Source organism: Nostoc sp. UHCC 0252 (genome assembly GCF_034931145.1).
Classification (GTDB): domain Bacteria; phylum Cyanobacteriota; class Cyanobacteriia; order Cyanobacteriales; family Nostocaceae; genus Nostoc.
The window spans coordinates 57,672-108,270 of sequence record NZ_JAYGHE010000019.1; the positions used below are offsets into that span (position 1 = coordinate 57,672).

41 protein-coding genes and 1 other RNA gene (1 of these 42 running past the window's edge) are annotated in these 50,599 nt (G+C 40.6%); 19 read left to right on the plus strand and 23 right to left on the minus strand.

Annotated features, from left to right (window positions below; translation table 11 throughout):
- Positions 1 to 133, minus strand: the start of a protein-coding gene (locus VB732_RS13805) for a GAF domain-containing protein (RefSeq protein ID WP_323231416.1). The gene continues 3,176 nt to the left of window position 1, outside the view; the window shows 133 of its 3,309 coding nt (coding positions 1-133); the start codon lies at positions 131 to 133; its stop codon lies off the left edge, out of view.
- Positions 134 to 387: 254 nt separating this feature from the next.
- The gene (locus tag VB732_RS13810; RefSeq protein ID WP_323231417.1) at positions 388 to 1,575 is read right to left on the minus strand and encodes a TRC40/GET3/ArsA family transport-energizing ATPase; all 1,188 of its coding nucleotides are present in this window, start codon (positions 1,573 to 1,575) and stop codon (positions 388 to 390) included.
- Between the two features lie 742 nt (positions 1,576 to 2,317).
- Between VB732_RS13810 and VB732_RS13815 the strand changes: the two genes are divergently transcribed.
- The 3 genes from VB732_RS13815 to VB732_RS13825 all read left to right on the plus strand — a co-directional run bounded on the left by VB732_RS13815 (position 2,318) and on the right by VB732_RS13825 (position 6,110).
- The gene (locus VB732_RS13815) at positions 2,318 to 3,826 is read left to right on the plus strand and encodes a UbiD family decarboxylase (protein WP_323231418.1); all 1,509 of its coding nucleotides are present in this window, start codon (positions 2,318 to 2,320) and stop codon (positions 3,824 to 3,826) included.
- 547 nt (positions 3,827 to 4,373) lie between these two features.
- Positions 4,374 to 4,913 (plus strand): SH3 domain-containing protein, encoded by a 540-nt coding sequence (locus tag VB732_RS13820; protein WP_323231419.1) that lies wholly within the window; start codon positions 4,374 to 4,376, stop codon positions 4,911 to 4,913.
- Positions 4,914 to 5,174: 261 nt separating this feature from the next.
- Positions 5,175 to 6,110, plus strand: coding sequence for an alpha/beta fold hydrolase (locus tag VB732_RS13825; RefSeq protein ID WP_323231421.1), 936 nt, complete (start codon positions 5,175 to 5,177; stop codon positions 6,108 to 6,110).
- 88 nt (positions 6,111 to 6,198) lie between these two features.
- Here the strand turns inward: VB732_RS13825 and VB732_RS13830 are convergent, their stop codons facing one another.
- Positions 6,199 to 6,561 (minus strand): BON domain-containing protein, encoded by a 363-nt coding sequence (locus VB732_RS13830; RefSeq protein WP_323231422.1) that lies wholly within the window; start codon positions 6,559 to 6,561, stop codon positions 6,199 to 6,201.
- A 344-nt stretch (positions 6,562 to 6,905) separates the two neighbouring features.
- Here VB732_RS13830 and ilvN point away from each other — a divergent pair, with 344 nt between their 5' ends.
- From ilvN to VB732_RS13860, 6 genes are all read left to right on the plus strand, one after another.
- Positions 6,906 to 7,424: an acetolactate synthase small subunit gene (gene ilvN / locus VB732_RS13835; RefSeq protein ID WP_323231423.1), complete on the plus strand. Its 519-nt coding sequence runs from the start codon at positions 6,906 to 6,908 to the stop codon at positions 7,422 to 7,424.
- A 253-nt stretch (positions 7,425 to 7,677) separates the two neighbouring features.
- Entirely contained in the window at positions 7,678 to 8,286 is a 609-nt protein-coding gene (locus VB732_RS13840; RefSeq protein ID WP_323231424.1) for a hypothetical protein, read from the plus strand.
- 90 nt (positions 8,287 to 8,376) lie between these two features.
- Positions 8,377 to 10,158: an OmpA family protein gene (locus tag VB732_RS13845; protein ID WP_323231425.1), complete on the plus strand. Its 1,782-nt coding sequence runs from the start codon at positions 8,377 to 8,379 to the stop codon at positions 10,156 to 10,158.
- 21 nt (positions 10,159 to 10,179) lie between these two features.
- Positions 10,180 to 10,677, plus strand: a complete 498-nt coding sequence (locus VB732_RS13850; protein ID WP_323231455.1) for a Rab family GTPase — start codon at positions 10,180 to 10,182, stop codon at positions 10,675 to 10,677.
- Positions 10,678 to 11,070: a hypothetical protein gene (locus VB732_RS13855; protein WP_323231426.1), complete on the plus strand. Its 393-nt coding sequence runs from the start codon at positions 10,678 to 10,680 to the stop codon at positions 11,068 to 11,070.
- A 50-nt stretch (positions 11,071 to 11,120) separates the two neighbouring features.
- On the plus strand, positions 11,121 to 12,278 hold the full coding sequence (locus VB732_RS13860; protein ID WP_323231427.1) for a HAMP domain-containing sensor histidine kinase: 1,158 nt from the start codon (positions 11,121 to 11,123) through the stop codon (positions 12,276 to 12,278).
- A gap of 136 nt (positions 12,279 to 12,414) precedes the next feature.
- On the opposite strand, the gene VB732_RS13865 is transcribed toward VB732_RS13860, so the two are convergent.
- The 3 genes from VB732_RS13865 to VB732_RS13875 all read right to left on the minus strand — a co-directional run bounded on the left by VB732_RS13865 (position 12,415) and on the right by VB732_RS13875 (position 18,251).
- Positions 12,415 to 13,560 carry a SpoIID/LytB domain-containing protein gene (locus tag VB732_RS13865; RefSeq protein ID WP_323231456.1) on the minus strand — a complete coding sequence of 382 codons (1,146 nt, stop codon included), beginning with the start codon at positions 13,558 to 13,560 and terminating at the stop codon, positions 12,415 to 12,417.
- 279 nt (positions 13,561 to 13,839) lie between these two features.
- Positions 13,840 to 16,053, minus strand: coding sequence for a polysaccharide biosynthesis tyrosine autokinase (locus VB732_RS13870; protein WP_323231429.1), 2,214 nt, complete (start codon positions 16,051 to 16,053; stop codon positions 13,840 to 13,842).
- Positions 16,054 to 17,291: 1,238 nt separating this feature from the next.
- Positions 17,292 to 18,251, minus strand: a complete 960-nt coding sequence (locus tag VB732_RS13875) for a ribonuclease Z (RefSeq protein WP_323231431.1) — start codon at positions 18,249 to 18,251, stop codon at positions 17,292 to 17,294.
- A 216-nt stretch (positions 18,252 to 18,467) separates the two neighbouring features.
- Here VB732_RS13875 and glyS point away from each other — a divergent pair, with 216 nt between their 5' ends.
- On the plus strand, positions 18,468 to 20,621 hold the full coding sequence (gene glyS / locus VB732_RS13880) for a glycine--tRNA ligase subunit beta (RefSeq protein WP_323231432.1): 2,154 nt from the start codon (positions 18,468 to 18,470) through the stop codon (positions 20,619 to 20,621).
- Between the two features lie 82 nt (positions 20,622 to 20,703).
- Positions 20,704 to 22,191, plus strand: coding sequence for a UDP-N-acetylmuramoyl-L-alanine--D-glutamate ligase (murD, locus tag VB732_RS13885; RefSeq protein ID WP_323231433.1), 1,488 nt, complete (start codon positions 20,704 to 20,706; stop codon positions 22,189 to 22,191).
- Positions 22,192 to 22,325: 134 nt separating this feature from the next.
- On the opposite strand, the gene VB732_RS13890 is transcribed toward murD, so the two are convergent.
- Both VB732_RS13890 and VB732_RS13895 read right to left on the minus strand, forming a co-directional pair.
- A complete protein-coding gene (locus tag VB732_RS13890; protein WP_323231434.1) occupies positions 22,326 to 22,550 on the minus strand; it encodes a type II toxin-antitoxin system HicB family antitoxin in 225 nt (74 codons plus the stop codon).
- A gap of 11 nt (positions 22,551 to 22,561) precedes the next feature.
- Complete coding sequence (locus VB732_RS13895; protein WP_323231435.1) at positions 22,562 to 22,744, minus strand: type II toxin-antitoxin system HicA family toxin; 183 nt, start codon at positions 22,742 to 22,744, stop codon at positions 22,562 to 22,564.
- Positions 22,745 to 22,978: 234 nt separating this feature from the next.
- On the opposite strand from VB732_RS13895, the gene argS reads away from it, so the two are divergent.
- The 3 genes from argS (at position 22,979) to VB732_RS13910 (ending at position 25,991) form a co-directional block, all read left to right on the plus strand.
- Complete coding sequence (gene argS, locus VB732_RS13900; protein WP_323231436.1) at positions 22,979 to 24,742, plus strand: arginine--tRNA ligase; 1,764 nt, start codon at positions 22,979 to 22,981, stop codon at positions 24,740 to 24,742.
- Positions 24,743 to 24,865: 123 nt separating this feature from the next.
- Positions 24,866 to 25,429 carry a Uma2 family endonuclease gene (locus VB732_RS13905; protein WP_323231437.1) on the plus strand — a complete coding sequence of 188 codons (564 nt, stop codon included), beginning with the start codon at positions 24,866 to 24,868 and terminating at the stop codon, positions 25,427 to 25,429.
- 37 nt (positions 25,430 to 25,466) lie between these two features.
- Positions 25,467 to 25,991: a cobalamin biosynthesis protein gene (locus VB732_RS13910; protein WP_323231438.1), complete on the plus strand. Its 525-nt coding sequence runs from the start codon at positions 25,467 to 25,469 to the stop codon at positions 25,989 to 25,991.
- A 13-nt stretch (positions 25,992 to 26,004) separates the two neighbouring features.
- On the opposite strand, the gene VB732_RS13915 is transcribed toward VB732_RS13910, so the two are convergent.
- The 13 genes from VB732_RS13915 to VB732_RS13975 form a co-directional block, all read right to left on the minus strand.
- The gene (locus VB732_RS13915; RefSeq protein ID WP_323231439.1) at positions 26,005 to 26,442 is read right to left on the minus strand and encodes a hypothetical protein; all 438 of its coding nucleotides are present in this window, start codon (positions 26,440 to 26,442) and stop codon (positions 26,005 to 26,007) included.
- Between the two features lie 542 nt (positions 26,443 to 26,984).
- A complete protein-coding gene (locus VB732_RS13920; RefSeq protein ID WP_229468881.1) occupies positions 26,985 to 27,338 on the minus strand; it encodes a phage holin family protein in 354 nt (117 codons plus the stop codon).
- 381 nt (positions 27,339 to 27,719) lie between these two features.
- Complete coding sequence (locus VB732_RS13925; protein ID WP_323231440.1) at positions 27,720 to 28,694, minus strand: peptidoglycan-binding domain-containing protein; 975 nt, start codon at positions 28,692 to 28,694, stop codon at positions 27,720 to 27,722.
- A gap of 109 nt (positions 28,695 to 28,803) precedes the next feature.
- Complete coding sequence (locus VB732_RS13930) at positions 28,804 to 30,075, minus strand: pitrilysin family protein (RefSeq protein ID WP_323231458.1); 1,272 nt, start codon at positions 30,073 to 30,075, stop codon at positions 28,804 to 28,806.
- Between the two features lie 80 nt (positions 30,076 to 30,155).
- The gene (locus tag VB732_RS13935; protein WP_323231441.1) at positions 30,156 to 31,421 is read right to left on the minus strand and encodes a pitrilysin family protein; all 1,266 of its coding nucleotides are present in this window, start codon (positions 31,419 to 31,421) and stop codon (positions 30,156 to 30,158) included.
- Positions 31,422 to 31,588: 167 nt separating this feature from the next.
- Positions 31,589 to 37,462, minus strand: coding sequence for an AAA family ATPase (locus VB732_RS13940; protein WP_323231442.1), 5,874 nt, complete (start codon positions 37,460 to 37,462; stop codon positions 31,589 to 31,591).
- A gap of 136 nt (positions 37,463 to 37,598) precedes the next feature.
- A non-coding RNA gene (gene ssrS, locus VB732_RS13945) (6S RNA) lies at positions 37,599 to 37,782 on the minus strand.
- Between the two features lie 60 nt (positions 37,783 to 37,842).
- Positions 37,843 to 38,997, minus strand: a complete 1,155-nt coding sequence (locus VB732_RS13950) for a 5-(carboxyamino)imidazole ribonucleotide synthase (protein WP_323231460.1) — start codon at positions 38,995 to 38,997, stop codon at positions 37,843 to 37,845.
- Positions 38,994 to 39,518, minus strand: coding sequence for a pentapeptide repeat-containing protein (locus VB732_RS13955; RefSeq protein ID WP_323231443.1), 525 nt, complete (start codon positions 39,516 to 39,518; stop codon positions 38,994 to 38,996). The genes VB732_RS13950 and VB732_RS13955 overlap by 4 nt, the downstream gene beginning before the upstream one ends.
- A 377-nt stretch (positions 39,519 to 39,895) precedes the next feature.
- Positions 39,896 to 40,606, minus strand: coding sequence for a DevA family ABC transporter ATP-binding protein (locus VB732_RS13960; RefSeq protein ID WP_323231444.1), 711 nt, complete (start codon positions 40,604 to 40,606; stop codon positions 39,896 to 39,898).
- A 126-nt stretch (positions 40,607 to 40,732) separates the two neighbouring features.
- Positions 40,733 to 41,887: an ABC transporter permease DevC gene (devC, locus tag VB732_RS13965; RefSeq protein WP_323231445.1), complete on the minus strand. Its 1,155-nt coding sequence runs from the start codon at positions 41,885 to 41,887 to the stop codon at positions 40,733 to 40,735.
- Positions 41,888 to 42,280: 393 nt separating this feature from the next.
- Positions 42,281 to 43,705, minus strand: a complete 1,425-nt coding sequence (locus VB732_RS13970) for an HlyD family efflux transporter periplasmic adaptor subunit (RefSeq protein ID WP_323231446.1) — start codon at positions 43,703 to 43,705, stop codon at positions 42,281 to 42,283.
- A gap of 1,142 nt (positions 43,706 to 44,847) precedes the next feature.
- A complete protein-coding gene (locus VB732_RS13975; RefSeq protein WP_323231448.1) occupies positions 44,848 to 45,585 on the minus strand; it encodes a phycocyanobilin:ferredoxin oxidoreductase in 738 nt (245 codons plus the stop codon).
- A 201-nt stretch (positions 45,586 to 45,786) separates the two neighbouring features.
- Between VB732_RS13975 and VB732_RS13980 the strand changes: the two genes are divergently transcribed.
- Positions 45,787 to 46,014, plus strand: a complete 228-nt coding sequence (locus VB732_RS13980) for a hypothetical protein (RefSeq protein WP_323231449.1) — start codon at positions 45,787 to 45,789, stop codon at positions 46,012 to 46,014.
- A gap of 14 nt (positions 46,015 to 46,028) precedes the next feature.
- On the opposite strand, the gene VB732_RS13985 is transcribed toward VB732_RS13980, so the two are convergent.
- Together VB732_RS13985 and psbP are read right to left on the minus strand one after the other, a co-directional pair.
- Positions 46,029 to 46,628 (minus strand): nucleoside triphosphate pyrophosphatase, encoded by a 600-nt coding sequence (locus VB732_RS13985; protein ID WP_323231450.1) that lies wholly within the window; start codon positions 46,626 to 46,628, stop codon positions 46,029 to 46,031.
- Positions 46,629 to 46,729: 101 nt separating this feature from the next.
- A complete protein-coding gene (gene psbP, locus VB732_RS13990) occupies positions 46,730 to 47,275 on the minus strand; it encodes a photosystem II reaction center PsbP (RefSeq protein ID WP_323231451.1) in 546 nt (181 codons plus the stop codon).
- A gap of 351 nt (positions 47,276 to 47,626) precedes the next feature.
- Between psbP and VB732_RS13995 the strand changes: the two genes are divergently transcribed.
- From VB732_RS13995 to VB732_RS14010, 4 genes are all read left to right on the plus strand, one after another.
- Positions 47,627 to 48,316 (plus strand): ABC transporter substrate-binding protein, encoded by a 690-nt coding sequence (locus VB732_RS13995; protein ID WP_323231452.1) that lies wholly within the window; start codon positions 47,627 to 47,629, stop codon positions 48,314 to 48,316.
- A gap of 1 nt (position 48,317) precedes the next feature.
- The gene (locus tag VB732_RS14000; protein WP_323231461.1) at positions 48,318 to 48,461 is read left to right on the plus strand and encodes a GGDEF domain-containing protein; all 144 of its coding nucleotides are present in this window, start codon (positions 48,318 to 48,320) and stop codon (positions 48,459 to 48,461) included.
- A 471-nt stretch (positions 48,462 to 48,932) separates the two neighbouring features.
- The gene (dapB, locus tag VB732_RS14005) at positions 48,933 to 49,769 is read left to right on the plus strand and encodes a 4-hydroxy-tetrahydrodipicolinate reductase (protein WP_323231453.1); all 837 of its coding nucleotides are present in this window, start codon (positions 48,933 to 48,935) and stop codon (positions 49,767 to 49,769) included.
- Between the two features lie 32 nt (positions 49,770 to 49,801).
- Positions 49,802 to 50,488, plus strand: coding sequence for a phosphate ABC transporter permease (locus VB732_RS14010; protein ID WP_323231454.1), 687 nt, complete (start codon positions 49,802 to 49,804; stop codon positions 50,486 to 50,488).
- Positions 50,489 to 50,599: the final 111 nt, after the last annotated feature.

A 50,599-nucleotide genomic window follows, 5' to 3' on the forward strand; every position in this document is an offset into this window, starting at 1 on the left:
ATCGCACTTCTGCCGTTGTTACTGTGATAATTTCTTCTAACTCTAAGCTTCGTCGGATATGGTTTGTAATCCGGCGTAGCAAAGTTTCTTCATGGCGATACAAAGATAAATCTTTTTCGGGATTGGAGGTCATTGCTTATAGCAAAATTAATTAATAATTTGCAAACTGACATAATTAAATCTAAAGCTATTCTGATTTTTTTTTAATCAATTTGTCTTCAGTAAAACTACGGGTAAACCGTCAACAAAAATATTTATTTTCCTTTTATAAAACTTTATCAAGACAACACAAAAACAGACGCTAAAAAATTGCGTCTGTACTAGTAAAAATAAAAAATTCTTGCTTTTTGTTTTTGAGTTTTATCAAGCATTGCCGTAGCAACAAATTTAAACTCTGATGTTGTCAGTGAAGCGGATTTTCAGATAATCATCTTCCATCTTTGCTCCTCCGGGTTGTAGCGCTGCTAAGGCTTGCGGTAAAACCAAGTTACGACGATGGTTGCCGATTGTAATGTTTAATTCGTCTGCATTTTTACTCAGTTGAATTTGGCTTTTTGGAATACCAGGTAAATAAATTTCTAAGCTGTATTGGTTTTGCTCTTGCACGACTCTCATAGTCGTTTCTTTGTAATAAACCTGAGTTGGATCTTCATCTTTATAAAGAGTTTCCTTCAGGCGTTCTAATGCAGCCAATCCACACATTTCTTCGGAAAAAAGTGGAACTTCTTTAACAGGTAAAGGGTGGAAATTACTATGAATTTCTTGGCGATATTGCTCCTGACTTTCCTTCCAACGTTGGAAGAATGGATCTTCGACTTGGGGGGGAATAATTCGATTAGCCACAACTAAATCTGTTGCAACATTATACAAACTCAGATAAGCATGGGCACGCAGTGACTCTTTAATCACCATCTTTTCGGGATTAGTCACGAGACGGACTGAGGTTTGAGTATTGTCTGTTAATACTTTTTCCAAAGCCTCAATTTGTTCGTAAAATTCATAAGGTGCATCCATCACCTCTTTATCTGGTAACGAAAAACCAGCAATTGGTCTAAATAAAGGTTCAACCAGAGGGCGAAGTGCCACCGAGATGTTTTGAAATGGTTTGTAAAAACGGCGCATATACCAGCCACCGACTTCAGGTAGACTCAGTAAGCGCAGTGCAGTACCGGTGGGGGCTGAATCGATAATTAAAACATCAAACTCGCCTTCATCGTAATGGCGTTTCATCCTTACCAAGCCAAAAATCTCATCCATGCCTGGTAAAATCGCCAATTCTTCCGCCTGTACACCGTCTAAACCCCTTGCCTGTAAAACTTGAGTAATGTAACGTTTTACAGCACCCCAGTTTCCCTCTAGTTCTTGCAATGCATCCAATTCTGCACCCCACAGATTTGGGCGAATTTTTTGGGGTGCATGTCCCAGTTCCATATCAAAACTATCCGCCAGGGAGTGAGCCGGATCTGTACTTAAAACTAATGTTTGATAGCCTAGTTCCGCACAACGGAGTCCAGTTGCAGCAGCTACGGAAGTTTTACCCACGCCGCCTTTCCCGGTCATTAAAATTACACGCATAGATGCTTTTATCCTGCCTGAGAATTTTTTACATTTATTTACATTATCGACTGTTTAAGGAAAATAAATGTTGGGTTTAGGCATGAACAGTTTTTAATTTTAGGGTGCGATCGCAACAAGGCTAGCGCCACGTGGGATAAATTATTTTATAAAACAGAATTCAGGAGTCAGAATTCAGGAGTCAGAATTTAGAATGCATTTTGGTTAACTTAACGCGAAATAGGCGGTTATAAACTGCATCTACACTAAACTTTACCCGCCTGCGTGGGTTTCAAACTATTAATTTTTTCTGAAGCCTGTGTAGCCAAGCACTGCGCCCTTGCGGTTTCACCATTTGAAGCAAGTGGTACGCGAATTCTATACGCTTGGGCTTTAGTTGACTAAATATTCAGAAAAATCTAAAAGCAAGGCACTATCAAAGCTTGTAACAAATAAACCCAGCAGGGGCTATATAACAAAGCCGCCTGCCAGGAAGGTATAGTATATCTTGGCCATGTTTGATTAGGTTAGCGCTTATTTCATCAAAAATAATTGCGTATCCCTAGATAGAATAACTAAATACTTTGGAAAACCCAGTTAAGAAAAGCTATCAAATAGGTTAATTTCCAGTTAAAACCAATAATTTTTTAAATTGGGAATGGGGAATGGAGAATGGGAAGAGTTTTATTTAAGCCCTATGCCCTATGCCCCATAATATAAGAAAGCGCTTCACATTTCTTAAATAATCAGCTTTATTAAAACAATGGCGAGAGACTTACGGGGATTCATTAAAATTCTGGAAGAAAAGGGGCAATTACGGCGGATTTCGGCTTTAGTTGACCCAGAATTAGAAATTGCTGAGATTTCTAACCGGATGCTGCAAAAAGGTGGGCCAGGGTTGTTGTTTGAAAACGTCAAAGGCGCTTCCTTTCCTGTGGCAGTTAATTTAATGGGAACTGTGGAAAGAATTTGCTGGGCGATGAATATGCAGCATCCAGAGGAGTTGGAAACTCTGGGGAAAAAACTAAGTATGCTGCAACAGCCAAAACCGCCGAAGAAGATTTCCCAAGCGATAGATTTTGGGAAAGTGCTGTTTGATGTGGTGAAGGCAAAACCAGGACGGGACTTTTTCCCTGCTTGTCAGCAAGTTGTGCTGCAAGGTGATGATTTAGATTTAAATAAGTTGCCTTTGATACGTCCTTATGTTGGTGATGCTGGCAAGATTATTACGCTGGGATTGGTAATTACTAAAGATTGTGATACGGGTACACCAAATGTAGGTGTGTATCGCTTGCAACTCCAATCTAAAAATACGATGACAGTTCACTGGTTATCAGTGCGGGGTGGGGCGAGGCATTTGCGAAAAGCGGCGGAACGTGGGAAGAAATTAGAAGTTGCGATCGCACTTGGTGTAGATCCTCTAATTATTATGGCAGCAGCTACACCCATCCCTGTAGATTTATCTGAATGGCTGTTTGCTGGATTGTACGGCGGTTCTGGTGTGCAGTTGGCGAAGTGTAAAACTGTTGATTTGGAAGTTCCCGCCGATTCCGAATTTGTCTTAGAAGGGACGATTACACCAGGGGAAGTTTTACCAGATGGGCCTTTTGGCGACCACATGGGTTATTACGGCGGCGTGGAAGATTCGCCGTTGATCCGCTTTGATTGTATGACGCACCGGAAAAATCCGATTTACTTAACAACATTTAGCGGTCGTCCACCGAAAGAAGAAGCGATGATGGCGATCGCCCTAAATCGTATCTATACGCCTATACTGCGCCAACAAGTATCAGAAATTGTCGATTTCTTCCTCCCAATGGAAGCTTTGAGTTACAAAGCGGCGATTATTTCCATAGATAAAGCATATCCGGGACAAGCGCGACGGGCTGCTTTAGCATTTTGGAGTGCTTTACCACAATTTACGTACACCAAATTTGTAATTGTTGTGGATAAAGACATAAATATTCGCGATCCGCGTCAAGTTGTCTGGGCGATTAGTTCTAAAGTTGACCCAGTGCGAGATGTGTTTATTTTACCAAATACACCTTTTGATACCTTGGATTTTGCTAGTGAAAAAATTGGTTTAGGTGGACGGATGGGAATTGATGCGACTACAAAGATTCCACCGGAAACAGACCATGAATGGGGTTCGCCTTTGGAATCTGACCCAGATGTGGCGGCGATGGTAGAGAGACGATGGGCGGAGTATGGTTTAGCAGAGTTGCAGTTAGGGGAAGTAGACCCAAATTTGTTTGGTTATGATATGAGGTAACGTGTTAGATATAAACTGGTAAAAATCTCTGCTGACTATCAGCTTAAATGATTTTTATCGAACAGAATTCAGGAGTCAGGAGTCAGAATTCAGAATACTTTACCCATGAAGGGATAGAGTTTTAAATGAGTGGAAAAAATCATTCTAAGCTGTCGCACATTTAATTTGCACAACTAGGGCGGGCAAGATGCCCACCCCACAAGAGATTCATTTTTTTGAGGATGCAAATTAAAAGATTTTTAGCTTAGTTTCGCCCACAAAAGGCTAGGTTTTAAACCAATATTCATTACCCAATCGTACAGAATTCATACCTGTTTTCTGACTCCTGGTTTCTAAATTCTCTGATAAATTAAACTCAAATATTAGGTAATATCATGTTCGACTTAATACTTATGTCATTGCAAGCGTTGAGCGGCAATCCCAAACCTTTGTGATTGCTATCTCTACGAGACGCTACGCGAACATTCCACCTCGTTGCATTCGCAATGACATAATTATAAGTGATTTGCCGGACATGATATAAGAATGCTAAAGCATTGAGTAAATTATGATAAAAAAAGTGGAAAATCCACTCTCAAAGTTAGTGAGAGGATTAATATTCAGTTGTATTGGTGTGACGCTCAATACAGGTATAGCTGATCAAATCGTCTTAGCGAAATCAACCAATTTCCAAAAGTGCGATATTTTTGCCTACGTCACCAATACAGATCAACAAAGTTTAAATGTGCGGAGTGGTGCAAGTACTAATAACAAAATTTTAGGGCAAATACCCATAAACGAAACAGTTCAAGTTATTGGCGCTGTTAGATATTGGGTGCAGATTACTAATGCTAGTAATGGTTTTAAAGGAACTGGATGGGTATTCGTACCAAAGTTAGGACTAACAACGCGGGGCTACGGTACTAATGGCGTGGATATTTACACTAATACCAGTCAAAAAAGGCGAAAAGCGGGAAGAATTCCGGCGAATACGGCTGTGAAATTGTTAGGTTGTCGGGGAGATTGGGCGCAGGTAGAATATCAAGGTGTTAAGGGTTGGTTGACAAGGGAAGATCAGTGTGGCGCAGCCCTTACCAGTTGTTCTTAAGGTGGACATTATATTCTGGAGTTGTTAGGGAAATTAGTTTTAAACAGCCCAGACGCAGAGAACACGGAGAAAAAAGGGATTTTTGGAGTCATTTTGAAAGAGCTAGTTTTAGATATGGCGGTTCCCATTCATATCATGTCCGGCCAATTACTTGTGATATGTCATTTATCGAACCGCCAAGAATTCGTAGAGGGTGCGTAAGTCCTAATAGATTTGCAATTTTTTATAATAGTATTTCACACTGATGAAATAAAAGAGATTGTGACAACTACACTACACTGGCAAGAGCGGGTTGGTAATCAAAGGGATTGGGTTTGGCGGGGCTGGCAGACTCGCTATACTTACATTCGCGCCACCCAGAATAACCACAAGACAACACCCCTGATTTTGTTACATGGCTTTGGTGCTTCCATTGGTCATTGGCGACATAATTTAGAGGTTTTGGCTGAAAATCATACCGTTTACGCCATCGATATGCTGGGTTTTGGCGCTTCAGAAAAAGCCGCAGCTAATTACAGCATCGAACTTTGGGTTGAGCAAGTTTATGACTTTTGGAAAACATTTATTCGTGAACCAGCAATATTAATCGGCAATTCTAACGGTTCGCTGATTTCTATGGCCGCCGCCGCTACTCACCCCGATATGGTGCTGGGTATGGTGATGATGAGTTTACCCGACCCTTCACTAGAACAAGAAGCAATCCCGCCTGTACTGCAACCACTTGTCAGAGCAATTAAAAATATTGTTGCTTCGCCCTTTATTTTGAAGCCTGTGTTTAACTTCGTGCGCCGTCCAGGGGTGCTGCGTCGCTGGGCTAGTCTTGCATACGCTAACCCAGAGGCGATTACCGATGAACTCATAGAAATCTTAGCAGGCCCTCCCCAAGACAAAGGTTCGGCGAGGGCTTTTAGTGCTTTATTCAAAGCTGCGATCGGAATTAACTTTAGTCCCAGTGTCAAGACAGTATTACCAACCTTAACAATTCCGATGTTGTTAATTTGGGGACAAAAGGATCGGTTTGTTCCCCCAGCCCTGGCTAGCCAATTCGCTCAATACAACCAGAAGTTGGAAGTGCTGAATTTAGAAGACGTGGGTCATTGTCCTCATGATGAATGCCCTGAACTAGTTAATCAAGCTATTTTAGATCGGATTGAGAGATGGGTTAGCGTAGGCGAAGCCCGCCGCAGGCATCGCTAACCTTTGCTTACTCCCTAAATATTATCCAATGGGAGCGATCGCACCAGCCAATACCTTTACCACCATTGAGTTTTGCATTGCTTAATACTTAGCCAATCGTGGCTTGTGTGCTGTCAACATTTGTAGCACCATTCACAGTACGAGCTACAGAAACCATCTTATTGAGAATTTCTTGACTGGGAACTTTACCTTTCAACACCACAGTGCTACCAGTCTGAGCAACCCAAAGGGTATTAACGTCATCAAGTTGGGGATCTTGATCAAATGCCAGCGCTACCCGCTTTGCCAACCCACTTTGATCGTATTCGCCGCTTAATCCCACACGTTCTGGCGGTATGGATTGAGTCGCAACATTAGTACTAATATTATCTGCCGCTATTGACTGGGGAGCAGGATTTATTTCTGCATTTTGAGGTTTTTCCATTCCGAATAGTCTTTTTAACCAACCCATAAAAATTTTTCTCCTATTAGACGCTTGTTAAACCTGAGTATAAAAGCTTTACAAAAATGCCGCATCTACCAATGAAAAGAGATCCATTCTATGAAATTACTCCTTGCAGAATAATTTCTGCCCAATTTATCCCTAGAGAATGCAATGAGTGGAACTATTGAGTTTACAATAAAAGGTCGCACTGACAATTAGTGCAATAGTACGTTAGCCCAGAAAAAACATACATCTTACAAAATGTCAAGAGTTTAAAACTCAAGTAATTTTGAATTTTGCATGAGTGAATTCTGCAAAGCAGTACTAATGTTTGCGTTACTAAATTCCTGCTCTAGCCTCTGTTGGCGAAGATGAAACATACCCTTTCAGTTCTTGTAGAAGATGAGGCGGGTGTTCTTTCCCGCATTTCTGGTTTATTCGCCCGTCGTGGCTTTAATATTGAGAGCCTTGCTGTTGGCCCTGCCGAACAGGGAGGTGTCTCCCGAATTACAATGGTTGTACCTGGTGACGATCGCGTGATCGAGCAACTTACCAAGCAACTATACAAGTTAGTCAATGTCCTGAAGGTACAGGATATTACCGAAACCCCTTGCGTAGAGAGGGAATTGATGCTTCTGAAGGTGAATGCTAGTAGCAGCAATCGCTCAGAAGTGATTGAACTGTCTCAGATTTTCCGGGCGCGAGTCGTGGATGTGGCGGAAGATTTTCTCACATTAGAAGTTGTGGGAGATCCCGGTAAGATGGTAGCGATCGTGCAGGTGTTGCAAAAATTTGGTTTGAGAGAAATCGCCCGTACTGGCAAAATTGCCCTGACTCGTGAATCGGGTGTGAATACCGAGTTGCTCAAGTCTTTGGAAGCAAAAGTTTAGTTGGGAACTTAAATAAAGGCTTGCAGTAATCAGCTTTTGGGGGCGAACAGGTGTTCGCCCCCAATCTGTGTTGCATCCATATACAGTCAAGAATAATTTTGATACCTTTGCCCTACTATAGCGATCGCAACCGCTCATCACATACTCAAGTAAACGTAATTTATTCATGTATAAATATACTTTATACTTGTTGGTATCTATATTGTAGAGATAGTGGCAAAACCAACTTTTAGTTTTAAAAGGAATTAAAAATATGAACCAACCTGAAGAATACATCAATAATAATTCATCAAATCTGGAAAGACATCGGTCAAATACAGACATAAATGAGTTGCAATTTAGTAGTAATAATATGAACGAAGGTAGAAACTTAGATAAAGTTAGAGAAATTCTTTTTGGCAATCAAATACGAGATACAGAAAGAAGGTTTACCCGTCTAGAAGAACATCTAATCAAGGAATTAGGTAACGTGCGAGATGAGACAAGAAAACGTTTAGATGCTTTAGAAATTTATATTAAACAAGAAGTTGATTCTTTAACACAGCGCTTAAAAAATGAGCAATTAGAAAGAGACTCCCAGTTGAAAGCAGTTGTTGAAGAAAGTAAAACTACAAGTATATTTTTGGAAAAAAAGATTACTCAATTTGAAGAACAAAATACTAATAATCAGCGAGAGTTGCGCGAACAAATTCTCAACCAATCTAAAAACTTACAAGATGATATCCAGCAAAAATCTCAGGAAATCCTAACTTTATTAGAACGGGAAGCTCAAGAACTTCGCAGAGACAAAACAGATCGCTCTCATCTTGCCGCTATTTTTGCAGAATTAGCCATGCGGTTAAATGCAGAAAATAAGTCTTGAGTTAATACTTAAAAAGTACAAATTTGATTTTTATCTATCAGCGTACTTGTTTAGAACAGAATATTACTTCAGACTTGGGGGATTTGGGTAATGAGTGACTATTCGAAAAATCCAATACCGAAAGCATTCTCTGAAGGTTTGAACAGTAACAGCCAAACCTCCGAAGTCAATGATGAACTAACCATACTCCGCAGTTTGCTTCTGGATATTGAGCCGACTAAACTTAAAAGACTTTACGAGCGATTAGAAAACCCTCAAATTCAACCAGAAGATATTAGCCAGATGCTTCCAGAAGCTGTTATTTTACGCTCAAAGCAAGATAAACAACTTGGGGAGGTAATGGTATCAACTGTGGAAAATGCCATTGAAGTTTCTGTTCAACAAGATCACAATGTGCTTGCAGATGCATTATTTCCAGTTATTGGCCCAGCCACTCGCAAGGCGATTTCCGCCGCTCTTGAGGAAATGATGCAATCTATGAATCAAACTCTAGAACATAGTTTGTCTCCACAAAGCTTTAAGTGGAGACTAGAAGCGCAACGCACAGGAAAATCATTTGCGGAAATTGTGCTGTTACGGACGCTTGTTTATCGAGTGGAACAAATATTTTTGATTCATAAACAATCTGGATTAGTGCTGCAACATTTAATAACAACGCAGGTAGGAGTTCAAGATCCAGATTTAGTCGCTGCGATGTTGACAGCAATCCAGGATTTTATTAGAGATTCATTCAGTGTCCAAAAAATAGATGGGCTAAAAAGTTTGCGCTTTGGAGAACTCATAATTTGGATTGAAGAGGGGCCACAAGCGCTAGTAGCAGCGATGATTCGGGGAAATCCTCCTCAAGAATTAAGGTTAGTTTTGCAAGAAGCAATAGAAAAAATTCATCTTAAGCTCAGTAGAGAAATTAAAAATTTTACTGGAGCGACAGAAGTATTTCAAGCCAGTAAGCCTTATTTAGAAGCTTGTTTGGTAGTTCAGTATAAGCCTGCACCTAAAAAAAATTATACCTATGCTTGGGCTTTCTTGGGTGCGATCGCGATCGCTTGTGGCATTTGGGGCTTTTTTATAATTAGAGAACAACTCCGTTGGCAAGCCTATCTCCAAAAACTCAACTCTCAGCCAGGAATTATTGTAATTAACTCTAAACAAGCTTTTGGAAAATATTTTATTTCGGGAATGCGCGATCCCTTAGCAATAGATCCCAATACACTAATACAACAAACAAATCTCAATCCCAAAATAGTAATTACCCAGTGGCAACCTTATCTTTCTTTGGAGCCACAGTTTATTGCTAAAAGAGTTGAAAAGTTGTTGCAGCCGCCACAAACTGTATCACTCAAAATCGATAATAACGGTATTCTTAATGCCAAAGGTTATGCACCTCAAAAATGGATTTTAGCAACACGTAATTTATGGCAATTTATCCCTGGACTGACACAATTGCAAGAAAATAATCTGGTGGCAATAGAACTTAGTGAATTGGAATTATCTAAAAAACAAATAGAACAAAAAATATTCTTATTTTCCGAAGGCACAACTGAACTAATACCTGGTGAAATTGACAAGCTACCTAATTTATTTACATCAATTCGTAAATGTTTAAGTCTTGCCAATTATCTAGGTAAGAATGTACAGATTCAAATAATTGGACATACCAATAGTGCCGGAACAGAAGGGCAAAATAAGCTCCTCAGTCAAGCCCGCGCTCAGAAAATTTTATCTTATTTAAAATCTAAAGGAATCAATACCAACCAATTTAAAGTAATAGGTGTAAGTTATAGCCTACCTTTCCAGCCAGAAGTAACACCAGAATCTAAAAAAGTTAATCGAAGAGTATCTTTCAAAGTATTCGTGGCTAATACCCGATAATTAAAGCTATATCAATTTATGATTATCCAGAAAAAAATTTGCATGATAGGTGCATTTGCTACAGGTAAAACGAGTTTAGTAGCCAGGTTAGTACACAGTATTTTTTCAGAAAAATATCATACAACAGTGGGTGTAAAAATTGATAAAAAAATTATAGATATCCAAGGAAATCAATTAAATCTTATTCTTTGGGATATTTATGGAGAAGACGAATTTCAAAAATTACAAATGTCTTATTTAAGGGGATCTGCGGGATATTTATTAGTTGTAGATGGTACTAGGCATAATACTCTAGAACAAGCTTTTGACTTACAAAAAAAAGTAGAAGATGCAATCGGGCAAATTCCTTTTATTTTGGTCATAAATAAATGGGATATAACCGATGAATGGGAAATTGAATCTGCTGAGATAGATGATCTTATCCAGAACGGTTGGGCTGTAATTAAAACAAGTGCTAAAAATGGCATCGGTGTAGAAGAAGCTTTTCAAACTCTTGCTAAAAAAATATTGGATTGCTAAATGTTACATATCCCTGTTTTTGTAATTACCTATATTTTAAGTTTTCTCGCAGCAGAGTCTTCTCTTGCCTATTTGTTGGTTAATAAAGATGGTAGCCTCTTAGCTTGGGGTGGGAAATTGGCAGCTTATGGAATTACTAATCTTTGTGAAGGAAAAAATGCAAAAGAGCAAGTTATTTTTCTGGAAGGGTTACTACCATTCGATGATACTTCCTTATTTCTACCATTTATCCAAACAGAGTATGGCAGTTGTGTAGATGTTCATATATTACCGACGAAAAAAGTAGATTGGATATTGTTGTTAGATAGTAGTTGTGATAGAAATGACCTCTTTTCTATTCAACAAAAAGCTAATGATTTCAAACTATTACAAGAGAAGCTAAATAGGAAATAAAGTTAGTAATCTAGAGTCATATATAAATCGATTGTAGTATGGTTCTACTCATGAATACATTGATCACAAATGACCTACTTACCGCTTTGGATATTCTAGCTTTAGAGCAAATTAATGAAGGTTTATTTAAAATCATTGGTCATTTACCTAATTGGTCAAATCAATTCAATTGTAATAAATTTACATTAGGAATGAATATATCAATACCGCAGGAGGAGTTTTCTTTTTTAAAGAATTTTTTACTTGATGCTGAAGAATTTTGGTTAAATAATAATAATGTTAAAAAACTTAGTTCGGGTTTATGGACTGAAATAAGTGTGACTGGGCAAGAATATCATTTTAAAGCTTATGCAGTTTTTGCCGATAATCGGAAGTTTTTATTAATTGAGGCTTTAGAAGATAGCTATAAAGAACAACAGTATATTTTTCAAAAAGCTAGAGAATATAAATTAAATTATCAACAGTTACTTAAAGATAATCAAAAAAAAGAGGTTTTAATCCATTGTTTGATTCATGATATAGCAGTGGAATTAAGCGCTATAAGTTGCTGTTTTGCACTGCTAGAATCCGAGGAATTAACAACTAAAGGAAAAGAGTATTTAGAAACTGGTATTAAGCAATGTCTAAAACAGCAAATGCTAATTAAAGACATTTTAGATGCTTTTTTGACCGAAGAAATATTACTAGAAAACTCTCCTATCGATACTGAGGAAGAACCTAATATATTAACTTCTATACAAGAGGTAACTGAGTTTTTAAAGCCTAATTTTGCCCTTAATCATATCCAGCTACAGCTTGATCCAAACATTGATAAGACTATAAATTGGACAGTTAGTGGAGATCAATCTCGTTTAGATAGAGTGATTTCTAATTTAGTAGAAAATGCTTATCGTCACAGCGTAGCAGATTCTACTGTAACTATTAATCTCCAATTGGATGGAGAATATGTTTTAGTTACTGTAGACGATCAGGGTTTGGGTGTACCCCCAGAAATGGTAAAAAATTTATTTCAAAAGTTTTCCCAAGGTAAAAATAAGTCAGGAAGAGTGGGTCTGGGTCTCTATTTTTGTAGAATCACACTCGAACGTTGGGGAGGTAAAATTGGTTATTTACCACGACCCGAAGGTGGTTCTAGATTTTGGTTGCGCTTGCCAAAACCAGGACACCAGAATCAAAGTCAGAAGAACTACAGCCAGATAATTAAATAGATGCGTTTATGTCTTTTTCTAGGGTTTTTTATAGTGAGATATTGCAACAACCTTGGCGGTTAAGACATATTATATAGAGCGATCGCTTATGCTCAAATTACCAAGGCGGTTGCTACAAGTAAATAAGTCGAGTGGACTACTTCGCCTGAATTGGTGTTAGGGCTACACCTTGATAATAATGTCCTAAAATTTGTAGGTGATTAACTCCTTGCCGAGCCAAATTGTACGCCCCCCACTGACTCATACCCAAACCATGACCAAAGCCAAGCCCTTGAAGTACAAAATTACCATCGGCTCCCTTGCTGACAGTGAAGCGGGTACTTTTTAACTTCAGCCCTGTTCGCACTGCCTCGCGCTGAAGAAGCTTTGTGCCCTTGTTACCGACAATTCTCAAGACTTTCACACTACGGAAAGGCGAGAATGTTTCTGGAATCATCGCCGAAACACTGCCAACTTCAGGGAATTTAGCACTAATCTCACTGGGCGAGAAGGTTTTTACCCAATTACACGCGCTGATATTTTGATCGTAGTCTTGAACAGCCCGCAGGTACGGCAAGGCATTTCCCCAAACGTCTTCCACGTTTTCGGTGTGTCCCCCAGAACAAGCGTGGAAAACTGAGAGAATAATCTTGTTGTTATAAGTTAGTACTTGCCCTGCTGTTTCATCCACAGCTTTGTAAGTAGCAGGAGATTCACTGATGACACCTTTGTAAATTTGCCAACGATCGGGGGTATTGCCTAAATCGTAAACGGGATTATTCCGTTGTTTTTCTCGTTCGTAAAGAGCATAAGTACGGGCTGCGATCGCTTGGGCTTTTAAAGCTTCTTGGGGCCAGCTAGCATTCATTTCGCCACCGAGAACGCTGTAAAGATATTCTTGGTCATCAACCCAATTAACGGCCGTTAAGCCTTTTTCTGTGGGAACAACCAGAGTTCTGCCTCGATACCAGCGATCGCCGATATAAACGAATCCTTTACCTGTTGGCTCAATCCAAAATAAACCAGACTGCCACTTATCTAAAGCAACTCCACCAGGAATGGCTTGGGCATAATATGCACTCATCGCCGGTAACTGTCCGAGAGTTCGCCCGGTACTATCCTTGACGATTCCAGTGGTGGAACTGCCCACTTTTACCTGATTAACGCCCCTCTCAATTGCCACCCGCAGAATTACAGACGCTTGGGCGGGGGCAACCAAAGCAATCCATAAGAGGACACTTACCCACCAATGACGTACTTTAATCTGTGAAAATAAAAAGCCTAAGTAAAGTTGGAATTTCATACTGGTCATCTAATCACACTAGTATCTAATTGACGCTCTGGATTATCACGTCTACTACTTTAAGATGAGACACCTCTCCAACGCAGGAGGTTGCCACCTCTTACTAATTATGTATGCATTTTGCTTCAGCTATCAGCTAGAAAACAAGGGGCAGGGAGCGGGGAGCGGGGGGCAGGGAGCGGGGGGCAGGGGGCAGGGGAAGCAGGGGGCAGGGGGCAGGGGGCAGGGGAAGCAGAGGGAGAAAAATTAATAATCTATTCCCAATGCCCAATTCCCAATCTACGATGCCAACACCTTTTGAGAATTGCTCACATCATTAGCGATAATTCCAATTAAATTCAACTTACTCAAAATTTCTGTAGCTTGAGTCAGTTCCGTTCGAGTCACTTTACCCATACGCTCTACCATCACAATACCATTGCAAAAAGATGCCACAATTCTGGCATCAACCTTACCTAAAATAGGCGGAGCATCTATTAGTACCAAATCATAACTTTCTTCAAACAACTCTATTAGTTCCTTCATTCGTTGAGAACTGAGCAACTTCACCGTGTCTTCTGGTTCCGGCCCAGCAGTCAAAATATCAATTGAAGGATGAATAGGCTGAATATAATCTTGAAAATGAGTAGTTGTTTCATCAACTAATAACAAAGATAGTCCCCAGTCATTGGATAATTCTAGGATTTTGTGCAGGCTAGGATTATGCAAATTAGCATCAATAACTAATACCCGCCGATGCATTCGGATAGCGCTAGCCACAAGCCCTAATACTAAGGTTGTCTTTCCTTCCCCTGGTAGTGCTGAAGTAAACATCAGCGACTTGAAAGGTAAAGGATATTTTAATATTTGAATATTTTGGTAGATCATATCCAGCGTTTCATGGACGGGCAATTTATTACTCACTTCTATGCCAGGGAAATCTGATCTTTGTCGTCCATTCCAAGGCAGTCTCAGCCGTCCCTTTTTGATCCCACGCGATGGAAGTTTTGGTACTGATCCTAGTACACGTAAGTTTGTCAATTTCTTTATATCTGCCGCACAATAAATAGCGTCATTAAACTTTTCCCAAATCAGGGCTGCTAAGATACCTAAAATTGGCCCAATTACCGCTCCCCCAACCAAAAGTAATAATCTGTTACTTCCCGTATAAGTACCCAAATTAGGTTCTACCAAAACTTGCCAGTTATATCCTTCCTGAGCAATTTTCAGTCCCAAGGACTGTTGCGCCTGTAGGAGTTGTTCAAGGGTTTTGCGACTACTTTCTGCCTTTGGCAGTAGACGATTGTATTCTGCTATTAAGCTTGGGTATTTGTTTAGCTCAGAACGGAGTCGCTGTTCTGACTCAGCTAAATTCTTTTCATTAGCAGTTAATCCTAAAACAGTTGTCTGTACTAGAATAAACTCGTCTATTAAGGTTGGATCAACCCTAATTATTTGACTTTTTAAAAGTGGTTCTCCCTTACTGCTGGTAGTAATAGATTTCACTTCTTGCCGTAATAGCGACAATTGACTTTGGCGTTGCTGCTTTAGCTTTTGTACCGATGGGTAATCATCTGTATAGCGTAGTCGCTCCTTAGCCAAGGCTAGCTCAGTCTTTTGAATTTCACTCAATAATGTTTGATAGCGGCTTGACTGATTTAAACGAGAAGAAATTAGTTCATTCTGTTGAGATGAAGACGCTATTTGCTGCTCTAGATTATCGTAGCGAGCATTTGCATCTTGAAGGTTTGCACGAGCGCTTTGTAATTGGTTTTGAATATTTGCTAGAGATTCTAGCAGAATTTTACTTTGAACTTCGGGATCGAGTAATTTATGTTTATTACGAAATTGTTCTAAATCTTTATCAGCTTTACTAACCTCTTTTTTGATCTCAGGTAAACGAGCATTTACAAAAGCCATGCCTTGACTTAGGCGTGCTTTATGTTGTTCTTTATTGTAGTTTTGATAGACTTTTTGTAGAGCTTGAAGAAATTTTTGGGCTTTGACTGGATCTTCATCCTTGAAAGAAACTTTGAAAACTTGGCTAAAAACTTTATTAGCTCCTATACCTCCTTCTTCTGGAGTTACTTTTAAAGGTGCTTTTTTGTACTGTTTTGTTTGACCATTGATATCCTCTAAGGTAATCTCAGGATAATCAGAATTAACTAAATTCACAGCTTTCTGGAGAAGCTTAGAACTCAGCATAAGTTTCATCTGAGTATTGGAATCAACAATGTGAGAATTAGAATTAGTAATCTGGCTATCTGCCCCAACTGGAATATCATTTGACTGTGGCCCTTGAGATAAATTGGAATTTACCAATATCTGCATATTGCTCTGGTAAGTGGGTTTGGTCATGACAGCCAAGAGACTAGCAGCTGACATAACTACACAGGAAACTCCAAATATCAGAAAGCGTCGGCGAAGCAAAATAGTAGATAGTTGTCTGATGCCAACTGCACCTTGTGCTGAATTAGTAACCTGTTGCTCTGGATTCAGACTAATCTTAGCCACTATCAAACTCCTCTAATATTGAAACACGATATTTATTTGGAAGATTTATGAAAAATGTGAAATTAGCATACTTAATGACTCTTCCAACGACGATAAGCTTACTTGGCACAATTTTATCCAAACTGGCGCTTTCATGTTCATAAATTCATGCATATAAATTATTAATCAGTGTTGAAAGAATAAATTTTTAATAAATATTTTATTTAAAGAAGAAAAATCTTGACAAAAAATTAATTATTTTTTCCAACTATTGAAGTAAAAGTTATTTAATTCACAACAATACTATATAGTATTGAAGTTGTTTTGATAACTTCTAATATAGAAAACACATTCATGTAAATATCTAGCCCATACTATTTGTATATTTTTAATCTACTTAGTAACCCGTAGATTCTTGGTTAATTATTTGACTGAATCCTACAATTAAACTCCTGTCTATTTGCTAAACGTTATGAGTTGGACTACTAAACTCCAAAATAGAATGTAGTTAATTTTAGATTTTAGATTAGAAGAGTTCAATAGAAAATCCAAAATTGTTGACTGGACACCTTGGCGATAATGCTCATAAGTCCTTTCTCTTAGCGGCGACGCATCCGGCGCATCCTTTTGGTATGGTCTCCTGCAAGGAGTATGAATTCTTGTTTTGGCATATAGCGGTTCCCAAGGGAGCATCCCAATTTTGCAAATTTACCAAATTAGTAGGTAGTCATTGCGAATGAAGCGTTCGCGGTAGCGTCTCGTAAAAGAAGCGGAATGAAGCAATCGCAGCATCTAAACTTTGCGATTGCTTCGCTTCATTTCATTACGCTCGCAATGACAAAATATGTTTTTACACATTTGGGATGCTCCCAATCAAATTTTTAGTCATTGATAAATCTGCCGAGCTATAAGCTTTACGTCTGAGTAATATTGCATCTATCAGTTCAAATGTTGCATCCTTATATTAGGGACTCAACAGAAATATTGAACTAGAGAAGGTTATTATGCCTTATGGCTTTACGCTGTGGTATCAGTGGTAGCTCAGTACCCAAAATTAATTAGAATTAGGACTTACGCATGAGTTACAGAATAACGAACCACAGAGGCACAGAGAAGCCAGTGCGTTGGGCGGGTTCCCCGACTTGTAGCAACTGGCGCGGCATGGAGAAATCAGAGTCTGAGAGATAATTTGCGTAAGTCTTATTAATTCAAAAGAGGTCAAAACCAGAACTACATACCAGAGTAACTAGGCGTTCAATTTAAACGCCTACCTTGGTTAACTCTACTTCCCGTCGTCTGGGTACTTCATGAATCATGAAATCATAAGCCATGTCAGTGCAAGGGAAAATAGCACGGGCTTCTTTGAGGAGATCCTTCAACTCCACGGCATTTCCGGGAGCATAGCGGGGGCTGAAATGACTCATAATCAGTCGATGTGCCCCAGCAGCTAAAGCTGTTTGCGCTGCCATTGTGGTTGTGGAATGCAAGCGTTGAAAAGCCATATCTGCATCTTGATGGGCAAAGGTTGCTTCGTGAATTAATACATCTGCATCATGAGCTAATTCCACTGCACTATCACAATAAATGGTGTCTGTACAATAGGCAATTTTCCGGCCAATTTCTGTCGGGCCGCATAATTGAGTGCCATCAATCACCCGTCCGTCGTCAAGGGTGACAGTTTCACCACGCTTGAGTTGACCGTAAATGCGACCAGAAGGAATTTCCAAGGCTTTAGCTTTTTCCACATCAAAGCGTCCTGTCCGGTCTTTTTCGGCTACGCGGTAGCCGAAAGCTGTAATGCGGTGATGCAAATTACCACAGCTAACGGTGAAGTCGTTGTCTTGATAAATTACTCCTGGACGGATGGCGTGAACTTTAATTGGGTAAGAAAAGTGTGTGTAGGAGTAACGAGAGGCGGATTGAATGTAATCATTTAATCCAGGTGGCCCATAGATATCAATTCGTTGCACATTGCCAGCCAAGCCGCAAGTAGCAAGAAGTCCCATCAAGCCAAAGATATGGTCGCCGTGCATGTGGGTGATAAAGATTCGAGAGAGTTGACTGATTTTCAGTTCACTCCGCATAATTTGATGTTGCGTGCCTTCGCCACAGTCGAATAACCACAGTTCCGCCCTTTGGGGTAATCTCAGGGCGACGCTGGAAACATTGCGCGATCGCGTGGGTACACCGGAACTCGTCCCTAAGAATGTTATCTGCACAGTGTTCTTTAGTCTTCCTATTGCTCAATATTGCAGCTATATTTTCTATAGTGACACGGTTATTGATTTATTTTTTGCTCGTCCCTAAATCAGCAAAATTCACTGAGGTTGAGTATCTGATTGATAGCATTTTGAATTCGCTCAAAGTATTTAGTTCTGCGATCGCCTGAGAATAACTGATAAAGTTGAGCTACGCAAAGTTGAAAACAGTGACCTATGCCTGCGTTTCTATTAGAAGTTGGTACAGAAGAATTACCTGCAAGCTTTCTCAGTGATGCCTTAATACAGTGGCGAGAACGCATTCCCCAAAGTTTGGAAGCAAACAGCCTTCAGGGTGAAAGTGTCCAAGTGTACGGTACTCCCCGGCGTTTGGCGGTATTGATTAAAGGTCTACCATCACAGCAAGCAGATCGAGAAGAAGAAATTAAAGGGCCTCCCGCCCAAGCTGCCTTTAAAGATGGTCAGCCAACAGCAGCAGCATTAGGCTTTGCCAAAAAGCAAGGTGTGGAACTAGATGCACTGTTCCTTCGCCCCACAGACAAAGGGGAATTTGTTTTTGTGCAAAAAAGAATTCCTGGCCGTCCTGTGGCGGAAATTTTGACAGAACTTGTTTTCCAATGGATTTGGGGTTTAGAAGGTAAGCGGTTAATGCGTTGGGGAGATGGGGATGGGAGGTTTTCTCGACCAATTCGCTGGCTGGTAGCTTTGTTAGATGAGACGGTGCTACCGTTGGAATTGGTGAATGGTTCTAAAACGATTCAGAGCGATCGCATTTCTCAAGGTCATCGCGTTTTACATCCTGAACCTGTGACAATCGCCCAAGCTACTGATTATGTTACCGCCCTCAAGTCTGCATCTGTCACCGTTGACCCAGAAGAACGGGAAAATCTCATCAAAGAGCAAGTAAAGGCAGTAGCAGAGAATTTAGGCGGGTATACAGTAATTTACCCCGATTTGTTAGCAGAAGTAACCAACCTTGTAGAATATCCTTCTACAGTTGTTGGTAAATTTGAACCAGAATTTTTGGAATTACCAACTGAGGTAATTACTGAAGTTATGGTGACTCATCAGCGTTATTTTCCTGTATTCAAACCAGATAGTTCTGAGCAAGAATTATTGCCTAATTTCATTACCATTTCTAACGCTGATCCCCAAAAATCAGATATTGTTGCTGTTGGGAATGAAAGGGTAATTAGTGCCAGATTAGCTGATGGCAGATTTTTCTACGAAGCTGATTTAACTAAACCAATAGAAAGCTTTTTACCACAGTTAGAAAAAGTCACTTTCCAAGAAGAATTGGGTTCGGTGCGTACCAAGGTAGATAGAGTAGTTAAGATTGCTGAACGAATAACCACCCAATTAGAATTAGCAGAAAATCAAAGCCAAAAGATCCAACGTGCTGCTTTATTATGTAAAGCAGATTTGGTAACTCAAATGGTTTATGAATTTCCCGAATTGCAAGGCATCATGGGAGAAAAATATGCCTTAGCCAGTGGTGAAGATCCCGAAGTTGCAAAGGCAATTTATCAACATTATTTGCCAATGGGAGCCGGTGATATTTTACCGGAAAGCCTCACAGGTCAAATTGTCGGTTTGGCAGATAGATTAGATACCTTAGTAAGTATCTTTGGTTTAGGGTTAATTCCTTCTGGCTCATCTGACCCCTTCGCTTTACGTCGGGCTGCTAATGCTGTAGTTAAAATTACTTGGTTTTATAATCTGCCGATAAATTTAGATGATTTATTGGCACAAATAGCAACAGACTTTGCAGCGAAATATAGCAAAGATCAGGCATCATTAACCGCAGCATTACAAGAGTTTTTCTTACAACGCATCCGCACTTTATTGCAAGAAGAAAAGCAGATTGATTACGACTTGGTAAATGCAGTTTTGGGAGAAAATGACCCAGAATACACAGAACGGACGTTAAAGGATTTGTTAGATGTCCGCGATCGCGCCTTATACTTACAACAAATCCGTAACGATAGTACTTTAGATAACATCTACGAAACCGTTAACCGTTCCACACGATTAGCCGCCCAAGGTGATTTGGATACAAAACAGCTAGAACCAACAACTGTCGTTCGTCCAGAATTATTCCAAAAGCCCTCTGAGGCAGCTTTGTATAATGCTTTGATCGAATCAGTACCGCAAACTAAAACAGCACAGCAGACACGAAATTATCAACTGTTAGTAGCAGCACTAGCAAAAATTGCCCCTACAGTTAGTAACTTCTTTGATGGCCCAGATAGCGTTTTAGTTATGGACTCCGATCCAGAAATTAAGCGTAATCGATTACACTTACTGGGATTGGTTCGCAATCATGCCCGTGTTTTAGCTGACTTTGGGGCGATCGTCAAAAATCTGTAGCGTAGGTCAACAAAAAGTTGTGTAATTTTTGCAAAGAAGCGCTACTATAGGGAGTGCTTAACCAGGGACTCTGCTGCAATCTATGCCTAGAGCTACTGTAATTGGATTGGGAAAGTCCGGTGTTGCTGCGGCGAGATTGTTGAAAGGAGAAGGTTGGGAGGTAGAGCTAAGTGACAGCAACACCTCCGAAACCCTCCTACAACAACAACAAAAACTCGCTGCCGAGCAAATAACCGTAAAACTAGGCCAATCCTTAGAATTGAATGGTGCTAATTTACCCCAATTAATAGTTGTTAGTCCTGGCGTGCCTTGGGATATTCCCGTATTAATCAAGGCACGCCAATTAGGTATTGAAACCATTGGGGAAATGGAACTCGCTTGGCGAAATTTGCGATCGCTACCTTGGGTAGGAATTACTGGCACTAACGGTAAAACTACTACCACAGCTTTAATTGCTGCCATTTTCCAAGCAGCAGAATTAAATGCGCCCGCCTGCGGTAATATTGGCTACGCCGCTTGTGAAGTTGCCCTATCTTCGAGGGGGAGAGGGGAAGGGAGCAGGGAGCAGGGAGCAGGGGGAGCATCTGATAATTCCTCACTTTTAACTCCTAACTCTTCACTTGATTGGGTGATTGCGGAAATTAGCAGCTATCAAGTAGAATCTTCGAGTTCTCTTGCACCACGTATTGGTGTTTGGACGACTTTCACGCCGGATCATCTTAGTCGCCATCAGACTTTAGAAAATTATTACAACATCAAAGCCAAGCTATTGCATCAGTCTGAGTTGCAAGTGTTCAATGGCGATGATGCCTACTTGAGGCAACAAGGTTTAAGTGCTTGGCCTGATGCCTACTGGACAAGTGTCAAAGGAAAAGATTTCCTGATAAGCGAAAAAGGCTTTTACATTGAGGACGACTGGGTTGTGGAAAAATTGACTGCAACCTCTGCACCAGAACCGATTGTGAAAGTATCTACACTGCGGATGGTAGGAGAACATAACCAGCAAAATCTCTTGATGGCAGTAGCTACGGCACGATTAGCCGGAATTAATCGTGATGCGATCGCACGTGCTATCGTTGAATTCCCCGGTGTTGCCCACCGTTTGGAGCATATCTGCACTTGGGAAGGTATTGATTTCATTAACGATAGCAAAGCCACCAACTACGATGCTGCTGAGGTTGGTTTAGCATCCGTTAAAAGTCCAGCGATTTTAATTGCTGGTGGAGAAGCAAAAGCAGGTGATGATACCGGCTGGCTAGCACAAATTCAAACCAAAGCTGCTGCTGTGTTATTGATTGGCTCTGCTGCACCTGCATTTGCCCAACGCCTCCAAGAGGTGGGTTATTATTCCTACCATATTGTGGAAACTATGGAAAGGGCAGTTCCCAGATCGGCGGAATTAGCTAAGGAGTATGAAGCGCCTGTGGTGTTGCTGTCTCCGGCTTGTGCGAGTTTCGATCAGTACCCCAATTTTGAGGTGCGGGGCGATCGCTTCCGTCAGTTGTGCCTTGCTTGGGCAGAAGGAGAGAAACTTCAATACAACTCGATTCTTTCATCTTCTCTGCCTTAATTCATTTGCTGTGTGACTTGCAGCTACACAGTGAATGAGTCATGTAACCTAAAAGTGCGGTGCGATCGCATTATCACAGAGACTTAAAATATTCTAGAAGGATTGTTTAGAGCTAATTTAGTGGTTTTCTATAATTATATTTTGCTGTAGTTTGCAACTTCAACCTCATGAGCGATGCTTGTAGGTTTAGGAATAGGTAAACCATCTTCTAGCATTCCTTCTATATGAAATTCAATCGCTTCTGCAATCATCTGCTTAACTTCTTCTAAGGTTTCACCTGTAGTTACACAACCGGGTAAATCAGGCACATAAGCAGAGTAATTACTATCCGCCTTTTCAATCACCACTACGTAATGCATTGCCGTTCTCCTTATAATTGTGCTTGCCTCCAAATACTACTGAGAGTACCAGGGGCTAAGTCGTCAGACAATTTACCTGGAACTGTAACTAAACCTGGTTTCTCAGGATGCTTGAACTGTCGATGACTACCTTTAGTTCTATCAAGATACCAACCATCAGCTTCCACTCGCTTTATCACATCACGTACTTTCATGTTACTACTTATCTCTACAGGGAAAATTTCTGTTACAGATAGAGTGTCTTATTGAAAAAGCAAAGTAAACACAATTATGTCGCAATTCTGTCCGTCATTTTGTCGTGGGTTTCAGCATTGATAAGCAGATGGACAAAAATATTTCTCATGAATCGAGTGGCTCAAAATGAAATGCTAAAGTTAATAATCAAGCTTTTGCAGAGCTACATTCTCTCTCCCAGATAAAATTTATATATGAACGCTACACAAGAAAAACTAAAAGTTCAGCTTGAACAGGCTTTAGTTGCGGCTTTTGGCGCTGATTTTGCTGGAGTAGATCCAATTTTGGTTTCTGCTAGTAATCCTAAATTTGGTGATTATCAGGCGAATGTGGCTTTATCCCTGAGTAAAAAGTTAGGAAAGCAGCCAAGAGCGATCGCAGGTGCGATCGTTGAGAAACTAGATGTATCCGAAATCTGCGAACCTCCAGAAATCGCTGGGCCAGGATTTATCAATCTGAAACTGAAAACGGCATACCTGGAAGCACAACTGAACGAGATTCAAGCTGATCACAGGTTGGGAGTTCCAGCCGCGAAAACACCGAAGCGGGAAATTGTGGATTTTTCCAGTCCGAATATTGCCAAAGAAATGCACGTCGGACACCTGCGTTCTACGATTATTGGTGATTCCATTGCCCGGATTTTAGAATTTCAAGGACACGATGTTTTGCGGTTAAATCATGTGGGTGATTGGGGTACGCAGTTTGGCATGTTAATCGCTTATCTGCGGGAAGTTTACCCAGACGCGCTTACCACCGCAAATGCTTTAGATATTGGTGATTTAGTCTCTTTTTACCGCAAAGCCAAACAACGGTTTGATACAGATGCAGCTTTTCAAGAAACAGCACGGCAAGAAGTTGTCAGATTACAAGCAGGTGCAGAAGATACACTTCATGCTTGGAAACTATTGTGCGAACAATCGCGGCAGGAGTTTCAAGTAATTTATGAGTTGCTGGATATCAAGTTAACTGAACGGGGTGAATCTTTCTACAACCCCTTATTACCAAAAGTTGTGGAAGATTTAGAAAAATCGGGCTTACTGGTAGAAAACCAGGGCGCAAAATGCGTTTTTCTGGAGGGGTTTACAAATAGAGAAGGTGAACCTTTACCCTTGATTGTACAAAAATCAGATGGCGGTTATAACTACGCCACAACAGATTTAGCATCCCTGCGCTACCGAATTCAGCAAGATCAAGCAAAGCGGATAGTTTATGTAACCGATGCTGGACAAGGAAACCACTTTGCTCAATTTTTCCAAGTAGCACGCAAAGCCGGCTGGATTCCCGATGATGTGGAATTAGTGCATGTGCCCTTTGGGTTGGTGTTAGGAGAAGATGGGAAGAAATTCAAAACTCGTTCTGGGGATACTGTGCGGTTGCGCGATTTATTAGATGAAGCTGTTTCTCGTGCCCATGCTGACCTAAAAGCCAGATTACAAGAAGAAGAACGCCAAGAAACGGAAGAATTCATTAATGAAGTTGCTAGGGTAGTTGGGATCAGCGCAGTTAAATATGCAGACTTAAGCCAAAACCGCACCAGTAACTACATTTTCAGCTACGACAAAATGCTGGATTTCAAAGGTAATACTGCGCCTTATATGCTGTATGCTTATGCGCGGATTCAGGGCATTAGCCGCAAGGGTGATATTAACTTTAAAGAGTTGGGAAACAATGCTGTTTTGCTGGAACATGAAACAGAATTAGCGCTAGCAAAATATTTACTTCAACTGGATGAAGTTATTAGTAATGTAGAGCAAGATTTGCTGCCCAATCGTTTATGTGAATATTTGTACGAGCTGAGTAAGAAGTTTAATCAGTTTTACGATCGCAATCAGGGAGTTCAGGTTTTGGAGGCGGAGGAACCGCAACGGACATCACGCTTGATTCTTTGTGATTTGACTGCTAGAACTCTGAAGTTGGGATTGGAGTTGTTGGGAATTGAGGTATTGGAGAGGATGTAATTTTTTTAACGCAAAGGAACGCTGAGGTAGCGCAAAGGTACGCAGAGTAAGAGTTAAGCTGGTTTTTTCTTTGTGTACTTTGCGATTTTTTAATTAGAATTGCTGGATTGGAGGCGATCGCTTATGGTACGGACACCATCAAAAAACATAACTTTGGAAGAGTTTCTAATGTTACCGGAAACAAAGCCCGCTAGTGAATACATAGATGGCCAAATTATTCAGAAACCTATGGCACAGGGAGAACATAGTACCATTCAAGGTGAACTGATTATTTTTATTAATGGTGTCTTAAAGCCTCAAAAAGTTGCACGAGCATATCCAGAACTGCGGTGTACCTTTGGAGGTAGATCAATCGTCCCGGATGTAGCGGTGTTTACTTGGGATAGAATACCTCGCAAAGAAAATGGCAGGGTAGCAAATTTATTTTCAGCAGCTCCCGATTGGACTATTGAGATTCTATCGCCCGATCAAAGGCAAACGAAAGTTACAAAAAATATTCTGCATTGCCTGAATTATGAAACACAAATGGGTTGGCTAATTGATCCAGAAGAACAAACTGTATTTGTATACATCCGCAATCAACAGCCAGTTATGTTGGATGAATTAGAAGCTTTACTCCCTGTGCCAGATTTTGCAAGTGAGTTGAGGCTGACGGTGGGAGATTTATTTGGCTGGCTGTTGGAGTAAACCCAATCCTGACGAATTGATTAAGGAAATACACCAAGTGCAACAGATTTTATGGGTAGGAATCGGTTGTAAACGGGGAACCTCATGGCAGTTGATTGATTGGGCAATAGAGCAAGCTTTTAGAGAAAATCAACTTTGCCAAAGTGCGATCGCAGGAATTGCTACCATTGACACTAAAGCCTTAGAAGTTGGTTTAATAGAACTTTGCAACTTACGCAATTTGCCCCTAAAAACTTTTTCTGCCCAAATCCTTAGCTGTGTCTGTGTCCCCAACCCTGCCACAATTACCGACCACAAAGTAGGTACACCTAGCGTAGCAGAGGCAGCTGCTATTCTTGCAGCGACTCAAACCCCATTATTGACTGTTTCTCCTTTTACCACCATAGAAGCATTGGGAGTAAGGTTCTTAGTTCCTAAACAGATTTTCCAGCTACAAGGGCAAACAGGAGCGGTAACGCTAGCTGTTGCTCAAGCCTCAAATATTATTAGTCATTGGTCGAATGGCAGTAGGGAATGCGGCAACGCCGTCGTAGACCAATCACATTATTGTTCTCGTCGATGACAACGTAGTGGTCTCAAAGTTTCTTTTCAATCAATAGTTGCATTTCATAATATGAAGTATTTTCTTTTATCCATGCTTCGATAAGTTCGCTAGCTAATTGTGCAGATTCCTCTGAAAGTTCGCAGACAATAACTAATTCTTCAATAAAATTTTCTTTATCAATCGGCCCAAATTTATTCATCCATGCTACGATATAAATCTTTTCTTTATTCGCTTCGTCTTGATTAATACAAATACTTTTTTTATTATCTGGCGATATTAAGCTATAAATTGGATTCCCATCTAAAAATGGAGTTCCATCATTAAAATGAACGTTTAACCAAATTTTCCATCCATGTTTCTCTCCTTGGTGTTTTCTAAGAATACTCTCACACAAATTACGCCAAAAATTTTCAGAAGCTCTGTAATCATCAATATTTGATAAAAAGGCTTTAAATAAATGTTTTACCATTTTTTTGTGGTTATTGCGTTACTTTTATGGTGGGAACAAAAATTGGCTCAATTTTAATAATCACAATTTAGTATGTTTGATCGCCGAAAAAAATGACTTAAGCGATGAAGAAGTAGAATCAAGTGCCATTCATCATTGATCAATAGTCATTAGCTCAATACGGTTCAGTTAAAGCTAAAATCCTTTGTCAAAGTCAATTTTTTTAACGAACCACAGAGGCACAGAGAAGCCAGTGCGTTGGAGAGCCACTGCGGTCTTGGGGGTTTCCTCCATGAGCAAGTGGCATCGGGTTCCCCGACTTGTTCGCGCAGCGTCTCCCCTTGGGAGAAGCAACTGGCGCGACACGGGGAGAAGAAAGAAATGCTTAACTTTATTAGTCATTACTAAAGTAATAGCGTTGCTGAATTCAGGTATGAAAATGATTTTGCGTAATTTCAAAACTTTTGTCTTGACGTTTCATTACAACGTCTCTACACCCAGATTCATACATTTAATCAGCAACGCCAAAGTAACATTAGTACAGCACGGCGGAAATAAACTTTCTAGTCAACAACTCTCAAAAAATAGTTAATTACGCTAGAAACAATAGCTAGCACAATTGAACCTAACAAAGCAGGTAAAAAGCCCTGAATCTCAAAACCAGAACCAGGAGTCAAGGCACTTGCTAACCAAAGAGTTAAAGCGTTGATTACCAATGTAAATAAACCAAAGGTGAGCAAGGTAATTGGAAAGGTCAAAATCTGTAAAATTGGTCTAACAAATGCATTAACCAAACCAATAACAAGGGCAGCTATCAAGGCAGTCACAAAATTCTTGATAAAGAATCCTGGAACGATATTAGCAGTCAGAAATAACGCCACCGCAGTACCGAGCCAAGTTAATAAAAAGTGTTTCATAAGTTTTTTTAGAGGAATTAGCAGTAAGTTTAATTAATTTCACTATTTACAGCTGTGATCTGTAACACTATCAGGTGTCATTGTGCTTGACTCTTAAAGTTGCCATCATTTTTTGTCAGCCCAAAAGCAATGTAATTTTTCAGTGCTGGCATAGAGAGATACTTTTAATCGGTGTATCTTTATCGTATTGCAGGATGTACCACGAATTAAATTTATCAAAAATTAATAGAGCAGCAAAAATTTTATAGAGGTTTCTCGACCGAGAGAAACCTCTGTACCTAAAAGAGGGTATTTAGCACTAGCAAGTTCCATCATTAAGGGAACTGCCAAAATTTCACTATAGTAGATGGCAACTTTAATATCAGCCTAACGCTGTTGGGGCTAACGCCGCAAAAGAACCTCCCAGGTAGAGCCACCAACTACACCGTCAGTTTCTAAACCATAGCGCTTTTGTGCTGCTTTCACAGCTGCTTCGGTTGTCTCGCCAAAGTCTCCATCGACATCGCCTTTCAAGAAACCAAGCTTTTTCAGTTGTTGTTGCAGCTTAACAACTTCAGAACCACGTAATCCTATACGCAAAATTGGCAATCCTTCTGAGGTGTATTGAATGCCAGGGGTTCGCTGAGTACTCGTTTTTGGCTGAGTTCGAGTATTTTGCCCAGTCCGTGTAGTTGCTTGAGTCCGAGTAGTTGATGTAGTCCGATTCGGCGTTTTTTGTGTGCTTGATGTAGTTCTTCTTGGGGTAGCCGGCCTTGGTTCGGGGCTAGCCGCAACTCGTGTTACAGGTTGCCTTGGAGGGTTGGGGTTAGGATTTACAACGTTGGTGAAGTTGCTAGTCTGGGTTGGAACAGGAAAATTCGTAGCTGAGTTAAATCTTGGCTGAGATGAAGGAACGGTTGATGTTATTGCTTGGTCTTTAGGGAAAAGTCGTTGCCACGTGTTGGCATCAACAATGCCATCTGGATTTAAACCAGCTGCTTGTTTGAATCGGGTAACAGCATTAGCTGTATTCTCACTATATGTACCATCTACCGCACCAGAATAAAAACCCAAAAGTTTTAGGGCTGCTTGAAGTTCAGATACACGTTCGCCTTGGCTACCAACTTTGAGGGTAGGGCGATTAATGCTATTAGCAGGATTGACTTGAGCAATTTTTTGTGGTGCTGCAATTGATACTACAGGCGTTGAGGCAATAAGCAGAGGTGTAGCGGAGAGCAAGAGTATTTCAATGGCTGATAAAGATTTATACTTCTTTAGCCACCAAACTTTTTGCAGCTTTTCCATTTTACAGCGATTTACAGTGGGGTCTAGTAATTTTAAGTAACTCAAAATACTTGCTGTCAGGCTGCTTTGCATGGAATTTACTCCCAGAATATTCTCATGCTAATGGTACAACCGCTTGGTCTAAAAAACAGCTGCTCCATCATACAATGTTTACGATCGCTACGCCTACGCAAATTTTCAGTTATGCGATCGCACGATTAATTGCTTCTTCTTGACCAACTAAAGATAAATAAGGCTCTTTTAAATACTTACTTGCGGCAGCGATCGCATCCTGGGCACTCACTGCCGCAATCAATTCTTGAAATTTGGTGTCAAAATCAATTCCTAAGCCCAAAATTTCATACCAACCGTATATTTGAGCAATTTGCCCGTTCGTTTGTTTACCCAAGGCGTACTGTCCGAGAATCTTATTTTTCGCAGCTTGCAGGGCACTTTCAGAAACTTCATCCGTAGACAATAAATCTACTTCTGTACGTAGTCCTTCTAGGGCGATGCTGGTATTCTCTGGTGCTGTACCCATGTAAACTACAAAGGAGGCTGGAAATAGCCTTGTTGAGTAAAAGGCGGATACTTCGTAAGCTAAACCGCGTTTTTCTCGCAATTCGACAAACAAGCGACTAGAAAGCCCGTTTCCCAAGTAAGTACACAGCAACTTCAGGGCGGCGTAGTCAACAGAATTCACCGATGTTCCCAAATAACCAAGCATCACAATTGATTGCTGTGTCTGTATTGGCTTAACTTTTACCTGTGGTTCCACCCTAATTTCAGGTAAATTTAGTATTGGTAGTGCTTGAGCTGGCGCTTGCCAATCAGCAAAAACTTCTTCTACCAACGCGGCTGCATCTGTGGGTGTGACTCTCCCAGCAATGCTAATTACTACATTATCTGGACGGAAATAAGTTTGATGATACTCCACCAAATCTGCACGAGTTAAGCTACTCATGGTGGTTTCATCTCCCAGTACCGACATCGAGTAGGGATGATTTTGGTACATTACCTGCCGCATTTGTTCAAAGGCGACATTGAACGGTTGCTCTTTTTGGGAACGAATATCTTGGAGTGCTAAACGGCGTTCTAGTTCCACTTGAGTTTCGGGAAAAGTAGGCGATCGCAAAATCCGCCCTGCCAATGCTAAAATTTCACCAAAATCGGATGTTACCGTCTTGAAAGATAGCAGAAAATAATCAGTGCCAGCATCCGCACTCAAACTCGCCCCTACAGACTCGACAATTTCTGCAATTTCTAAGCTGGAGAGTCCATCGCATCCCTTTGTCATCACTGCTGATAACAAATGCGCCAACCCTGCTTGCTCCCGGTTTTCGTTACAACTACCGGCGCGCACAAAAATTCGTGCAGCAATAATATCCGCAGCAGGATTTTCTGCTGCCAGCACGACAATGCCATTATTTAATACGGTGCGATGGATAGGCGATTTTTGCAGCAAGGTTGTCATTTGTCCTTTGTCATTTGTCATTTGTCATTCGTCCTTTGTCAAAAACTAATTCCCAATTCCCCATTCCCAATTCCCAATAACTAACAAGGTTTAAGTACAGTAACCGCATAATTTTCCAGTGATAGATACTGTTTAGCTAATTTTTGTAGTTCTTGGGCATCAAAAGACTGAATTTGTTGCGGATATGTCACAGCTAATTCAGCTTGGGCGATGGTGTTGTAATATCCATAAAGCCCCGTCAGTTGATTTGGTGTTTCAGTAGAAAATGCATACTCATTACACAATACCCTGCGTGTACGGGCAAGTTCCTGTTCACTAATTGCTCCAGTCTGCAAGTCATCCAAATGAGCGCAAATTAAGGACTCAACTTCCTCCAGATTTTCTGGTTCTAACCAGGCAGTAATTGTAAATAAACTTGATTCTCGTTGTAGAGAAAAACTACTATAAATTCCTTGTACCAATTGCAAATCTTCTCGTAAATCGCGCACTAAGCGCGAAGTTCGCCCTTCTGCCAATAACACCGATAACAAATCTAAACCATAGCCAGTACGAATTTCTTCTACTCCTGGTACTAGCCAAGCCATCAACAATCGCGCTTGCTCTATACGCGGTAAACACAGTTCTTGACGGTGAATTCCTGTGATTGCTGGCTTTGTCACTTTCTCAAACTGCGGACAATTCGAGCGTTCGGCAAAATCAGCAAATGAACGATTTACCAATTCCCAAGCTGGTTGCTGGGCTATACCCCCAGCAATTACCACTGTCATGTTTTCCGGCTGATAGTGAGTGCGGTGAAAACAGCGCATTGCTTCTGGCGATTGCTGCATCAGTTCTTGCTCAGTACCCAGCACCGAACGTCCGTAGGGGTGATGCGGATAGATGCTTTGAATCAGAGCTTGAAATCCTATCCAGTCGGAATCGTCTTGACAAGAGCGAATTTCCTCTAGCACCACGTCCCGTTCGCGGCTAAATTCGTCTTCTGGAATTGCTGCATTCAGCAAGAGTTCTCCCAAGTAGGGGAGAGTATCTTTTAAATAAGGGGCAGCTGTGGTGAGTGAATAATGAGCGTAATCATAGCTTGTCGCCGCATTACTTACGCCACCCCGGTTTTCAACTTTGGAATCGAACATTCCAGGGGGTAACGTCGCCGTCCCTTTAAAAATCATGTGTTCTAAAAAGTGCGCCATACCAAACCACGGTTTTGGCTCTAGGCTTGCTCCAGCACGCACCCAAACATCCGCTACAACTACGGGAGTAGTGGGAATCTCTTGATGAATAAACGTTAAACCACTGTCTAATCGGAAGACCGAGGCTGGAAATACTGTATTAGTTAGTTGCTGTGACAATTTTCTGTAGCTTTAACCACAATTTAATGCAATTGTGTCATCTTAACTCTGAACGATACCTCATTTAGAATCAAGTTATACAGATTTAGTAAAATTGTGCTATTGCTGTCCTCCAGATTACCGAAAAATTAGAAGTGTTATGCATTGAGAGGAATATCGCAAATTAATTACAATACTGGAATTTCAATGACAAATTCTGTTCCTTCACCAAGCACAGAATTGCACCTCAACCGCCCATTATGGGTTTCTTCGACAATTTGACGAGCGATCGCTAATCCTAATCCTGTTCCCTTCCCAACCTCTTTAGTTGTAAACAGGTGATCAAAAATCTTTGCTCTAACCTCCTCTGGCATCCCCTGACCGTTATCTTTGATGCGAATTGTCACCGTATGTTTATTAGATACTTCGGTGTTAATCAGGATTTGGTGATGGTTCGCTTGCGCTTGGACAAAAGAAAGCCCTTCAATGGATGTATCTAAGGCATCAATTGCATTAGCGAGGATGTTCATAAATACTTGATTTAATTGTCCTAAAAAGCACTTAACTGGTGGTAGTTTTCCGTATTCAGTGATAACTTCAATTGCTGGGCGTTTTTCGTTAGCTTTGAGGCGATACTTCAAAATCAACAGGGTACTCTCAATTCCTTCATGGAGATTACAAGCAACTTTTTCGGTTGTATCGGCTCTGGAAAAGGTGCGAAGGCTGGTACTAATGTCTTCAATCCGTTCTGAAGCCACCTTCATTGAGTCTACTAGTTTTGGTAAGTCTTCAGTCAGGAATTCTAGGTCAATTTCTTCGCTATGCTCAATGACTGCGATCGCTGGATTGGGATAATGTTCTTGGTAACATTGGATATGGGCGAGTAAGTCTTGAATATACTCTTCGGCATTGTTGACACTGCCTTTGAGAAATCCAATGGGATTATTAATTTCATGTGCCACCCCAGCAACCAAATTACCCAAGGTTGCCATTTTTTCATTTTGCACCATTTGTAATTGGACTTGTTGGAAATTTTGCAGCGCTTCTTCTAAATCCTGAGATTTGTGCCGTAAATCCGCTTCAGACTCTTGTAGTGCGGCTTCAGCAAGTTTGCGTTCGCTAATATCTATGATTACGCCATCCCATATAATTGAGCCATCAGCTTGTCGCTCTGGTTGAGATGCACCTTGAAGCCATTTTATGGTTCCTGAAGATGTGATAATTCGCCATTCTTGTCGAAATGGTGTGATGTTTTCAGCAGAGTAGATCATCGCCTGCTGCATGCTGGCAAAATCATCTGGATGTTCATAAGAACGAAGACTCTGCGTTCCTGTGATTATTTCCTCTGCTGTCACCTCATAAAGGTTGTAGCAGCCAGAGCTGACGTAGGGCATTGAAACTGAACCGTCAGCATTTAAACGTAGTTGGTAAATTGCCCCAGGAATATTATCAGCGAGTTTCTGGAAGCGGGCTTCGGTAGTACGAAGTTGAGTGAGCGATCGCTCTAGTTGATGGGCATAATTTTGAGATTCTTGATAAAGACGGGCATTTTCTAGAGATATGGCGGCTTGAGCGCATAGCAGTTGGATAATTTCGGTGCGATCGCTTGTAAATGCGCCAATCGTCAACTTATTTTCCAGATATAGTAACCCAATTAATTGACCATGACGCAAAATCGGCGTACACAACACACTTTTGGGTTCTTGCTCCATCAAATATTGGTCAGTAATAAAATCGTTTTTTACTGTTGCATCATCCAGCACCACAGTTTTTAAGGTGCGTTTGACATAGTTTACCAATGCGATCGGAATGTTTTGGCTACTTGACAATGGTACAGATACCAGAGTCACCCCTTCATTGATGGTGGCTACAGCTTTAACCACTAAGTTGCCCTGTTCGAGTACAAGTAGGGCAACTTTTTTCGCTCCAGCATTTTCCATCACCACTTGCAAGAGGGTAGTGAGCAATTGCTCTAATTGAATTTCACTGGAAAGAGCTTGTGCGGCTTTAAAGATGGTGGCAAAATCGAGGGCTTCAGAAATACTGCTGCTAGAAAGATTTGTGTGGATGGTTTGATGTGGAAATGACGATGCATCGACACTTGAACTCAGTTGAAAGCGATTATGCTGCCCTTGTAAGATAGGAGCCAGGAGTTGAGGATAGCGTTTTTCTAAGTCTTCAGTTTTGGCTTTAGCGCCCCAACGAGCATAGCAGTAATAAGCTTCTTGCATGTAAACTTGGGCAATTTTTTCTTTACCCCATTCGAGGTAGAACTTGGCAGCTAGTTCATTGCTCAAAGCTTCTTCTTGAATATATTCGTTTGCTTTCGCTAGAGTTATGGCGCGATCGTATAATTCTATTGCTGCTATTTTTTCGCCCAAAACCCGATAGCGTTCTGCTTCCACCAAATCAAATTTGTGCTGGAAATTCATCGGTGCAAATTTGGCTCTAAACTGCAATTTTTCTTGATTTTCGCCAACCTTTAAGAGTAATTGCTCCTGTTGAGACGGTTCAGCCGTTGCATAGACAGCCAGCCGAGACAGAGAATCGTAATAGTAGAAAACAGGCACAGATAACATTCCTGCTGCACCATTGAGGTATTGCTCTCCCTGATTTGCATTTTCAACTGCCACTGGAAAATTCTCAAACAAATAACTGAGTGTTAACTTACTTAGGTGAAATATATGGAGTGTTAACTCGTCCTTTTCTTGAAGGAGCGCAGATAAGAGTTCTTCTTCTTGACAATCTTCACCAATCAGGGAGTCTGGATAGTCGCTATATTCTGTGAGATTTTTAATGGTTTGAGAGGCGATATTAGACCAATTTAATAAGCGTTGATTTTTGGCATAATTAGACTCATAGGCTTTGATATCTGCTAAAAGGATTTCCAAAACTTCTGTGCCACTTAAATAGATATAAAATAACTTAAAAAGCATCGATGCTAGCACATGAAAAAAATCGCCTGTCTCTAATCCAAAAGTATGGGATTCCTGTAATAAACTAATTGAGGTGCGAGCATGTTGTTGATTAAATTGATTCAATGCACCCACCTTAAATAGAGTCATGCTTTGAACAGATTTTGCTTGAAGTCTATCCACCAGCATTAAAGCTAGTTTGCCAAATTCGTAGCCTGACTCCAATTGGTTACAAGTATTAAGTACAATTCCAAAATCTGCATACCCTGGTGCAGAAAGTGGTGCATTGCCATATTTAAGAGATACATTCACCTCTTCGCAGGCAATAATTGGGAACAGATAAGGCGCAGCCTGATGGATGGCGGGAGTAATGCTAGCCATAATCCGCAAAGCAACCAAAGCTTTGGGATCATCCATTAATGGCAAATCAACTAAGCCCTGAATACTTCTGTCAGCCAAGGTGGAGAGCGTATTGACTACAGATTGCTGAATGTCTGGAGGTGTGACTGATTCAGGTAATGTTACCCCAAGTTGAGCCAGAAGTTCACGTCCAATTGCGATCGCTTTGAATGATTGATTCCGCACCTGATAAGCTTGGAGTTGCACTTCATAAACTTTCACTCTATCCAGTAAGGTGGTTGTTTTTTCGATGACGACCTGGATCAGAAACTCCATAAGCTCAAACTCATTGTTGAGAAAGGCAGCTTCGGCGGCTTCTTCGTATAAACTTCGAGTCAATTCGTAGGCAATTTCCCAACTATTAATTGCCAACAATTCCATTCCCGAATTGAAGTAATGCATTGCTGCACCATAAGCGGTAGCTTCTTTCGCTTTTCGACCAGCATTCAGATTTAACTGAGCTAATTGTTGACGTTCAGTCGGTTGGGTGATTAGCAATATTCCTCGATTTAACTGACTGACAATCTCAAAAATTCGCTCCTCTTGCTGAGACTCAGAGGTATTTTGCAAGAGTAATTGACCAATTTTAAGATGCGTAAATTGTTTCTCTGCATCTGGAATTAGCAAATAGGCAGCTTGCTGCACACGGTCATGCAAAAATTTGTAGATAGGGAGTTGGAAATTGGAATTTAAAGGATTTGATCCAGAATCATGCCCATTCTCTTGAAAGAATTTATAAACTTCACTAGTAGGTAAAACTAACCCTTCTTGCAAAGCTTTCCATAAAAACGCTGCCGTTTCGGTTTCAGATTGTTCAGAAACAATTGCTAAGGTTAGCAAATCAAAAGAGTTGCCAATACACGCGGCTAATTTCAACACATTTTGCGTTGCTGCTGACAACTTCTGCAATTGTAGTGCTACGAACTCTACCACATCATCAGTGAGAGCCAGAGATTTTACAGCAGCAATATCACATTGCCAATACCCTTGAGCAAAATTAAATGTAATCAATCCATCTTCATACAATACTTTGAGAAATTGCGTTACAAAAAATGGATTTCCTTGAGTTTTTTGATATATGAGTCGAGTTAGTGGTTGGGCAATTTTATCTGAACAACTCAAGGTATCAACCACTAATTGATTTAAACTGGCTTTAGTAAGTGGGGCTAAAGTAATGCTGTGAATCGTAGCATTAGCTTTGCGAATCTCCGTTAAAGTCAACATCAACGGATGTGCGCTAGAGACTTCATTATCTCGATAAGCTCCAATTAAAAGTAAAGAGCCACTTCCTGACTCGTTCATCAGCAGCTGCATCAATTTGAGTGATGCAGAATCAGCCCACTGCAAATCATCAAGGAAAATTACTAGTGGATGTTCTTTTGTGGTGAATACCTGAATGAATTTTTGGAAGAGTAAATTGAAGCGATTTTGGGCTGCACTTGGCGAGAGTTCCGTTGCAGGTGGTTGTTGACCAATAATTTGTTCTAGTTCGGGAATTACTTCAAGAATAACTTGCCCCTCATCGCGCAGCACTTGTAAAATTTTATTTTTCCAACTTGACAACTGGGCATCACTTTCACTCACCAATTGCCCCATTAAGTCTCGAAATGCCTGCACAAAAGCGGAAAAGGGAATATTACGATTAAATTGGTCATATTTCCCTTTAATGAAGTAGCCCCTCTGCCGGACAATGGGTTTGTGAACCTCGTTGACCAAAGCAGTTTTACCAATACCAGAAAAACCAGCCACCAGCATTAGTTCTGTCTGATTGTTGGTAACGCGGTCAAAGGCTTTGAGCAGAGTTTCAACTTCAGGCTCACGACCATAGAGTTTTTCTGGGATAATAAAGCGATCGCACACATCCCGTTGAGCAATCGGAAAACTTGTAATTTCCCCCGTTTCTTTGAGTTGATGTAAGCAATTTTCTAAATCATATTTCACCCCCAATGCGCTCTGATAGCGGTCTTCGGCATTTTTCGCCATCAGTTTATTCACAATCGATGAGAGTACAGGCGTAATTTGGGGATTAATCTCATCTACTAAAAGCGGAAGTTTGGCAATATGACAATGTACCAATTCCATCGGATCGGATGATTGAAATGGTAATTCCCCCGTCAATAACTCGTAAAAAGTTACACCTAGAGAGTAAAAATCAGTTCGGTAGTCAATTCCCCGATTCATTCGCCCAGTTTGCTCTGGTGATAAATAGCCGAGTGTTCCTTCTAATACATTAGGACTCATCAAAACTTGAGTTTCTCGTGGCAACAGAGATGCAATACTAAAGTCTATTAACTTAACTTCTTTAGTTTCTGGATTAATTAAAATATTGGCGGGTTTAATATCTTTGTGAATGACTCGATGACGAATTAGAATATCTAACGTATTGCACAGTGCGATCGCAATTCGTAAAAACTCCATCAGAGATTCTACGCTTTCCCCCACTCCCCACTCCCTACTCCCTACCCCCCATTCTTTAAGAGAAATTCCCCCAAAGTCTTCCATTACTAAGGCATAGCCATTTTGATAGGGTTCTAGTCCGTATGTTTGGATGATTCCAGGTAGATTTAAATTTTTGGCGATGGTAAACTGGTTCCGAAACTGGATTAATTCAATGAAACTGGGATAAACAGTTTTCATCAGCTTAATCACCACAGATTTTTGGTCACTTTCTCGATTAGCGCGATAAACCAAGGTTCGAGAACCATTGTAGAGTTCTTTGCCAACGTGATATCCGGGAATGCTGACCATAGAGCTTAATTTTTGAAACCTCAGTATCTAGGTTTCCCAAAAACATGGCAATCTTTACTGTCAGTTCGCTTATTTTAGACTGATTTAAATAATTAAAGCTCCCAAATTCTAACTGATTTTGGGAGCTAATAATTTTAAGTTCACCGCGACGCCGTTTTACCTAAGTTTATGACCTGGGTTTATCCAGGTGGGAACCTAAATTCCTCGTTTAAAGTTTCCGGGTACATGCCCGGTATACTGCCACGAGAACAGTTGGCTCCCTTGTCATTAAAGGCATAGATCAAAAAACTTGATGGCAGTCACCAACGTCGTAGTGCAACTCACTCATTATAGCTTTTCAAAAGATGTTGTGTGTTCAACATTGAAAGTTTCTGATCAGTTTACCTGGGATACCAGATAGATTCTATGTTGTGGGCGATGGAGTACGTCGATTCTTGATTTTGATTATCCAGCAAAACCGTAACATGCCCTAACTTCCGCCCAGGACGTGATTCTGTCTTCCCATACCAGTGAACGTGTGCTTGGGGAATTTCTGCTATTTGTTGACGCTGGCTTTGGTAGTCGCTGTGAGAATTTTCATAACCCAGTAGGTTAACCATCACAGCACCCGCGCACTGCAAAGCCGGATTTCCTAAAGGTAAACCACAAACGGCTCTCAAGTGCTGTTCAAATTGAGAAGTTTCACAAGCATCAATCGAAAAATGCCCAGAATTGTGGGTACGGGGTGCAATTTCATTTACCAAAACTTTGCCATCAGCCTTGATAAATAGCTCAATTCCAAAAATTCCCACTACTTCTAGGCTATTTAATAGAGTATGTGCGATCGCTTCTATTTCTTCTGCTTGATTAGGTGTAATCTCTGCTGGCGCAATTACCCGCCGACAGACTTGTTGTTCTTGTTGAGTTTCGACTACTGGGTAAGTGACAATTTCTCCCTCCACAGAACGCGCTGCAATGATTGCTAGTTCCCGTTCAAAAGGGATAAATTCTTCTAACAAAAAAAGTGATTTATTTAAAGGTTTTGTTTTGGTTTCATAACTTAGCTTTTGTTCCAAAGTAGCAAAATCTTTAATTATGAAAGTACCTTGACCGTCATAACCATGACGACGGGATTTTAAGACAGTCGGAAAACCTAGATATTCTATTTTTGATCGGAGATTTTCTACCTCTTCAAGGGCGAAAAATTGCGGAACTGGTAAGCCTAAATCGCGTAAATAGCAACGCTGATCATATTTATCTAAAAGAGGAACTAAAGCTTCTAATTTGGGACGAAAACAAACACCTTGCTGCGCTAAAATAGATAAAGCTTGCAGGTTAACAAATTCGTTTTCAAAGGTGATAACATCGCATTTTTGAGCTAATATTTTCGTAGCATTTGCGTCATCAACTGGGGCGAAAACAGTTTCCTGAGCGATTGACACGGCCGGATCGTCTTCACTAGGAGTTTGTACTAATAATTTTACTCCTAGCTTCTGTGCTGCATCCGCCATCATCCAGGCAAGTTGTCCGCCACCAATTACACCAACACGTTTCATTGACATCCTAAAGAATCACGAGTTTGCACGCCTGTTTTAGAATTCACACCACTGGCTTTTTGACACAGTTCTTTGATTTGCACCCGATCCAAAATTGCATCTGTAAAATCTGCTCCATCTATATTCACATCATCAAAGATGGCACGGAGCAAAAGAGCTTCTTTGAAAACTGCATCACTCAAATCTGCCTTAGTCAAGTTTACCTGATCGACCATTGCATTAGTTAAATCTGCTCCGTGGAGATTTGCTTTTGTCATCACCGAAGCACTCATAACTGCTCCCCGCAAATCAGCCTTTGAAAAGTTAGCCAGTTCCATATTGGCGTTAGAAAACTCCGCAGCTTGCAAACTGTCACCAGAAAAATCACGTCTTGATAACTCTGCATTACTAAATGACAGTGGATGAGTCCAACTTACTGCCAGTGCAGGATTAGCCACGCACCAGATAATAATTCCGAGAAGGAGCGCCAACCCTTGCCGCCAAAATATACTGAGAGTCAATTTGGTGTCTAATTGCTGCATTTAATTACCGTATTTGAATATTAGCAAGACTTGCAGCCTTGCTACTGGACTTGAGGGATATGTATTTGTGTATTTCCCTTGCTTAATATTTTGTAACGCAAAAAGGGCAGATGCGTAGTCTGTTATGGATATAGCTTCTCACTTTTGAGTAGACGAAAGGCAAAAGAAAGAGAAAACGGTTTGAAACTACTAAATTTATGTATGGGGATTATTTTTTTACTTTTTAATAGGACTCTACGTGAAAACTATAGCAATTCTAAATCATTCGTGAAAAGTTAGATCCCCGACTTCTTTAAGAAGTCGGGGATCTGGACACTAAGAATTTTCACATTTAACTTGAAAGGGCTAGTTATGAGTTGTGATTTCTGATTGGGTAATTATGACTGAATGATCGTATTTGAAGAATTACGAGTTAGAAGACCATCTTCCATTTCGACGATGCGATCGGCGATGTCTAGAATGCGGTTGTCGTGTGTCACTAATAAGATAGTAGTTCCCTGGTTTTTGGCTAGACTCTGCATTATTTCTACAACATCGCGTCCTGATTGTTTGTCTAATGCAGCTGTTGGTTCGTCTGCTAGCACCAGTGGAGGGCGATTTACTAGGGCGCGTGCGATCGCAATTCTTTGTTTTTGTCCACCAGAAAGATTGTCTGGGTAGTAATCTACTCGTTCTTCTAAACCGACTGACCCCAGCATGGCTTTTGATTTAGCCACTGCTTCTGATTGAGAAATATTATCATTCAACTCTACCGCCATCTGCACATTTTGCTTTGCAGTCAAGAAACCTAGCAAATTGTGAGCTTGGAAAATATAACCAATGTTGCGTCGCATTTGTACCAGTTTGTTTTGACTGACACCAACGAGTTCTTCACCTAAAAATTTTAAACTTCCTTCTTGTACAGACCGCAAACCACCAATTAAGCTCAGTAATGTAGTTTTACCTGAACCTGATGGCCCAGTCATAATTACAATCTCACCCGAATATATTTCTAGGTTGATATCAAATAATATCTGTTTTCTCAGTGAGCCTTTACCATAGTAGTGATTGAGATTCTTAATGGCAATTACAGGTTCTTTTTCCATCATTTTTTTGTTAGTTACAAGTTAGTATTTTCAAAATTTAACTTTAGGTTGGAGCAGAAAATAGGTTTTCTTGATCCTTAGTTATAAGCTGTATTTATTAATAGCAACTTTTAATTAAGATTGAATTAACTAAAAAATATCTGCTGGATCGGCGGAACGTAGTTTTCGGACTGCGATCGCACCAGAAATAATACACATCAATATAGTCAGAATTAACACCATTACGGCACGTTCAAAACTCATGAAAACTGGTAACAGAGTTGCATCTCTGGCACTGCTATACATAAATAATGAAAAAACTATTCCAGGGAAATATCCGAGAACAGCTAGGAGCAAAGCCTCTTGAAGAATTACGCCCAATAAATAGTTTTGTGTATAGCCGATTGCTTTGAGAGTAGCGTACTCAGCTAAATGGTCTGCAACTTCTGTATAAAGAATTTGATAAACAATCACAGTTCCGACAATGAAACCCATGACAGTCCCTAATGTGAAAATAAACCCAATGGCTGTACTGTTTGCCCAATAACTCCGTTCAAAATCAATAAATTCTTGCTTAGTTAAAACATTTACTTCGTTAGGTAAATACTGACGTAATTCTTGGGCGACAACTTGAGCATCTGCTCCTGGCTTTAATCTAATCAGCCCAATGTCAATCAATCCTTGTTGGCGATTGTTGAATATCCGTAAAAAGTTAATATCGCTTGTAATTAAATTTCCATCTGCGCCGAATGATGCACCTAATGTAAATAGTCCTTCTACTTTAATCCGCCGCCTTCTTACTTCTGCTGTTACAGTCTTTCCTTCGCTATAATTAGCAGCAATTGGGCCATACTCTACCCTAGAAGAACGATCAAATAGAACTACATCAGGAAGTTTAAGTTTATCTAAGTTTTCCTGAACACCAGGTAAGTTAACTATATTAGTTTCTGGGTTCATTCCAAAGATTAAGATACTACGAGGACGACCTGTTACAGGATTTTTCCAGATTGTAAAGTCTAAATATATAGGATGTACTGATTGGACTGCGGGTAAATCTAAAGCTTTATATAACCGTCTTTGAGAAAAGCTTCTCATTGCCAAAACAGCGCTAGATTGACTATTGATCAAAACAATATCGCCCTGTAAGCTGCTATGAAATCTAACGTTACTATAATACAAAGCATCTCGAAAACCGAGTTGCATAAACATTAAAATATCAGCAAAAGAAATTCCTGCCAAAGCTACAGCTAGGCGAGTTTTTTCTCTTGTCAATTGTAGCCACGACAGAGGTATTTTTTGACTCATGTTATAGGCATCCAAGCACAGTTATAATAATTCGTAATTCGTAATTCAATTTTGTAGCGGAAAGTTAGAAAAAGTACAGAAAGTAACGATTGTATAGAATTTCTAGAATGTCTAAAATTGTTTAGACAGCCTAATTAAGAAGATTCTCAATCTAAAATATCAAATTACAAATTGGTAATACTGTTCGCCTATAACTTAGGGTGTTGACTTTGATGAAATTTGATGATTTTCGGTTCATGCTATTTTTGTGAGGGTGAAAAATATCTCTCCTGTCATTGCGAGCGGAGCGAAGCAATCGCTTGAAATTGCTTCGCTCCGCTCGCAATGACTACACAAATTTTGCACGAATTTTTACCCTCTCAAAGGCATATCAACACCCTACCTATAACTTGGTTAGTTATTAATTTCGACAATGACTTTAGCGTAAGTTAAACCAGATACTTTCTGGCTATCTTCTGGAGACAGAGCAATCTTAACTTCTACAACTCTGGCATCTACATCTGCTGCTGGATCTGTATTTAGCACATCCTTTTTACCAATTTTTCTGCCAATTTCAGTGACAGTTCCCTTTAATTCGCCGCCAAATGCTCCATTGTCGCTGTTGATGGTAGCATCTTGACCAATCCGCACCTTACCAATGCTATCTTCGGCAACTTCGGCAATTACATACATTTGGCTGGTTTGACCAATTTCAGCAATACCATTTGCACCTATGGCTTCGCCTGATTTGGTGTAAACCTTTAAAATCTCTCCTGCGATTGGTGCTTGAACATAGCTTAACCTTAGTTCTGCTTCGGCTCTCCTGACATTTGCGATCGCATTACTAACTTGGGCTTGCGCTACTTGCACATCGGTAGGACTAACATCTAAAATTCTGCTCAGTTTGGCTTTTTCTTCATCGATTTGCCTTTGCAAAGTTGCTAAAGTCTTGTCACGGTTAACTCTGGCTTCAATTAGCTGCTGTTGCAAAGTTGCTAAATTTTGTATTTGGTTAGCTCTAGCCTCAGCAAGTTGCTGTCGTACAGTTGCTAATGTCTGCTTGAGGGTAGCTTGGCTTTCAGCCACTTGCTGATTAGCAGTTACCGCACTCAAACGTCTTCTATCCCGTTCTTGCTGAGAAATTGCACCTTCTTTGTATAAATAATCATAGCGTCCAGCATCAACTTGGGCATTGCGCTGTTCGGCTCGGATGCGTGCAAGTGTTGCTCTCAAAGCGTCTCTTTGCCCACTGAGTTCAGCTTCCAGGCGATTTACTGTTGCTTGTTGAACAAGTTTATCACCACTCAATTGGGCTGCAATCCGCGCGATCGTTGCTTGTTGACCATCCCTTTCACCAATATACTGCGCTTGTAGACGAGCAACAACTGCTCTTTGGGCTTGAATATCTCTTGGAGATCCAGCCCTAACTTGCGCTAAATTGGCACGCGCTTCTTGCACTTTGGCTTTTGCTTCTTCTAGTCCGGCTATTTGAGTATCGCGGTTGTCCAAAATTGCCACAATTTGGCCTTGCTTTACTTGTTCACCCTCTCTCACTAAAAGTTGCTGAATGCGTGATGATGGCGCTAATCCTGATGATGGGGCGGACAATTTAACAACTTCGCCTCGTGGTTCCAAACGCCCTACAGCACTAATGCTATTAGTAGATGGCATTACAGGTGCAGATGTGTTTAGTTTTCTCAGTTGCTCGATTTTTGCTGTACCTAGTATTCCCGCAGCGATTACTACTGGCACAGCTATAGCTATACCCCACCAAATCTTAGGTTGTTCTTGATTAACTGCCTGTTCAGTTGGCTTTGGCTTTTCAGTCACCCTTGACATAGTATGTTGCCCATTTATCTGAATTGTGCTGATGGAAGTAAAAATAAAAGGGTTTTTAATCAACAGCCAGCTGCTTAGTTAGGACAAACAAAAGTGGTTTAACGCTGGGTATGGCTTAAAATTCATTGTGTGATGAACGTTCAACACAATGGTTTTGTAAAATGGTGTTTTCATAGCGATGTCTGACGACAAGCCGCTTTAAGTCTACGCTCGTTTTTATGCAATACACTTTGACCTTGCTTCTATTACTCTTTCTTAAAAGGCTATCGTTTACACACAAGTATTTTAGAGTTGCAGCTTAACGTAGGGTGGGTTAATTTTAGCTGTTGATACAATGCCATTGTTAGTCGATACAATGCCATTGTTAGTCGATACAATGCCATTGTCAGTCGATACAATGCTATTGCACCTCAAGAGGCTTGTGTGTACACCCTAGCTCCTAAAAGCAGAGAAGCTTTGAGGCTTACTTGCTCCCCAACTCTTGTTGCGTCGGGGCTGTTTTTGTTAGGTGTGTATTGAAATCGAGACAATAACTCTGAGTATTATTGAGACATGAGTGCAATGGGAGTGAACAGAATTCGCAAGCAGTATGAATCTAGTAGTCTGTCCCATTAATTTTGCTAGGTTTGTAGTAAGCACTTTAGTGCTTGAATATTTGAGGACTAAAGTCCTCACTACAAGCGTATTTACTACTAGATGTAGAGACTGGAAGTATCACATCTCTACACAAAATTCCAAAATGGTATGATGCGGTACTTTACTGCTAGATTCACTACGGCTACAGTTAGTCACAAAATTGAAAAGAAAAATCAAAAATAGACTGTTACCTTTGCTGGATACAATCTTGCTACAAAAGTTAGTCTTCCTTAAGTGAATGAATCATTAACTAACTAAAAAATATCTGTCAACTTGAGCATTCTTAACATCAGAGTTTCCTTAACTTTCTGGTCAATGAGTTAGCTGTCTCTAGTTGCTTGCACTTACCAAGACAACAAACCATTTTGTGATATTCGCTTCAAAGACCTGATTATTCTCCCTGTTGCTGTTTTGGGACTCCATTAAACTCTCGTTGAATGAATTCTACATTTATCTGTTACGCGAAAACGTAACAGAACCTACAGATAGGTGAGATGGGGAGATGATTAAGTTGGGAGATCGAATAAAACTGTGGTCATATAATTTTCTGCCCAAACTGGGCCAAAGGCTTTTTCTAGTACGCGGCGGGTTTTATCGTTTTGCTGCTGTTTGGTGCAGTAGTTGTGTTGTCCGGCGAGGTTTTGTGTGACTTGTTCAACAGAAACAGGATGTGAAGCGATCGCTTGGGTGCAATGAATGTCTAAAAATTCTCGCACCCGCGACAGAAACATTGCTTCTTCTTCTGGAGAACCGGGGCGCACAAAGATGCAAAAGTCCGAAAAAATATTTCCCCATTCTGGTAATTCACGGGGTTGGGAAAAGTTAAGCACTTTTAGCTGTGTCAGTGCTGTAGTATAAGATTCTGGTAAGGTGCGCTCTACTTGGATAGGAGAAAGGTCTGCGATCGCTGCACTAATTTGACCTCTACCCCCAACCAAATCGCAACCAAACATCGGTAGGTTGTATTCTGGGCGGGGAAACATGACGCAGTGCAGAATATCCAACATATTTCCGATTTTCGCCAGTTCCAAATGCATTTTCCGAAACTGGGGCGTTTGATAGCAACGGTTTTCAATCGTCAGCTTTTCGCCTTCTAGTCTACCTTCTACGTAACCCAACTCATCAGGCAGATGGTAGGGCGATAGATCCAGGTGCTGATGCCAAGCTGCCTCAATACAATCAGCTAGCTGACGAATTAGGGGATGTTGTTGCTCACGCAGCGAGGGCATAGAAGTAAATGACATAAGCTAGTTGGGAATGCGATCTAATGCTCAGTCTACAACCTGTCGTGCCACACCTGTTGTAGTCTGCAATATAAGCAAACACTTGCACCTAGCCAACGTAAAGTTATACGACAGATACTTTTCAGAAAGATTATTTATTTTGTAGTCTAGGTTACAGAAATAATTTTAGATTAGCCCATTTGTGAAGGCTAATAAAAAGCTATGAAACTAGATTCTCGTAGACCAGATTTTGCTGTACAACCAAGAAGGCACAACCTGGAAGGCTTACAGAGGTTCAGAGCTTCTACTTGGGTAAACCTTTTGCAACTTCCTAACCCCTTTAGTTTTGATGAAGCACTTTTATTGTGTCCGGTTTCAGCAGATGAGTGGCTAGCCTGGATTCCAGATCATGGCGAAGCAATACTCAATATTAGGCAATTTAGTTATTAGTTATTAGTTATTAGTCATTTGTCATGCCAGAAATCTGTGGCATCGTATCCCAATTCCGCGAGCATGTGCCGGAGCAGAGGTAAACTGAGTCCTATTACGTTGGTGTGACAGCCTTCAATTTTTTCGACAAAGAAACTACCAAAACCTTCAATGGCAAAGGCTCCAGCACATTTTAGGGGTTCACCTGTGGCAACATAAGCTTGAATTGCGCGATCGCTCATTTGGGCAAAGTAAACTCTTGTAACTTGAGACTTGACTATAGTGCGGTTTTGAGGTATATCAATTAAGGCATGACCTGTGTACAAATCGCCAAAGTTACCTTGCATTATCTGCCAACGAGCGATCGCTTCAGAAACATCTGCTGGTTTGCCGTAAATTTCACCATTTATAGACAAAACTGAATCACAACCCATAATCAAAGCCGATTCAAACTGCGGGGCTACAGTTTCCGCCTTATATTGGGCAAGAGTTTTGACTAATTCTGCTGGTTCACTTAATTGGATTTGCGACTCATCAAAGTCACTAGCTCGAACTATCGGTTCAATACCAACAGTTTGCAGCAAGCGGTGACGGGCTGGAGAAGCTGAAGCAAGTACAAAAGGTGGAATTTTCATGAGATTTATAAAAAACTTGTTAATTGGTTATGGGGTATTGGGCATTGGTGATTAAATTTCTTGTCTATCCCATTCCCCATTCCCCATTCCCTATTTCCCAATTAATAAACAGAAAAAGAATTTACAACCTCATCAATCATTCGTTTAACTCTCGGCCAACGTTTTTCAGGAATTGAGGCGTTGAGGGTAAAAAGTTTACCACGGCTAACAGCGACGCTGGCGATGTTGTGCCGTTCCTGCTTATTGGGGAGTTTAACCTCATACTCTAAAAGGTAGTATATTTTACCGTCTACTTCTCGCTGTGCAGCATTGACTAATTCAGCCGAACGACCAGATTCAGGAGGCGCAAGAGCAGCTTTTCCTAACTTATATCCTACTTCTGTTGGCGTTCCCAATTCTGGCAGAGTTTTGCCTTCTGGAACTGGGCTAATCACAACAGAAACATTTTCAGACACCTCAATCAAATCGTGGAAAACCACATCTGGGCCGTTAGCAACTTTAACTTGCAGCCAGCCGTTAGGATATAAAAACTGATAGCCATCACTAGTGTCTACAAAGCTTTTGAGTCCAGCCGCAGCCGCTACATCAGAATTACTCAGGCTGAAACTCAACACCAATAGCAAAATTAATACAATTCGTTTCCACATTTATACAGATTCCTTTGGGCTGGAGACAACACCAGGCTTGGATCATTTATCGTTATTATTCTCCCACCAACAGGGACGCTTCGCATGAGCCATTAGATGTTGACAAATACTCTCTGGTGTATCACCTTACTGATGAAGCGGTGTGAAATTATCCCCTTTGCCTCTTTTTCCTTCCATCTTTTTTGGCTGGAAACTTCTTTAGGGTGGACTTCTATATACACGGTAGGATTTAGGAATTTTTGTAAGAGGTATATTTTCTCAAAAATAGCAACAATCATTTCAAATTTGGCAAAAAAAGAGGGATAGCCATTAATTACCCACGAGTAGAAAACAGAACTTTACGGTTATCTTATGGCAAAATATTCTGTGTTTCAACTCCTTAAATACATTAGCCTTTTTCTCATTACCAACTATTTGCTACTTGCTTGTTATACTTGGGCACCGACTGAATTAAAACGCCCCCACTTGAAAGTGGTATTTACATCTTTTGTTGGGGAGTATCCAGGCATCATTGCTCAAAAAAAAGGATTCTTCAAAGCCCAATGGGTAGATGTGGAACTAATTTATAAACGATATACCCAATTAGAAAGAGCAAATTTTAGTGCAGGTAAGTATGATGGCATGACATCTTCTTTGGGAAGTTTTATCATTTTGAGTGCCACAAATCCCGATATACAAGGCGTGGTCATTATAGATAAATCAACAGGAGCAGATGTGGTAGTTGCCCAATCAAAAATTAAAACTGTAGCTGATTTGAAAGGGAAAAAGCTAGGTGCAAATCTAGGCAGTTTTAGCGAAGTTTTCGTGACTGAGATGTTAAAAAATGCCAACTTAACCAGCGATGATGTCAACTTGGTTAAATTAGAGGCTTTAGAAATTCCTCAACACTTGCAAAATAATGTTATTCAAGCCGGACACACTTGGGAACCCCATCTTTCTCAAGCTATAAAATTAGGGGGACATATCCTATTTACCAGCAAACAAACCAGAAAGTATTCAACAAGCAATTCACGATCAGGCGATTCCCCATCTACAGTCTGATATTAAGGATATCGTGACCCTTAGTTTGGGTATTACTTCTATCACACCCACTTGCGACATCAAGCCAGATACACTCATAGCTTCAGCCGATAAAGCCCTCTACAGTGCCAAACAAAAAGGGCGCGATCGCTATTGTATTCATTAAATATATAAGGGGAGGACACAAAAAACCCCGACTTGATAGCCGAGGTGGATGGGAGAATTCCAAATGTCAATGAGATATAGCGATACTAAAATCTGCTTTTCTTAGCTAACACCAGTTAAATATTTAAGTTTGGGCTTTGCTAAGTTATGTAAATAAATATAACAATGTTATTACAAATAGTCAACTAGACTTGACGAAAAAGGCTGATAGCTCTCATAAGAGCTACTTATCAAGGATAGTATGGAATTATTTTTGGAAATGTGGTAAGTCAATTAAGGAAAATAAAACAGGTTACTAGCTAAGATAGTGGGATGAAAATGAGAACTGATCTGCTTGAGCAGTAGAAAAACTGAGTGATTAGCTGCATAAATCAAGATTGTCGGAATTAAGCCAGAGATTTGAGAAGCTAGCTACTAGATCACTAAAGTCTTTACAATTCCTTATGTTGGCTCAAAAAGTATTTCTCGACCTATGACAAATCAAGCTCCTATCCCGGTTATTGTCAACGGTGCTGCTGGTAAAATGGGCCGTGAGGTGATTAAGGCAGTGGCGCAAGCGGCTGACTTAAACCTAGTGGGTGCAATTGACCACAGTTTGGAACATCAAGATAAAGACGCTGGAGAATTGGCGGGTTTAAGCGAACCTCTGGAAGTGCCAATTACCAATCAATTGGAACCGATGTTAGGCTATGTAGCTGGCGACAGACAATCTCCTCCAGGGGTGATTGTAGACTTTACTCATCCCGATTCAGTTTATGACAATATTCGTAGTGCGATCGCTTACGGTATTCGTCCAGTCGTTGGCACTACTGGGTTAAGTCCAGAACAAATTCAAGATTTGGCAGACTTTGCCGACAAAGCTAGCACTGGTTGTCTAATTATTCCTAATTTTTCCATTGGGATGGTGCTTTTACAACAAGCCGCGATCGCAGCCTCAAAATATTTTGACTATGTAGAAATTATCGAACTACATCACAACCAAAAAGCAGATGCTCCCAGTGGTACTGCCATTCAAACGGCGCAGCTACTAGGAGAATTGGGTAAAACTTTTAATCCTGGTCTTGTAGAAGAAACGGAGAAATTACCAGGAGCAAGGGGTAGTATAGCAGATGAAGGGATTAGAATTCATAGCGTGCGCTTGCCAGGATTGATTGCTCATCAGGAAGTTATTTTTGGCGCAGCAGGGCAAATTTATACTTTACGACATGATACGAGCGATCGCGCTTGCTATATGCCAGGAGTCCTACTAGCGATTCGCAAAATCTTAGCGCTAAAGTCGTTAGTATATGGATTAGAAAAAATACTTTAAACACACAATCGGGCATTCATCACTTAGCACTCATGTTAGTACCACTGACTCGCCAGAAATTTGAACAAGTTATCCCCCTAATTGCCACTGGTTTGCAATACAAGTACTATTGGGGGAAGTTTTCAAATTTTTTGCAACGGCTGTTAATTTCTGTAGTTGCCATAGTTGCTATATTGCTTGTGACAGTCGTTTTTAAGCTGGAGTTTGCTTCCATAGTGTTTGTGCTGGGGGTAGTTAGCGCTTTTTTTTGGTTGTGGTATCCAGTGTTTCAAGCAAGTATGCGGAATTTGCAATTCCGTCGTTATAAATATGGCGGCTTTTTTCGTGGTCGAATACTAGATTGGTGGATTACAGACCAATTAATGGGTAAACAAGAAACAGTCAACAGCAAAGGCGAATTGGTGATTGTGGAAAACCGAGAAAAACAAATTAACTTAGAGGTGGGTGATGAAACAGGGTTTACCATTGAGTTCGTAGCACCATTACGTCCTGCCCACAAAGTAATTTCTCGCGGTCAAATTGCCGAAATGGTAGTGCTTTCAAATCGTCCAGATTTGAGCAGTATTGAGCAATTTAGCGATATATACATTCCCAGCCGTGACCTTTGGATTAGCGATTACCCTTATCTGCGGCGCGATTTTTTTAACGAAGTTGGTCGTCGCTTGCGTGAAGACCAACAACAAAAACCGCGTCGTCGGCGGCGTAGAGTAGAGGATTGAAGAAGAAGTGTTCGGGTATTTGAATTACCAGAGAATTGGGTCTAAAGCCCCGTGCTTCACCCAATGCTTTAAAGTAATGAGTAATGAGTGGATGAAAAATGGGTATTTACT

What these genes read in the sequence shown, in the direction of transcription:
- VB732_RS13810 (WP_323231417.1), bottom strand. Translation starts at nt 1,575, where the DNA reads ATGCGTGTAATTTTAATGACCGGGAAAGGCGGCGTGGGTAAAACTTCC.
- VB732_RS13815 (WP_323231418.1), top strand. Translation starts at nt 2,318, where the DNA reads ATGGCGAGAGACTTACGGGGATTCATTAAAATTCTGGAAGAAAAGGGG.
- VB732_RS13820 (WP_323231419.1), top strand. Translation starts at nt 4,374, where the DNA reads ATGATAAAAAAAGTGGAAAATCCACTCTCAAAGTTAGTGAGAGGATTA.
- VB732_RS13830 (WP_323231422.1), bottom strand. Translation starts at nt 6,561, where the DNA reads ATGGGTTGGTTAAAAAGACTATTCGGAATGGAAAAACCTCAAAATGCA.
- ilvN (WP_323231423.1), top strand. Translation starts at nt 6,906, where the DNA reads ATGAAACATACCCTTTCAGTTCTTGTAGAAGATGAGGCGGGTGTTCTT.
- VB732_RS13840 (WP_323231424.1), top strand. Translation starts at nt 7,678, where the DNA reads ATGAACCAACCTGAAGAATACATCAATAATAATTCATCAAATCTGGAA.
- VB732_RS13845 (WP_323231425.1), top strand. Translation starts at nt 8,377, where the DNA reads ATGAGTGACTATTCGAAAAATCCAATACCGAAAGCATTCTCTGAAGGT.
- VB732_RS13855 (WP_323231426.1), top strand. Translation starts at nt 10,678, where the DNA reads ATGTTACATATCCCTGTTTTTGTAATTACCTATATTTTAAGTTTTCTC.
- VB732_RS13860 (WP_323231427.1), top strand. Translation starts at nt 11,121, where the DNA reads ATGAATACATTGATCACAAATGACCTACTTACCGCTTTGGATATTCTA.
- VB732_RS13865 (WP_323231456.1), bottom strand. Translation starts at nt 13,560, where the DNA reads ATGAAATTCCAACTTTACTTAGGCTTTTTATTTTCACAGATTAAAGTA.
- glyS (WP_323231432.1), top strand. Translation starts at nt 18,468, where the DNA reads ATGCCTGCGTTTCTATTAGAAGTTGGTACAGAAGAATTACCTGCAAGC.
- murD (WP_323231433.1), top strand. Translation starts at nt 20,704, where the DNA reads ATGCCTAGAGCTACTGTAATTGGATTGGGAAAGTCCGGTGTTGCTGCG.
- VB732_RS13890 (WP_323231434.1), bottom strand. Translation starts at nt 22,550, where the DNA reads ATGCATTACGTAGTGGTGATTGAAAAGGCGGATAGTAATTACTCTGCT.
- VB732_RS13895 (WP_323231435.1), bottom strand. Translation starts at nt 22,744, where the DNA reads ATGAAAGTACGTGATGTGATAAAGCGAGTGGAAGCTGATGGTTGGTAT.
- argS (WP_323231436.1), top strand. Translation starts at nt 22,979, where the DNA reads ATGAACGCTACACAAGAAAAACTAAAAGTTCAGCTTGAACAGGCTTTA.
- VB732_RS13905 (WP_323231437.1), top strand. Translation starts at nt 24,866, where the DNA reads ATGGTACGGACACCATCAAAAAACATAACTTTGGAAGAGTTTCTAATG.
- VB732_RS13915 (WP_323231439.1), bottom strand. Translation starts at nt 26,442, where the DNA reads ATGGTAAAACATTTATTTAAAGCCTTTTTATCAAATATTGATGATTAC.
- VB732_RS13920 (WP_229468881.1), bottom strand. Translation starts at nt 27,338, where the DNA reads ATGAAACACTTTTTATTAACTTGGCTCGGTACTGCGGTGGCGTTATTT.
- VB732_RS13925 (WP_323231440.1), bottom strand. Translation starts at nt 28,694, where the DNA reads ATGCAAAGCAGCCTGACAGCAAGTATTTTGAGTTACTTAAAATTACTA.
- VB732_RS13930 (WP_323231458.1), bottom strand. Translation starts at nt 30,075, where the DNA reads ATGACAACCTTGCTGCAAAAATCGCCTATCCATCGCACCGTATTAAAT.
- VB732_RS13940 (WP_323231442.1), bottom strand. Translation starts at nt 37,462, where the DNA reads ATGGTCAGCATTCCCGGATATCACGTTGGCAAAGAACTCTACAATGGT.
- VB732_RS13950 (WP_323231460.1), bottom strand. Translation starts at nt 38,997, where the DNA reads ATGAAACGTGTTGGTGTAATTGGTGGCGGACAACTTGCCTGGATGATG.
- VB732_RS13955 (WP_323231443.1), bottom strand. Translation starts at nt 39,518, where the DNA reads ATGCAGCAATTAGACACCAAATTGACTCTCAGTATATTTTGGCGGCAA.
- VB732_RS13960 (WP_323231444.1), bottom strand. Translation starts at nt 40,606, where the DNA reads ATGATGGAAAAAGAACCTGTAATTGCCATTAAGAATCTCAATCACTAC.
- devC (WP_323231445.1), bottom strand. Translation starts at nt 41,887, where the DNA reads ATGAGTCAAAAAATACCTCTGTCGTGGCTACAATTGACAAGAGAAAAA.
- VB732_RS13970 (WP_323231446.1), bottom strand. Translation starts at nt 43,705, where the DNA reads ATGTCAAGGGTGACTGAAAAGCCAAAGCCAACTGAACAGGCAGTTAAT.
- VB732_RS13975 (WP_323231448.1), bottom strand. Translation starts at nt 45,585, where the DNA reads ATGTCATTTACTTCTATGCCCTCGCTGCGTGAGCAACAACATCCCCTA.
- VB732_RS13980 (WP_323231449.1), top strand. Translation starts at nt 45,787, where the DNA reads ATGAAACTAGATTCTCGTAGACCAGATTTTGCTGTACAACCAAGAAGG.
- VB732_RS13985 (WP_323231450.1), bottom strand. Translation starts at nt 46,628, where the DNA reads ATGAAAATTCCACCTTTTGTACTTGCTTCAGCTTCTCCAGCCCGTCAC.
- psbP (WP_323231451.1), bottom strand. Translation starts at nt 47,275, where the DNA reads ATGTGGAAACGAATTGTATTAATTTTGCTATTGGTGTTGAGTTTCAGC.
- VB732_RS13995 (WP_323231452.1), top strand. Translation starts at nt 47,627, where the DNA reads ATGGCAAAATATTCTGTGTTTCAACTCCTTAAATACATTAGCCTTTTT.
- dapB (WP_323231453.1), top strand. Translation starts at nt 48,933, where the DNA reads ATGACAAATCAAGCTCCTATCCCGGTTATTGTCAACGGTGCTGCTGGT.
- VB732_RS14010 (WP_323231454.1), top strand. Translation starts at nt 49,802, where the DNA reads ATGTTAGTACCACTGACTCGCCAGAAATTTGAACAAGTTATCCCCCTA.